General features: G+C 30.7%; 60 protein-coding genes and 2 other RNA genes (2 of these 62 cut by a window edge). 41 read left to right on the forward strand and 21 right to left on the reverse strand.

Annotated features, from left to right (window positions below):
* The 10 genes from FMM56_RS08115 to FMM56_RS08160 all read left to right on the forward strand — a co-directional run.
* Window positions 1-425, forward strand: the 3' end of a protein-coding gene (locus FMM56_RS08115; protein ID WP_150140436.1) for a polyprenyl synthetase family protein. 457 nt of this gene lie to the left of the window's left edge; only the last 425 of its 882 coding nucleotides appear in the window; its start codon lies beyond the left edge, outside the window; it ends in the stop codon at window positions 423-425.
* On the forward strand, window positions 425-1,714 hold the full coding sequence (gene hemA, locus FMM56_RS08120) for a glutamyl-tRNA reductase (protein WP_150208334.1): 1,290 nt from the start codon (window positions 425-427) through the stop codon (window positions 1,712-1,714). Before FMM56_RS08115 ends, hemA begins: the two co-directional genes overlap by 1 nt.
* Entirely contained in the window at window positions 1,701-3,413 is a 1,713-nt protein-coding gene (locus FMM56_RS08125) for a proline--tRNA ligase (RefSeq protein WP_150208336.1), read from the forward strand. Before hemA ends, FMM56_RS08125 begins: the two co-directional genes overlap by 14 nt.
* Entirely contained in the window at window positions 3,410-3,805 is a 396-nt protein-coding gene (locus tag FMM56_RS08130; protein ID WP_150140442.1) for an integral memnbrane protein, read from the forward strand. The genes FMM56_RS08125 and FMM56_RS08130 overlap by 4 nt, the downstream gene beginning before the upstream one ends.
* On the forward strand, window positions 3,802-4,728 hold the full coding sequence (hemC, locus tag FMM56_RS08135) for a hydroxymethylbilane synthase (protein WP_150208338.1): 927 nt from the start codon (window positions 3,802-3,804) through the stop codon (window positions 4,726-4,728). Before FMM56_RS08130 ends, hemC begins: the two co-directional genes overlap by 4 nt.
* A gap of 4 nt (window positions 4,729-4,732) precedes the next feature.
* Window positions 4,733-6,532, forward strand: a complete 1,800-nt coding sequence (locus FMM56_RS08140; RefSeq protein WP_150208341.1) for a menaquinone biosynthesis decarboxylase — start codon at window positions 4,733-4,735, stop codon at window positions 6,530-6,532.
* A 133-nt stretch (window positions 6,533-6,665) separates the two neighbouring features.
* Complete coding sequence (locus FMM56_RS08145; RefSeq protein WP_150140448.1) at window positions 6,666-7,058, forward strand: flagellar protein FlaG; 393 nt, start codon at window positions 6,666-6,668, stop codon at window positions 7,056-7,058.
* Window positions 7,059-8,996 (forward strand): flagellar filament capping protein FliD, encoded by a 1,938-nt coding sequence (gene fliD, locus FMM56_RS08150; protein ID WP_150208343.1) that lies wholly within the window; start codon window positions 7,059-7,061, stop codon window positions 8,994-8,996.
* 11 nt (window positions 8,997-9,007) lie between these two features.
* Window positions 9,008-9,397: a flagellar export chaperone FliS gene (fliS, locus tag FMM56_RS08155; RefSeq protein WP_150208346.1), complete on the forward strand. Its 390-nt coding sequence runs from the start codon at window positions 9,008-9,010 to the stop codon at window positions 9,395-9,397.
* On the forward strand, window positions 9,372-9,596 hold the full coding sequence (locus tag FMM56_RS08160; protein ID WP_150140453.1) for a hypothetical protein: 225 nt from the start codon (window positions 9,372-9,374) through the stop codon (window positions 9,594-9,596). Before fliS ends, FMM56_RS08160 begins: the two co-directional genes overlap by 26 nt.
* Window positions 9,597-9,649: 53 nt before the next feature.
* Here FMM56_RS08160 and rnpB read toward each other — a convergent pair.
* An RNA gene (rnpB, locus tag FMM56_RS08165) (RNase P RNA component class A) lies at window positions 9,650-9,970 on the reverse strand.
* Between the two features lie 91 nt (window positions 9,971-10,061).
* Between rnpB and efp the strand changes: the two genes are divergently transcribed.
* From efp to FMM56_RS08180, 3 genes are all read left to right on the forward strand, one after another.
* Window positions 10,062-10,631, forward strand: a complete 570-nt coding sequence (gene efp / locus FMM56_RS08170) for an elongation factor P (RefSeq protein ID WP_150140454.1) — start codon at window positions 10,062-10,064, stop codon at window positions 10,629-10,631.
* A gap of 429 nt (window positions 10,632-11,060) precedes the next feature.
* On the forward strand, window positions 11,061-12,281 hold the full coding sequence (locus FMM56_RS08175; RefSeq protein WP_150151774.1) for an ammonium transporter: 1,221 nt from the start codon (window positions 11,061-11,063) through the stop codon (window positions 12,279-12,281).
* Window positions 12,282-12,407: 126 nt separating this feature from the next.
* A complete protein-coding gene (locus FMM56_RS08180) occupies window positions 12,408-12,695 on the forward strand; it encodes a hypothetical protein (protein ID WP_150139916.1) in 288 nt (95 codons plus the stop codon).
* On the opposite strand, the gene FMM56_RS09450 is transcribed toward FMM56_RS08180, so the two are convergent.
* From FMM56_RS09450 to FMM56_RS08195, 3 genes are all read right to left on the reverse strand, one after another.
* Window positions 12,676-12,882, reverse strand: coding sequence for a transglycosylase SLT domain-containing protein (locus FMM56_RS09450; protein WP_150139987.1), 207 nt, complete (start codon window positions 12,880-12,882; stop codon window positions 12,676-12,678). The genes FMM56_RS08180 and FMM56_RS09450 overlap by 20 nt on opposite strands.
* Window positions 12,840-14,630 carry a translation elongation factor 4 gene (lepA, locus tag FMM56_RS08190; protein WP_150139917.1) on the reverse strand — a complete coding sequence of 597 codons (1,791 nt, stop codon included), beginning with the start codon at window positions 14,628-14,630 and terminating at the stop codon, window positions 12,840-12,842. The genes FMM56_RS09450 and lepA overlap by 43 nt, the downstream gene beginning before the upstream one ends.
* A 91-nt stretch (window positions 14,631-14,721) precedes the next feature.
* Window positions 14,722-16,083, reverse strand: coding sequence for an SLC13 family permease (locus FMM56_RS08195; protein WP_150139918.1), 1,362 nt, complete (start codon window positions 16,081-16,083; stop codon window positions 14,722-14,724).
* A 200-nt stretch (window positions 16,084-16,283) separates the two neighbouring features.
* Here FMM56_RS08195 and mapA point away from each other — a divergent pair, with 200 nt between their 5' ends.
* The 17 genes from mapA (at window position 16,284) to FMM56_RS08280 (ending at window position 33,525) form a co-directional block, all read left to right on the forward strand.
* Window positions 16,284-16,922, forward strand: a complete 639-nt coding sequence (gene mapA, locus FMM56_RS08200) for an outer membrane lipoprotein MapA (RefSeq protein WP_150151776.1) — start codon at window positions 16,284-16,286, stop codon at window positions 16,920-16,922.
* Entirely contained in the window at window positions 16,919-17,494 is a 576-nt protein-coding gene (locus FMM56_RS08205; RefSeq protein ID WP_150151779.1) for a ComF family protein, read from the forward strand. The genes mapA and FMM56_RS08205 overlap by 4 nt, the downstream gene beginning before the upstream one ends.
* Before the next feature lie 35 nt (window positions 17,495-17,529).
* Window positions 17,530-20,106 (forward strand): DNA gyrase subunit A, encoded by a 2,577-nt coding sequence (gyrA, locus tag FMM56_RS08210; RefSeq protein ID WP_150151782.1) that lies wholly within the window; start codon window positions 17,530-17,532, stop codon window positions 20,104-20,106.
* 61 nt (window positions 20,107-20,167) lie between these two features.
* Window positions 20,168-20,692 carry a flagellar assembly lipoprotein FlgP gene (flgP, locus tag FMM56_RS08215; protein WP_150139922.1) on the forward strand — a complete coding sequence of 175 codons (525 nt, stop codon included), beginning with the start codon at window positions 20,168-20,170 and terminating at the stop codon, window positions 20,690-20,692.
* Window positions 20,668-21,117, forward strand: coding sequence for a hypothetical protein (locus FMM56_RS08220; RefSeq protein WP_150139923.1), 450 nt, complete (start codon window positions 20,668-20,670; stop codon window positions 21,115-21,117). The genes flgP and FMM56_RS08220 overlap by 25 nt, the downstream gene beginning before the upstream one ends.
* A 50-nt stretch (window positions 21,118-21,167) precedes the next feature.
* Window positions 21,168-22,463: a sigma-54-dependent transcriptional regulator gene (locus FMM56_RS08225; protein ID WP_150208349.1), complete on the forward strand. Its 1,296-nt coding sequence runs from the start codon at window positions 21,168-21,170 to the stop codon at window positions 22,461-22,463.
* Window positions 22,464-22,466: 3 nt separating this feature from the next.
* The gene (locus FMM56_RS08230) at window positions 22,467-23,498 is read left to right on the forward strand and encodes an aspartate-semialdehyde dehydrogenase (protein ID WP_150139925.1); all 1,032 of its coding nucleotides are present in this window, start codon (window positions 22,467-22,469) and stop codon (window positions 23,496-23,498) included.
* Between the two features lie 70 nt (window positions 23,499-23,568).
* The gene (locus tag FMM56_RS08235) at window positions 23,569-23,757 is read left to right on the forward strand and encodes a hypothetical protein (protein ID WP_150139926.1); all 189 of its coding nucleotides are present in this window, start codon (window positions 23,569-23,571) and stop codon (window positions 23,755-23,757) included.
* Window positions 23,741-24,187: a c-type cytochrome gene (locus FMM56_RS08240; RefSeq protein ID WP_150139927.1), complete on the forward strand. Its 447-nt coding sequence runs from the start codon at window positions 23,741-23,743 to the stop codon at window positions 24,185-24,187. Before FMM56_RS08235 ends, FMM56_RS08240 begins: the two co-directional genes overlap by 17 nt.
* Window positions 24,188-24,196: 9 nt before the next feature.
* The gene (locus tag FMM56_RS08245; RefSeq protein ID WP_150139928.1) at window positions 24,197-25,309 is read left to right on the forward strand and encodes an ABC transporter substrate-binding protein; all 1,113 of its coding nucleotides are present in this window, start codon (window positions 24,197-24,199) and stop codon (window positions 25,307-25,309) included.
* Window positions 25,310-25,318: 9 nt separating this feature from the next.
* Window positions 25,319-26,407 carry an ABC transporter substrate-binding protein gene (locus FMM56_RS08250; protein ID WP_150139929.1) on the forward strand — a complete coding sequence of 363 codons (1,089 nt, stop codon included), beginning with the start codon at window positions 25,319-25,321 and terminating at the stop codon, window positions 26,405-26,407.
* A gap of 8 nt (window positions 26,408-26,415) precedes the next feature.
* Complete coding sequence (locus tag FMM56_RS08255) at window positions 26,416-27,312, forward strand: branched-chain amino acid ABC transporter permease (protein WP_150139930.1); 897 nt, start codon at window positions 26,416-26,418, stop codon at window positions 27,310-27,312.
* On the forward strand, window positions 27,312-28,349 hold the full coding sequence (locus tag FMM56_RS08260; RefSeq protein ID WP_150139931.1) for a branched-chain amino acid ABC transporter permease: 1,038 nt from the start codon (window positions 27,312-27,314) through the stop codon (window positions 28,347-28,349). Before FMM56_RS08255 ends, FMM56_RS08260 begins: the two co-directional genes overlap by 1 nt.
* Window positions 28,343-29,128: an ABC transporter ATP-binding protein gene (locus FMM56_RS08265; RefSeq protein ID WP_150208352.1), complete on the forward strand. Its 786-nt coding sequence runs from the start codon at window positions 28,343-28,345 to the stop codon at window positions 29,126-29,128. The genes FMM56_RS08260 and FMM56_RS08265 overlap by 7 nt, the downstream gene beginning before the upstream one ends.
* On the forward strand, window positions 29,115-29,810 hold the full coding sequence (locus FMM56_RS08270; protein WP_150139933.1) for an ABC transporter ATP-binding protein: 696 nt from the start codon (window positions 29,115-29,117) through the stop codon (window positions 29,808-29,810). The genes FMM56_RS08265 and FMM56_RS08270 overlap by 14 nt, the downstream gene beginning before the upstream one ends.
* 1 nt (window position 29,811) lies before the next feature.
* On the forward strand, window positions 29,812-33,048 hold the full coding sequence (gene ccsA / locus FMM56_RS08275; protein ID WP_150139934.1) for a cytochrome c biogenesis protein CcsA: 3,237 nt from the start codon (window positions 29,812-29,814) through the stop codon (window positions 33,046-33,048).
* Window positions 33,049-33,525, forward strand: a complete 477-nt coding sequence (locus tag FMM56_RS08280; protein WP_411675293.1) for a hypothetical protein — start codon at window positions 33,049-33,051, stop codon at window positions 33,523-33,525.
* 79 nt (window positions 33,526-33,604) lie between these two features.
* Here the strand turns inward: FMM56_RS08280 and FMM56_RS08285 are convergent, their stop codons facing one another.
* From FMM56_RS08285 to ruvB, 8 genes are all read right to left on the reverse strand, one after another.
* Window positions 33,605-34,345 carry an ABC transporter ATP-binding protein gene (locus FMM56_RS08285; RefSeq protein ID WP_150139935.1) on the reverse strand — a complete coding sequence of 247 codons (741 nt, stop codon included), beginning with the start codon at window positions 34,343-34,345 and terminating at the stop codon, window positions 33,605-33,607.
* Complete coding sequence (locus FMM56_RS08290; RefSeq protein ID WP_150139936.1) at window positions 34,342-35,307, reverse strand: FecCD family ABC transporter permease; 966 nt, start codon at window positions 35,305-35,307, stop codon at window positions 34,342-34,344. The genes FMM56_RS08285 and FMM56_RS08290 overlap by 4 nt, the downstream gene beginning before the upstream one ends.
* On the reverse strand, window positions 35,307-36,272 hold the full coding sequence (locus FMM56_RS08295; protein ID WP_150139937.1) for an ABC transporter substrate-binding protein: 966 nt from the start codon (window positions 36,270-36,272) through the stop codon (window positions 35,307-35,309). The genes FMM56_RS08290 and FMM56_RS08295 overlap by 1 nt, the downstream gene beginning before the upstream one ends.
* Before the next feature lie 8 nt (window positions 36,273-36,280).
* Entirely contained in the window at window positions 36,281-38,383 is a 2,103-nt protein-coding gene (locus FMM56_RS08300) for a TonB-dependent receptor (RefSeq protein ID WP_150206224.1), read from the reverse strand.
* Complete coding sequence (locus FMM56_RS08305; RefSeq protein WP_150151805.1) at window positions 38,383-39,003, reverse strand: hypothetical protein; 621 nt, start codon at window positions 39,001-39,003, stop codon at window positions 38,383-38,385. Before FMM56_RS08305 ends, FMM56_RS08300 begins: the two co-directional genes overlap by 1 nt.
* The gene (locus FMM56_RS08310; RefSeq protein ID WP_150139940.1) at window positions 39,000-39,680 is read right to left on the reverse strand and encodes a hypothetical protein; all 681 of its coding nucleotides are present in this window, start codon (window positions 39,678-39,680) and stop codon (window positions 39,000-39,002) included. Before FMM56_RS08310 ends, FMM56_RS08305 begins: the two co-directional genes overlap by 4 nt.
* A gap of 229 nt (window positions 39,681-39,909) precedes the next feature.
* The gene (locus FMM56_RS08315) at window positions 39,910-40,953 is read right to left on the reverse strand and encodes an AI-2E family transporter (RefSeq protein WP_150208355.1); all 1,044 of its coding nucleotides are present in this window, start codon (window positions 40,951-40,953) and stop codon (window positions 39,910-39,912) included.
* Between the two features lie 2 nt (window positions 40,954-40,955).
* Window positions 40,956-41,966: a Holliday junction branch migration DNA helicase RuvB gene (gene ruvB, locus FMM56_RS08320; protein ID WP_150139942.1), complete on the reverse strand. Its 1,011-nt coding sequence runs from the start codon at window positions 41,964-41,966 to the stop codon at window positions 40,956-40,958.
* Between the two features lie 80 nt (window positions 41,967-42,046).
* Between ruvB and FMM56_RS08325 the strand changes: the two genes are divergently transcribed.
* Together FMM56_RS08325 and ssrA are read left to right on the forward strand one after the other, a co-directional pair.
* Window positions 42,047-42,457: a histidine phosphotransferase gene (locus FMM56_RS08325; RefSeq protein WP_150139943.1), complete on the forward strand. Its 411-nt coding sequence runs from the start codon at window positions 42,047-42,049 to the stop codon at window positions 42,455-42,457.
* Window positions 42,458-42,469: 12 nt separating this feature from the next.
* Window positions 42,470-42,828: a transfer-messenger RNA gene (gene ssrA / locus FMM56_RS08330) on the forward strand.
* 460 nt (window positions 42,829-43,288) lie between these two features.
* On the opposite strand, the gene FMM56_RS09280 is transcribed toward ssrA, so the two are convergent.
* From FMM56_RS09280 to FMM56_RS08360, 7 genes are all read right to left on the reverse strand, one after another.
* Window positions 43,289-43,417: a hypothetical protein gene (locus FMM56_RS09280; protein WP_263312626.1), complete on the reverse strand. Its 129-nt coding sequence runs from the start codon at window positions 43,415-43,417 to the stop codon at window positions 43,289-43,291.
* Window positions 43,418-43,430: 13 nt separating this feature from the next.
* A complete protein-coding gene (locus FMM56_RS08335; RefSeq protein WP_150208358.1) occupies window positions 43,431-43,613 on the reverse strand; it encodes a hypothetical protein in 183 nt (60 codons plus the stop codon).
* The gene (locus tag FMM56_RS08340) at window positions 43,606-44,067 is read right to left on the reverse strand and encodes a hypothetical protein (RefSeq protein ID WP_150139945.1); all 462 of its coding nucleotides are present in this window, start codon (window positions 44,065-44,067) and stop codon (window positions 43,606-43,608) included. Before FMM56_RS08340 ends, FMM56_RS08335 begins: the two co-directional genes overlap by 8 nt.
* Before the next feature lie 326 nt (window positions 44,068-44,393).
* Window positions 44,394-45,440 (reverse strand): siderophore ABC transporter substrate-binding protein, encoded by a 1,047-nt coding sequence (locus tag FMM56_RS08345; protein ID WP_150208360.1) that lies wholly within the window; start codon window positions 45,438-45,440, stop codon window positions 44,394-44,396.
* A 13-nt stretch (window positions 45,441-45,453) separates the two neighbouring features.
* A complete protein-coding gene (locus FMM56_RS08350; protein WP_150139947.1) occupies window positions 45,454-46,209 on the reverse strand; it encodes an ABC transporter ATP-binding protein in 756 nt (251 codons plus the stop codon).
* A complete protein-coding gene (locus FMM56_RS08355; protein ID WP_150139948.1) occupies window positions 46,206-47,144 on the reverse strand; it encodes an iron chelate uptake ABC transporter family permease subunit in 939 nt (312 codons plus the stop codon). Before FMM56_RS08355 ends, FMM56_RS08350 begins: the two co-directional genes overlap by 4 nt.
* The gene (locus FMM56_RS08360) at window positions 47,137-48,099 is read right to left on the reverse strand and encodes an ABC transporter permease (RefSeq protein ID WP_150139949.1); all 963 of its coding nucleotides are present in this window, start codon (window positions 48,097-48,099) and stop codon (window positions 47,137-47,139) included. Before FMM56_RS08360 ends, FMM56_RS08355 begins: the two co-directional genes overlap by 8 nt.
* A 148-nt stretch (window positions 48,100-48,247) precedes the next feature.
* On the opposite strand from FMM56_RS08360, the gene FMM56_RS08365 reads away from it, so the two are divergent.
* Entirely contained in the window at window positions 48,248-48,625 is a 378-nt protein-coding gene (locus FMM56_RS08365) for a YbgC/FadM family acyl-CoA thioesterase (protein WP_150139950.1), read from the forward strand.
* Here FMM56_RS08365 and FMM56_RS08370 read toward each other — a convergent pair.
* Entirely contained in the window at window positions 48,618-49,805 is a 1,188-nt protein-coding gene (locus tag FMM56_RS08370; protein WP_190317949.1) for a hypothetical protein, read from the reverse strand. The genes FMM56_RS08365 and FMM56_RS08370 overlap by 8 nt on opposite strands.
* Window positions 49,802-50,410 carry a uracil-DNA glycosylase family protein gene (locus tag FMM56_RS08830; protein ID WP_190317950.1) on the reverse strand — a complete coding sequence of 203 codons (609 nt, stop codon included), beginning with the start codon at window positions 50,408-50,410 and terminating at the stop codon, window positions 49,802-49,804. The genes FMM56_RS08370 and FMM56_RS08830 overlap by 4 nt, the downstream gene beginning before the upstream one ends.
* Window positions 50,411-50,547: 137 nt before the next feature.
* On the opposite strand from FMM56_RS08830, the gene rpmH reads away from it, so the two are divergent.
* The 8 genes in view from rpmH to FMM56_RS08410 are tightly spaced (at most 19 nt apart) and all read left to right on the forward strand, a layout consistent with a single transcriptional unit that may run on beyond the window.
* Complete coding sequence (gene rpmH, locus FMM56_RS08375; protein ID WP_150139951.1) at window positions 50,548-50,682, forward strand: 50S ribosomal protein L34; 135 nt, start codon at window positions 50,548-50,550, stop codon at window positions 50,680-50,682.
* Window positions 50,679-51,005: a ribonuclease P protein component gene (rnpA, locus tag FMM56_RS08380; RefSeq protein WP_150139952.1), complete on the forward strand. Its 327-nt coding sequence runs from the start codon at window positions 50,679-50,681 to the stop codon at window positions 51,003-51,005. Before rpmH ends, rnpA begins: the two co-directional genes overlap by 4 nt.
* Window positions 50,993-51,322: a membrane protein insertion efficiency factor YidD gene (yidD, locus tag FMM56_RS08385; RefSeq protein WP_150139953.1), complete on the forward strand. Its 330-nt coding sequence runs from the start codon at window positions 50,993-50,995 to the stop codon at window positions 51,320-51,322. The genes rnpA and yidD overlap by 13 nt, the downstream gene beginning before the upstream one ends.
* A gap of 19 nt (window positions 51,323-51,341) precedes the next feature.
* Entirely contained in the window at window positions 51,342-52,931 is a 1,590-nt protein-coding gene (gene yidC, locus FMM56_RS08390) for a membrane protein insertase YidC (RefSeq protein ID WP_150139989.1), read from the forward strand.
* A 3-nt stretch (window positions 52,932-52,934) separates the two neighbouring features.
* Window positions 52,935-53,795, forward strand: coding sequence for a Jag N-terminal domain-containing protein (locus tag FMM56_RS08395; RefSeq protein WP_150139954.1), 861 nt, complete (start codon window positions 52,935-52,937; stop codon window positions 53,793-53,795).
* Complete coding sequence (mnmE, locus tag FMM56_RS08400) at window positions 53,788-55,116, forward strand: tRNA uridine-5-carboxymethylaminomethyl(34) synthesis GTPase MnmE (protein ID WP_150206195.1); 1,329 nt, start codon at window positions 53,788-53,790, stop codon at window positions 55,114-55,116. Before FMM56_RS08395 ends, mnmE begins: the two co-directional genes overlap by 8 nt.
* A 10-nt stretch (window positions 55,117-55,126) precedes the next feature.
* Entirely contained in the window at window positions 55,127-57,304 is a 2,178-nt protein-coding gene (purL, locus tag FMM56_RS08405; protein ID WP_150208362.1) for a phosphoribosylformylglycinamidine synthase subunit PurL, read from the forward strand.
* On the forward strand, window positions 57,301-57,671 hold the start of the coding sequence (locus FMM56_RS08410) for a DnaJ domain-containing protein (RefSeq protein ID WP_150139957.1). The gene runs 418 nt beyond the window's last position; only the first 371 of its 789 coding nucleotides appear in the window; its start codon is at window positions 57,301-57,303; its stop codon lies off the right edge, out of view. The genes purL and FMM56_RS08410 overlap by 4 nt, the downstream gene beginning before the upstream one ends.

Genomic DNA, 57,671 nt, shown 5'->3' on the forward strand with positions numbered 1-57,671 from the left:
CTGTTTTAATCGAAGCTAGTGCAAGATGTGGGGCTATTTTAGAGAATTTAAACGAAGAAAAATTTGGAGAATATGGAAAAAATTTAGGCCTTGCCTTTCAAATGATAGATGATGTTTTAGATGTTAGTGGAAGTAGTGATAAGCTTGGAAAACCTGCCCTTAATGATTTTAAAGAAGGCAAGGTAACCTTGCCTTATATTTATTTGTATGAAAGTTTAGAAGATAAAAATAAGTTAAAGACCCTTTTTAAAAAGGAAATTAGCGAAGATGAAAAAAACTGGCTTTTAAAGAGTATTGAAAAACCCTTAAAAAAGGCAGTAGAAGAGGCTAAGGAGTATGCAAATTTAGCCTTAAATGCGATTAAAGAATATAAAAATGAAAAATTAGAAAATATCGTTAAAGCGATGATAGATAGGGAATTTTAATGCATTATTTTTGTATTTCATTTACTCACAAAAATACAGATATTTCTTTAAGGGAAAAATTAAGTTTAAGTGTAGATGATAAGCAAAATGAGTTTTTAAAAATACTAAATTCAAAAGATGATATCGTAGAAAGCTTGGTGTTAAGCACTTGCAATAGGGTAGAATTAATAGCCTTTGTTAAAAAACTTAGTGGAATAGCTGATTATATGGTATCTACTTTATCCTTGCTTTGTGGAGTTGATAAAGAACTTTTAATGCAAAAGGCTGATATTTTTGAAGATAGTGGGGCAATTCATCATCTTTTTGCAGTGGCAAGTTCTTTAGATAGCTTAGTAATAGGCGAAACGCAGATTGCAGGACAGCTAAAAAATGCCTTTAATTTTTCTGTTAAAAATAATTATTGTGGTGTAAATTTAAGCAGAGCTATACAATATGCCTTTAAGTGTGCAGCAAAGATTAGAAATCAAACTCAAATTTCTAAAAATCCTATATCAGTTGCTTCTGTTGCCGTGGCTAAGGCTAAGGAATTAATAAATTTAAAGCAAAAAGAAGTTATTGTAATCGGGGCTGGTGAAATGGGCGAGTTAGCTTGTAAGCATTTAATCGCAGCTGGCGCGAGGGTGATTATTTTAAATAGAGATATCAAAAAAGCTGAAAATTTAAGTAAAAATTTAGGCGTTTTAACAAGCTTTGATAGCATAGAAAAACTAGCTAAATACATAAACGAATATGAAGTATTTTTTTCAGCCACAAATGCAAATTCAGCAATCATAACAACTTCCTTAATCAAAGAAGTAAATTTTAAAAGATACTTTTTTGATATAGCAGTCCCCAGAGATATTGACTTAGATTCTAGTGAAAAAATAAGGGTCTTTGCGGTAGATGATTTAGAAGAAGTAGTTCGTAAAAACTTAGCCCTTAGAGAATGCGAAGCCAGTGTGGCGTATTCTATAATAGGGTCTATGACAAATGAATTTTTTAAGTATTTAAATGATTTAGCCTTGCATCCTATCATAAAAGAATTAAGGCTTAGGGCAAAAGAATGTGCTAGAATACAGCTTGAAATTGCCATTAAAAAGGGCTATTTAAGAGGCTCTGATAAAGAAGAGGCTAGAAAATTAATACACCAAGTTTTTAAGGCATTTTTGCATAATCCAACTATAAATTTAAAAAAATTACAAGGTAAAATCAAAAGTGATAGTATCATAAGTGCTATGCGTTATATTTTTAATTTAAATAATCAAGAAGAAAATAAGGTTTTAATTATGGAGAATGATGATGAAATTTAGTAAATTATACGCACCAAGTTCAAAACAAGCTCCAAAGGATGCTATGTTACCAAGCCATATTTTTTTACTTAGAGGTAGCTTTGTAGAGCAAATTGGTAGTGGTTTGTATAATTTTTTACCACTTGGAAAAAGGGTTTTAAGTAAGATTGAAAATATAGTAAGAGATGAAATGGATAAGGCAGGGGCACTAGAAGTAAGCCTTAGCTTTGTAACCCCTGCTACTTTGTGGCAAGAAAGTGGTCGTTATAATATTTTTGGAAAAGAACTTTTAAGATTTAAAGATAGAAAAGAAAATGATTTTGTTTTAGGACCTACCCATGAAGAAGCCATGCTTTCAATAGTTAAAAACAAAGTTACAAGTTATAAAGAACTTCCTTTGAATTTATATCAAATAGGACTTAAATTTAGAGACGAGGCTAGGCCTAGATTTGGGCTTTTGAGATGTCGTGAGTTTTTAATGAAGGATGCTTATAGTTTTCATGCAAATGAAGAAGATTTGGGGCGAGAATTTGACAATATGTTTAAGGCGTACTCAAATATCTTAACGCGTTTAGGGCTTGATTTTAGGGCTGTTGATGCAGATAGTGGGGCGATTGGAGGAAGTGGCAGTAAAGAATTTATGGTATTAGCACAAAATGGCGAAGATGATATAATACTTTGTGAAAATTGTTCTTATGCAGCAAATATTGAAGCAGCAAAAAGGACTAAGAAAATTTCAAACGCTCCAAGACCCCAGGCAAATTTTGTAAGTAAATTTCACACTCCAAACATAAAAACCATAGATGAATTAGCCAAATTTTTTAAAATAGATAGCTTTTATACCATTAAGGCAGTGGCAAAAAAGGCAATTTATGAAAATGATGAAAAAATCGTTATATTTTTCATAAGAGGAAGTGATAATCTACAAGAAAAAAAGGCCTTAAATGCTTGTGGGGCTTTAGAATTTGAAGAAGTTGATGAAGATGAATTGGCAAAAGTTGGCTTAGAGGCTGGATATATAGGATTTGTTGGCTTAAAGGGCGTTGATTTTTATATAGACTTAGAACTTGAAAATGAAACCCAAATGATAATAGGAGCAAATGAAAAAAATTACCATTTAATAGGCATTAATGTTGTAAATTTAAAAAAAGAACGTTTTAAGGACTTAGTTGAAGTAAACGCAGGGGACAATTGCATTCATTGTGGAGGAGTGCTTAAAAAAAGTAAGGGCATAGAAGTAGGACATATTTTTAAGCTAGGACAAAAATACTCATCGGTCATGAATGCTACTTTTTTAGATGAAAATGGCAAGACAAAGCCCTTTTTTATGGGCTGTTATGGCATAGGGGTTAGTAGATTAATAGCTGTTGCAATCGAGGCTAGTCATGATATTAAGGGTTGTATTTGGAATAAGCAATTAGCACCCTTTGAACTTGATTTAATAATTTCAAATGATAAGGATGAAGAATCCTTAAAATTTGCAAATTTACTTTATGAAAAGCTTTTAAATTTGGGTATAAATGTGCTTTTTGATGAAAGAAAAGAAAGATTTGGCGTTAAGATTAATGACTTTGAATTAATGGGTTTTCCTTATGCAATTATAATTGGCAAAAAATATACCGAACTAAAAGAAGTGGAATTTATAACGAGAAAAACCTTACAAAAAATATCGGTTAAAGATTACGAAATCATAGACCTAGTTAAAAAGAATCTATTATGAATCAAAGATTTAAGATAAGTTTAACCCCTGTTATAATAAGCGAATTTATAATTAGCATTTTGTTTATATATGTTTTTGGAGTTGGAAATTTTGTAGTTTTCATAATGGCAAGTATGCTTTTAGGCGTGATTTTATTGATAATTTTTTGGAAAAATATGCTTGAATTTCAATTAAGTGGCGTTAAAAATATGATAACTCAATTTTCCTTTGTAATAGCCGGTTTTTTGCTAGTTTTCCCTGGGGTTTTAACTAGTTTTTTTGGATTTTTAATTTTAATTGTTGCCTTATTTTTTCAATTTTTTACAAAAACGCGTTATAGGCGAACTCAAAGGCAAAATATGCAAGGGAATGAAGAGATTATAGATGTAGAAATTATAGAGGATGGAAAATGAAAGAATTAATAATTGCAACTAGAAAAAGCAAACTAGCCCTTTGGCAAAGTGAATTTGTAAAGGATTTTTTAGAAAAAACTCATAAAATTTCAGTTAGCTTACAAGGCTTTAAAACAAAGGGTGATGTTTTGCTTGATTCTCCTTTGGCAAAGATTGGTGGTAAGGGACTTTTTACTAAAGAACTTGAAGAAAGTATGCTTAGAAAGGAAGCCCATTTAGCAGTTCATAGCTTAAAAGATGTACCTAGCTTTTTTCCAAGTGGCCTTGTTTTAGCTGCCATTAGTAAAAGAGAAGAAAGCAATGATGTTATGCTTAGTCAAAAATATAAAGATTTAATAGCTTTACCTATGAATGCAAAGGTAGGTACCACAAGCCTTAGACGCTCAATGCAACTTAAATTTATAAGACCTGATTTAAATATTATTTCTTTAAGAGGCAATGTAAACTCACGCATTCAAAAGCTAAAAGATGGCGAATTTGATGCTATTATTTTAGCCTTAGCTGGTGTGAAAAGATTAAATTTAGATAAAGAAGTAAATTTTATTTATATTTTTTCAAAGGATGAATTAATCCCAGCTGCAGCACAGGGGGCTTTAGGAATCGAGGCCATTGATGATGAAGAAATTTTAACCTTGCTTAAATGTTTAAATGATGAAGATGCCTTTATTGAAACAAAGATAGAAAGGGATTTTATAAGGACCTTAGATGGAGGATGTCAAGTACCCATTGGGGTAAATGCCCAGTTAAAAAATGATGAAATTTGCATTAGGGCAGTTCTTGGCTTACCTGATGGCAGTGAAAAATTAAAAGAAAAAATTTTTGTTAAAAAAAGTGAATTTAATGATATTGGTGAAAAATTTGCTAATGATTTTATAAAAAAAGGTGCAAAAGAACTTTTAGAAAGGGCTTTAAAAATGGTGTAAGAATATGCAAAGATTTATAAAAATTTTAAAAGAAAATGATTTATTAAAAATCTATAATGAGCCCTTAGATGTAGAACTTGAAATTCCACATATTGCTTATATAGAGGCAAAAAAGGGCGAAGATGGCAAGGCTTTGTTATTTAATAATCCAATTAGTAAAAAAGAAAATAAAAGCTATGATCATCCTGTTTTAATGAATGTATTTTGTAATAAATTAGCTTTAAATTTAGCCTTTACTAGAGATTTTGAAGAAGTAGTAAATGAAATTTTAAAATTAACAAAAATGCATATTCCTACAAATTTAAGTGCAAAGATTGATTTTTTTAAATTCTTACTTTCCTTAAAAAATGTACCACCAAAAAGATTAAAATTGCCTAAGCCTAAATTTAGCTATAAAGAATTAGATAGCCTTTATGATTTACCAGTGCTTAAAACTTGGGAAGAAGATGGTGGCAAATTTATAACCATGGGGCAAGTTTATACTCAAAGCCTTGATAAAAAGCAAAATAATTTAGGTATGTATCGTCTGCAAGTAAGTGGTGAAAAAGAACTTTTAATGCATTGGCAAATTCATAAAGATGGGGCAAATTTTTATAATGAGTATAAAAAAGCAGGGCTAAAAAAAATGCCTGTAAGTATAGCAATTGGTGGTGACCCCTTATATATTTGGTGTGGGCAAGCTCCTTTACCAAAAGGAATTTTTGAACTTTTGCTTTATGGTTTTATAAAGAAAAAAAGGGCTATTTTATCTGCTTGTGATAATAAAATTTTTGTTCCATTTGATAGCGATATAGTAATTGAGGGCTTTGTTGAGATAGATAATTTTAAAGATGAAGGACCCTTTGGTGATCATACAGGCTTTTATACGCCGGTTTTGCCTTTTCCTGTTATGAAAGTTGAAAAGATAAGGGTTAAGAAAAATGCTGTATATCAAGCTACCGTTGTTGGAAAGCCTCCTTTAGAAGATAGGGTTATGGGGCTTGGGACTGAAAGGATTTTTTTGCCACTTTTGCAAACTTCTGTACCTGACTTGATTGATTATAAAATGCCAGAAAATGGCGTTTTTCATAATTTAATTTTAGCTAAATTTAATCTTAAATACCCAGCTCAAGCTACTCAATTAATGCATGCTTTTTGGGGCGTTGGGCAAATGAGTTTTGTAAAACATGCAATTTTTGTTGATGAAAAGGCCCCTGATTTAGATGATTATGATAAGTTAATCCCTTATATTTTGGAGCATTTTGATAGTAACAATATCCTAATTAGCAAGGGAATTTGCGACCAATTAGACCATTCTAGTAATGATGAGTGTTTTGGTGGAAAAATAGGGCTTGATGCAAGTAAAATAGCACATGTACAAACCCTTGAAATATTAAGTGATGAAAATTTAAAAGACCTTTTTAAAAGTAAAATCGACCTTATAGATTTAAAGCAGTTTTATGTACAAACAAAAAGCCCTGTAGTGTGTATTTTAATAGATAAAAAAGAAAAAATTTCAACACTTTTTGGAAATTTGCTTGAGTTTAAAAATCATTTTAGAATTTTAGTATTTTTAGATAAGGAAAATAAGCTTGAAAATCCATACATGCTTGTTTGGAGAGTAAGTAATAATATAGATGGATTAAGAGATGTTTTTATAAAAGATGAAAGGGTTTGTTTAGACGCTACTAAAAAGGGAAAATTAGAAAATTATACAAGGCAGTGGCCAAAGCAAGTTGATTGTTCAAAGGGCGTTTTAGAAGATTTGGTTTTAAGAAAGATTATACAAAATGATACTCAGCTTTTTGACAAATTTGAAATTTAATAAAAAATTAACAAAAAAGTTCTTTAAAAACAAGAGATAATTTGTTAAAATTGCTTACAAAGTGTTTATTAATTTTTGTAATAGTCGATATAGAGATTGACTAACACAAAAAAATTTTAAAAAGGATTTTAAGATGGAAGTGACAAAATTAGCTATGCAAGGTGTGCAAATGGATACAACTTCGGCTGTATCTAAGACAGATTTTGAGTCTAGTAATTCGCAAAGTGCTAGTACTACTAATACTACACAAAGCGTTCAAAGCCAGGATGGCATTGAGAGTACTCAGCAAAGCGATAAAGGGTTAAGCGAAAAGTTAGCCGAGATTACGCAGGAATTAAACGAGCAAATGGAAACTATGGATTCAAATATTAGATTTGGTTATAGTGATGAAATTGATCGCATGTATGTTAGCGTAGTAGAAAAGATGACAGGCAAGGAAATTCGTAGAATTCCAACCGAAGAGGCCATGCGTTTAACCGAATATTTTAGAGATGCAATGGGCATGATTTACGATGAGGAGGTTTAAATGGCAACAGAATCAAGTAGCTTATCAAGCTTAGGTTTTGCTTCTGGTGTTTTGACACAAGATATTATTGATCAGTTAAAGGCAACGGATGAGACTTCTAGACTTACGCCTTATACTACGCAAATAGAAAGTAATACCACAAAACAAACCGATGTAACAGAACTTATCACTATGCTTTCTAGTTTGAAAACTTCTGTTTCAACACTAGGCGATGGTACGATTTTTACAAAAAGAAGTGTTACAGCTAACAAAACAGATGACCCAGCTGCTACTTTAACAGCAGATAGTGGTGTAGCTTTACAATCATTAAATGTTAGTGTTACTCAATTAGCACAAAAAGATGTGTATCAAAGTGCAGGTTTTTCAAATAATACAGGTTATGTAAATTCTAGCCTTACTTCTCCTACTGCTTTTACACTCTTTGTTGATGGACAATCTTATACTATAAATGTTACTTCAAGTATGACTTATCAAGACTTAGCAGATGAGATTAATAGTGCAACTGATGGGGCTATAGTAGCAAAGATAGTAAATACAGGAGAAAAGGATGCTCCTTATAGACTAACCCTTACCAGTGGTGATACTGGGTCTGATAATGCTATTACTTTTTTTGCTGGTACAAAAAATAGCACTACTTCTACTTATGAAACAAGTACTGAGGCAGAGGAAATTTTAAAAAATTTAGGTTGGGAGATGGATACTAGTACTAGTTCAGTTGACGTTACTGATTCTAGCTTTGCTGGTTATGGTATCACAAATGATGCAGACTTACACGTACAAACTGCACAAGATGCTTATTTTACAATAGATGGTATCAAATACACTAGGTCTTCTAATACCATAGATGATTTAACCACAGGTCTTACACTAACCCTTAACACAATAGGCGATATAAATTTTGAAGTAACACAGGATTTATCATCTGCTACCGAGGCTATGGAAAGTTTAGTTGAAGCTTACAATAACCTAATCGCTAATCTTTCAGCTGCTACTGACTATGATATTGATACTGGTACTTCAGGTAGCTTAGTAGGGGTAAATGCAGTAACAAGCATTAAGTCAACTATAAATAAAATCCTTTTTGGTTATCAAACAGTAATAGGCACAGTTGAAAACGATGATGGTACTTATTCAACTTCTCAAGTTTCAGTTTCTTTGCTTGATTATGGTTTAAGTGTATCAGATGATGGGGTATTAAGCTTTGATTCTTCTACCTTTGAAAGCAAGATGAAAGAAGACCCTGACTTTGCCGAGGAATTCTTTGCAGGTATTAGAGAGTATGAAACCCTTACTTATACTAGTAATCTCATTAAAACAGGTTCTTTAGAAAAAGCATTGCAAGATGAAGGTGGTTCTATAACCTTTAGTTCAGGTGATTTTAAAATAATCTACAATGAAACTACTTATGATTTGTATAAGAATAAAGATGGTTCTACTTTTGTTTTAACAGGTAACACCGAAGAAGAAATTATGCAAAATTTAGTTACTCACATTAATGACCTTGGTATAGAAGGGCTAACTGCTAGCTATGAAACCTATAATAAAAACGGCGAAACAGGTTATAATCTAGTATTAACTGGTACTACCGGTTCGAATTTGCAAATCAAGGGTGATAGCGATTTTCTTAGTACCTTTGGTTTAAAAGAAACTACTATGTATGCAAGTATCAAAGAAGCAACCGGTATCTTTGCTGAGTTAAAAGATGCTATTAATGGTATTATAGGTACAAATGGTTCTTTAACCTTGTATGATGAAAGCCTTACTTCTTCTACTACAGCACTCACTGAGTCAAAAGAAAGGGTACAAGAAATGATTGATGCTAAATATGCAACTATGGAAAATCAATGGTTGCAGTATGAAAAGATTTTAAGTGCCCTTGATTCTCAACTTTCAGCCGTTGAAATGTTGATTGAAATGATGAGTCAGTCTGATGATTAAAAGAGTTAGCAATGCAAAATAAGTTAGCTTGTAATGCGTATTCTCAAAATCAATTGGGGGTAGAATCCCCCCAAAAACTCGTAGAAATGCTTTATGAGGGCATTTTGAAATTTTGTGCTAGGGCAAAGGTTTATATACGTAATGAAGATATAGAACAAAGGGTATATTATATTAAAAGGGCTACTGCAATTTTTGTAGAATTAATAAACGGGCTTGATTATGAAAAAGGTGGCGATGTGGCGTATTATTTAGCTGGTCTTTATACAAGAGAAATTCAACTTCTAGCATTAGCAAATTTAGAAAATAACGAAGCTAGGGTTGATGAGGTGATAAATGTAGCCAAATGTTTGTTAGAGGTTTGGAGGGAAGTGCATAGTGAAAAAAAACAAGACTTGGCTTGATGAATTTAAATTAGCCTTATTTTTGGATGATATAGGAAGTTTTGAAAAATTACTTAATAGAATAGAATATAATCAAAGTGAATTAGTACAAATCAGGGCCTTATTAATAGAGGCCATAAAATTAGTTAAACATAAAAAAGACTTACAAGCTGTTGAAATTCAAAAATGCCGCAGGGCATTAAAATATGTCAAATCGTGAGATTGTGAAAATATTAAAGAATATGAAAATATTAAAAAATAAGTTATTAAAAATTTAAAAGCATAGCGATAAGCCGAGTTCTGTCGTGAATGCTCATTTATCTAGTTTTGTTTTTACAAACAAAATCAAGCGAAGGGTTAAAAACAAAGACTTTAACCATCCCTTCTTGCTGCGAATTGGGTTTACATAGCCGAAATTGTTACCAAAAACGCTGGTAGGCTCTTACCCCACCCTTTCACCTTTTCCATTTTCATGGTAGTTTACTTTCTGTTGCACTATCCCTTAGGTCGCCCTAGCCATCTGTTAGATGGAATTCTTGTCTTTAGCAGCTCGGACTTTCCTCTTCAAAATGAAGCGAGCATTTACTATGCTTTGTGTGTAATTTTATCTAAAATTTAGTAATTTTTATTAGTTTATAAAAAAATATTTGTTAATATATCGCTCATTTTTTATTAAAGGATTATGATGGCAACTTACTCAATGGGAGATTTGAAAAAAGGCTTAAAAATTGAAATCGATGGTGTTCCTTTTAAAATCGTAGAATACCAGCATGTAAAACCCGGTAAAGGACCTGCCTTTGTTCGCATTAAGATTAAATCATTTATCGATGGTAAGGTACTAGAAAAGACCTTTCACGCAGGCGATAAATGTGAGTCTCCAAATTTAGAAGAAAAAACTATGCAATACCTTTATGATGATGGGGAAAATTGTCAATTTATGGATACTCAAAGCTATGAGCAAGTTGGCATTAGTGATGAGGATGTTGGAGATGTTAAAAAATGGATGCTTGATGGTATGATGGTTGATGTGCTTTTTCACAATGGCAAAGCAATAGGCGTTGAAGTACCCCAAGTAGTTGAGCTTAAAATCGTTGAAACTGCCCCAAATTTTAAAGGTGATACTCAAGGTTCTAATAAAAAACCAGCCACTTTAGAAACGGGGGCTGTTGTGCAAATTCCCTTTCATATCTTAGAAGGTGAAGTAATCCGCGTTGACACAGTGCGTGGAGAATACATAGAAAGGGTAAATAAATAAAGATTTGCTTTTATATTAATGGCAAATTTGCCATTAATTTTTTTTAAAACTTTCAATTTATTTTTTAACTTTTTAACTTTCTTAAAAAATATCAAAAAATTTAATATACAAAACTATAAATTTTAAAACTATTAAAATATTTTTATTAAAATTTTATAAATTAAATAAAAAATACTTCAATCATTAATTTTTATCAAAATAAAGGCAAAATTTAAGCTGAATTTTTATTAAAATTTTTATCTTTCATAAAAAATTTCTAACAAAAATCTAAATATTAAAAAATTTTTATTCTCTTTAAATACCTTAAAAATAGTTATTTTAGATATAAATTATAATTTTGATTAAAAAATTATATTAATATTTTATTAATTTTATATTTTTTTAAAGAATTTTAAATATAATTTCTTTTGATTTTTTAAGGAGAGAAAAATGAACGCAGTAAATACTAGCTTTATTATGCTTTGTTCTTTACTTGTTTTGCTGATGACACCGGCATTAGCTATGTTTTATTCTGGTATGGTAAGAAGTAAAAATACTCTAAATACCATTATGAATTGTTTTATAGTCTTTGGTGTCATTAGCTTACAATGGGTTTTGATAGGCTTTAGCTTATCATTTGGGGATGATAGTGGCACTGGTCTTATAGGGTCCTTTGCAAATTTTGCCTTAAATGGCATTAGTGGGGAAAATGATGCAGGCGTGCCAAATGTCCTTTTTGTGATATTTCAAATGATGTTTGCATTAATCGCTTCTGCTATTATTACAGGAAGCTTGGTTGGACGCGTTAAATTAGGCGTTTTAGTGGTATTTTTGCTTTTTTGGAGTACCTTAGTTTATGATGTTTTAGCCCATATGATTTGGAGTAGCGATGGCTTTTTGTTAAAAAGAGGAAGTCTTGATTTTGCTGGAGGTGGAGTTGTGCACATTAGTTCAGGCGTTGCAGGTCTTGTTGGTGCCTTAATGGTAGGGGCTAGAAATGAAAAGCCTACACAAACAGCAGCCCATTCCATACCTTATGCCTTTTTAGGGGCAATCTTACTTTTTATAGGTTGGCTTGGTTTTAATGCAGGTAGTGCAGGTGAGATCGATGAAATAGCTGTAAATGCTTTTATAGTTACCATATTATCAGCGTCTATGGGATTTTTAGTATGGGTTTTGGCTGAGTGGATTAAACATAAAAAGCCATCCATTTTAGGAGGACTTAGTGGGCTCGTGGCTGGTCTTGTAGGCATTACACCAGCTTGTGGTTATGTTGGGATTCTTGAGAGTATGATTATAGGTGCTATGAGTGCGATTTTTTGCTACATGGGACTTAGTTATATAAAATACAAACTTGGCTTTGATGATACTTTGGACGCCTTTTCTTTGCATGGAATAGGTGGTGTTTGGGGAGGCATTGCAACAGGGCTTTTTGCGAGCGATAGTGTAAATAATGGTGCGTCAAATTTAGGAGAGGGCTTATTTATAAGTGGTTCTTGGCATTTGCTTTTAGAACAATGCCTTGCTATAATAATTTGCATTATACTTTCTGCTATAGTAAGTTATGCGATTTTTAAGTTTATCTCACTTTTTACTAGTCTTAGGGTTGAAAAAGAAGATGAAAATATAGGACTTGATATTATCTTACATGGTGAAAAAGCTTATAATTAGTTATTCAAGGGCTTAAATTTTTAAGTCCTTGAATTTGCAAAAAAATGATAAAATACGAATTTTTAGAAAAATTAGAAAAAATGGGGTAAAAATGAAAAATAAGTGCTTTAGGTTTAAGTGCGATTTTTGGGTTGTTCCGATTCATTAAATGATACTTTTTCAAAAGACAAATATTGTTCTAATAATCACAAAGATGAGCTTTATACTAAATTTGAGATGCTTAATAAGCTTAAAGGTAAATTTGGTAAAAAAGAAGAAGTTAAAAATGGTATTTTTGCTAATAAAAATGCAGATATTCTTTCAAAATTTTATGTTTTTTGTAATGATAACTTAGATGTAACAAATGCTATTAATTGTAAAGAAGTTGTTAATATAGTTTATTTTGAAAAGCATCCTATACAATGGCAATATTAAAATAAATTATTTTTAATAATTTTGTATTTTTTTTATTTATTGCATTTATAGTTTTTGCGTTAAATCTACTTTCTTTGTAAGCTATGGCTAAAATTATTTTATAATCTATCTTATAGGTATTATTAGCAAATTTAAGATAATTTTCTAATCTATCTTCAAAACGCTTAAAAAGGCTTCTTGAGGTAATTTTACCTTACCTATTGTTTTCATCCTTTTTTTGCCTTCTTTTTGTTTTTCTAAAAGTTTTCTTTTGCGTGTAATATCGCCTCCGTAGCATTTTGCAGTTACATTTTTACCCATTGACTTAACCGTTTCTCTTGCTATGATTTTATTTCCAATACTTGCTTGAATGGCTACTTCAAAAAGCTGTCTAGGGACTATTTCTTTCATAGCCTTTACAAGTTCACGTCCCTTGCTAAGTGCTTTTTGACTAGGTACTATAATGCTTAATGCGTCTATATTTTCACCAGCTACCTTTATATCAAGCTTTACTAAATTAGCATCTCTAAATTCAATAGGTTCATAATCAAAACTAGCATAACCCCTAGTTAAGCTTTTTAATTTATCATAAAAGTCCATAACTATTTCATTTAATGGTATATCATACTCAAGTAAGACCCTTTCAGGCGTTATATAATCCATTTTTATTTGAATTCCTCTTTTATTATTTAAAAGCGTAATTAAATTTCCTAAAAACTCACTAGGGCTAATGATTGTAGCACGAACAAAGGGTTCTTTTATATAGGCTATTTTATTAACAGCTGGTAGTTCGCTAGGATTTTGAATTTTAATCATAGAATTATCAGTTAAATAAACTTCATAAGTCACGGTTGGGGCTGTGGCGATTAAATCTAGGTTAAATTCCCTTTCAAGCCTTTCTTTGATTACTTCCATATGTAAAAGCCCTAAAAAGCCTACTCTAAAGCCAAAACCAAGAGCAAGGGAGGTTTCAGGTTCATAAGTTATAGAACTATCATTTAATTTTAATTTATCAAGTGCCTCTCTTAAATCTTCAAATTTATCAGTTTCTATTAAATAAAGCCCTGCAAATACAAAAGCTTTAGCTTGTTGAAAGCCTACTATTGCTTCTTTTGCCTTGTTTTTTACTAAGCTTATAGTATCGCCAACTTGCACGTCCCCAAGTGTTTTAAGTCCAAGTACCACAACTGCGATCTCGCCTGCACAAATTCTATTTGTCTTTTTAGGATTTATAGGGTGAGGATAAAAAAGTTCTTGCACTAAATGCTTTTTTTCAGTACTCATTATTATAACTTCATCGTTTTTACTAATACTTCCTTCATAAACTCTAACAAGGGCTAAGGCCCCTAAATAATTATCAAACCAAGAATCATAAATTAAAGCCTTAGTTGGGGCGTTTTCATTTGCCTTTGGAGGTGGAATTTGCGTGATTATCCTTTGTATCAATTCTTTAATGCCTTGTCCTGTCTTTGCACTAACGCAAATTGCATCCTTGCAATCAATGCCTATAATATGTTCTATTTCATGTTTAACCCTATTTATATCAGCTGATGGCAAATCGATTTTATTAATAACAGGTATGATTTCTAAATTATTTTCAAGTGCTATATAAACATTAGCAATGGTTTGGGCTTGTACCCCTTGACTTGCATCAACTACAAGCAAAGCCCCCTCACAACTTGCAAGGCTACGACTTACCTCGTAACTAAAATCAACATGGCCTGGGGTGTCTATTAAATTTAATATAAAATTTTCTTTATTAAAAGTGTATTCAAGGCGAACTGATTGGGCTTTTATAGTAATTCCTCTTTCTTTTTCTATATCCATAGTATCCATAACCTGTTCGCTCATTTGCCTATCGCTAATCGCCCCACACTCACTAATAATTCTATCAGCTAAGGTGCTTTTCCCATGGTCAATATGTGCTATTATGGAGAAATTTCTAATATTTTTCATATAAGACCTTAAATTTCAAAATTTAAAAAAGTAAAATTGTAACAAAATAAATTTAAAAGAAAGGTAAGATAGACACAAGGCCTATCTTAAATTAAAGCCAAAAGAAGTAAGCAGCTATGGCGATTATAACGCTACAACAAATATTTAAAATAATGCCTACCCTTACCATTTCAGATTGTTTTATATAACCTGTTCCAAAAACTATAGCATTTGGAGGGGTAGCAACTGGTAGCATAAAAGCACAAGATGCCCCGATTGCAATTATTAAGGCAAGACCTAGTGGAGGAGCACCCAAAGATTCTGCGATTGAAATAAATAAAGGCACTAAAAGTGCAGCTGATGCTGTATTTGAGGTAAATTCTGTTAATAAAACTATAAAGAAAGAAATAGCTAGGCCAATTAAAAATAAATGTCCTCCTTGAATAGCCCAAATAAGACCATCAGCCATTACCTTACTAGCACCTGAATCCTTTAATATTAAACTTAGGGTAATTCCACCACCAAATAACATTAAAACGCCCCATTCTGTATTTTTTTCTACTTTTTTCCAATCAATTACGCCAAAAATACATACCAAAACAGCAGCAAAAATAGCTATTACGCTATCAAAGGAGGCAATTTTTTTCATATTGATTAAAGATGCTACTAAAGGGCTTAAATAGCTAGAAAATATCCAGCACAATGCAGTAAAGGCAAAGATAGCTAGGGTTATGTATCTTTGTTTATTCATAGGGATAATGTCTAGGGTTCCGCCTACCTTTTGTTTTAAATTTGGTCTAAATACTATGAAAAGTACTATTAACATTAAAGGCATTAAGACAAGGACCATAGGGATTCCATATTGTAACCATTGAGAAAAATTTATATTTAAATTTGTAGCAACGATTAGATTTGGAGGGGTACCAACAAGGGTGCCAATTCCTCCTATACTTGCAGAAAAAGCTATACCAAGTAGGGTAAAAACATAAGTGCTCTTATTTTCTTCAAATTTCACATTAGAAAGCATACCAATGGCAAGTGGTAGCATCATAGCAGCTGTGGCGGTATTGCTAATCCACATTGATAAAAATGCAGTTATAATAAACATATATAGCAAAGAAAGTGCAAAATGACCACGAGCTAAAAGTAAAATTCTTTGGGCTATGATTTTATCAAGTTCTTGATAGTGCATGGCAGCTGCTAGGGCAAAACCTCCAAAGAATATAAAAATATTTGGGTCAGCAAAACCTGCCAGAGCTACCTTAGTGGTTAAAAGACCAGTACAAGCTGCTAAAATAGGGATTAAAATAGCTGTTATTGTTGTGTGAACTGCTTCACTTAGCCATAAAACTGCTATAAAAACTAATATAGCTAAGCCTTGATTTACCTTTGTCTCAAAGGGTAGTAAATAAAGAAGTGCTATAAATAATAATATATCCACTATAATTATAGATATTCTTATGCTTCTACTCATAAATGCTCCTTAAACAAAATTAGTTTTATTATAAGTTAAAAAGAATGTATTTTTCATAAAAAATTTTTAAATTTACAAAACTTTTAATTTAGCGTTTAAAAAAGTATCAAAAATATACATTAAATTTAAAAATTTTAATATTTTTTGATAAGTTTTTTAGTAAAATACCTTTTCAAATTGAAAATCATAAAGGAGAGTTGATGTTAAAAAATCTCATTTTATGTATATTAGCAGTCTTTTTACTAAATGCTTGTTCAAGTAATACTTACTCGCAGGTAAATCAAATTGCTAATAATACGCAGTGTTATTCTTGCGAAAGCTCACAAGCTTTTGAGGCTAGAATCAAAGGACTTTATTATGTAAGCGATATGGGTATTAAGTGTTGTGCATCAAAACGTACGCTTGATAGTTCAGTAGCCATTAAAAAAGTATATTTGCATCGTTTTTATGACTTAAAAGAAGAAGAAAAAGTACTTAACACAGATACTAGGACTTATCTTGTAGATGTGCAATTTCACACAGCTTTTTATATTTATTTAAAGCAAGAATTAGAAGCTAGGCATATTGAGGTGTTAGATGACAACAACAATAATTCTCCTTATGTTAGCAAGATAGATTTAAGCTTTACCGGTTTTAATTCAAAGCAAGATACCACAGGGCTTCATTCAAGATTGGTTGGGGTTTTAAGCGTTAAGGATATTAATAAAGATAAAAAATTTACACTTAGGACTAAGCAAGATGTAGAAGGCTTTAGTAATCTAAGAGATATTAGTTTTTATACGCATTTGCTTATAAAACAAATGGCAAATAAAGCAGCAAGTTTAATATCTGAGTTGTGAGATGTGTTAACTGTCACAACTTTTCCTTGCTTGTGTTTTGCGATAAATGCTTAGAAGAACTTGGGGAATTTTCTCTAGGCGTTAGAAAGCTTGAAGAGAATTTTAAGGTTTATTCTTTTTATAAGTATGATGAGATAAAGCATTTGATATTTTCAAAACATCATTTTTATGGGTATTTTGTCTTTAATATGTTGGCAAAATTAAGCTTTGGCAAATTTAAGGATTTTTTTAATCCTAATGAAAAAATAAATGCCATAGCACTTGATGATAGGGTTGAAGATTCCCTTTATTCTCATTGTGCTATTTTAGCAAAGCATTTAAAAAGTGCTAGTATAAAGCCTAAATTTAGAGTTTTACAAGCTCAAAATTTCGTAAAGTATTCTGGTAAAAGTGTGTCTTTTCGTAAGCAAAATAAAAGAAAATACAAACTTTTAAAGGATATAAAACACCCTGTTATATTAGTTGATGATGTTATAACCACGGGTTGTAGTTTATTAGAGGCTAAAAAATTTTTAGAAAAAAAAGGAAAATGCGTACTTTTTGCTTTAGTTTTAGCTGATGCAAAAGTTTAATTTGGTAAAATGTAGCTTTTATTGTAAGGATTTTTATGGAAAATATTTTCAATCATAATAGCGATACTCAGCTTGTAGATATAGAAAATTCTATTAAGAGTAGTTATTTAGATTATTCTATGAGTGTTATTATAGGTAGGGCATTGCCAGATGCTAGAGATGGTTTAAAACCAGTACACAGACGCATTTTATATGCTATGAATGACCTTGGCGTTGGAAGCAAAAGTGCATATAAAAAATCAGCTCGTATAGTAGGTGATGTTATAGGTAAGTATCATCCACATGGAGATGGGGCAGTTTATGATGCACTTGTTAGAATGGCACAAGATTTTTCTATGCGTTATCCAAGCGTTGATGGGCAAGGAAATTTCGGTTCAATTGATGGCGATAGTGCTGCTGCTATGCGTTATACTGAGGCTAGAATGACTATTTTAGCTGAGGAGCTTTTAAGGGATATTGATAAAGAAACCGTTGATTTTGTGCCAAATTATGATGATTCTTTAAGTGAGCCTGATGTTTTACCTTCTAGGGTGCCAAATTTATTATTAAATGGTTCAAGTGGGATTGCTGTTGGTATGGCTACAAATATTCCTCCTCATAGCCTTAATGAACTTATCGATGGGCTTTTATACTTACTTGACAACAAGGATGCAAGTTTAGAAGAGATTATGCAATTTATAAAAGGACCTGACTTTCCAACTGCTGGGATAATTTATGGCAAAAAAGGCATTATTGATGCGTATCGTACTGGTAGAGGTAGGGTTAAAATTCGTGCAAAAACACATATAGAAAGAAAGGCAAATAAAGATGTTATTGTGATTGATGAATTACCTTATCAAACAAATAAGGCAAGATTAATCGAACAAATTGCTGACTTAGTAAAAGAAAAGCAAATCGAAGGAATTTCAGAAGTAAGGGATGAAAGCGATAGAGAAGGAATTCGAGTTGTTATAGAACTTAAAAGAGAGGCACAAAGTCATATAGTTTTAAATAATTTATTTAAGTCAACCACTATGGAAAGTACCTTTGGTGTGATTATGTTAGCAATTCATAATAAAGAACCAAAGATTTTTTCTTTATTAGAACTTTTAAATTTATTTTTAACCCATAGAAAAACGGTTATTATAAGAAGAACTATTTTTGAACTTCAAAAGGCAAAGGCTAGGGCACATATCTTAGAAGGTCTTAAAATAGCACTTGATAATATAGATGAGATTATAAATTTAATCAAAACAAGCCCTGATACAAGCACTGCTAGAGTTAGTTTAATGTCTAGATTTAATTTAAGTGAATTGCAAAGCAATGCTATTTTAGATATGAGACTTAGCAAACTTACAGGACTTGAAAGAGAAAAGCTTGAAAATGAGTTAAATGAACTTATAAAAGAGATTGCAAGACTTGAAGAAATTTTAAAAAGCGAGGATTTGCTTGAAAATTTAATTAAAGATGAATTAAAAGAATTACGTTTGAAATTTGACGTGCCTCGTATCACTCAAATAGAAGATGATTACGATGAGATAGGCGATGAGTCTTTAATACCTAATGAAAATATGGTTATTACTATAACTCATAGAGGTTATATTAAAAGAATGGCAAGTAAGCAGTATGAAAGGCAAAAAAGAGGAGGTAAAGGGAAAATAGCCCTTACTACCTATGATGATGATTTTATAGAAAGCTTTTTTACTGCAAATATGCATGATACTTTAATGTTTATTACAGACAGAGGTCAGCTTTACTGGCTAAAGGTGCATAGAATTCCAGAAGGAGGCCGCATCGCAAAAGGAAAGGCCGTTGTAAATTTATTTGAATTAAATGGTCAAAAGATACAAGCTATCATAGCTACTACCGATTTTGATAAGAGTAAATCCTTATGCTTTTTCACAAGCAATGGTATAGTAAAAAGAACAAATTTAAGTGAATATAAAAATATTAGAAACATAGGGGTGAGGGCTATAAATTTAGATGAAAATGACCAGATTGTAACAGCTTTGATTGTCCAAAGGGATGAAAATGAGCCTATTATCGATGAAAACGAACCTATAGAAGTAGATGAAAATAGCCAAAACGATGAAAATAATGAAATCATAGACGAGAATTTTAAAGGAAAAATGCTTTTTGCTATTACTAAAAAAGGCATGTGTATTAAATTCCCACTTGCAAAGGTGCGTGAGATAGGTCGCGTTAGTCGTGGGGTTAGGGCTATTAAATTTAAAGAAGAAAATGATTGTGTTATCGGGGCTACCCTTATAGAAAATGATGAACAAGAAATTTTAAGCGTTAGTGCAAAGGGTATAGGAAAAAGAACAATGGCTTCTGAATATAGACTTCAAAGTAGAGGTGGTAAGGGCGTTATATGCATGAAGCTAACTGATAAAACAAAGGATTTAGTAGGGGTTGTTATAGTAGATGAAAGTATGGATTTAATGGCTTTAACAAGTAGTGGAAAGATGATTCGTGTTGATATGCAAAGCATTAGAAAGGCTGGGCGAAATACGAGTGGAGTTATAGTTATTAAGGTCGAAAACGATGAGGTGGTTAGTATAGCAAAATGTCCTAAACAAGAAGAAGAAAATTTAGGCGATGATACTAATCAAGATTTAAATTTAGATTAGTTATAATGTTGGCACGCTTTTTGCTAAGTAAATTGTAATTACAATATTTTGAGGGTGTAATATGAAAAATTTATTTTTTGCGCTTGTTTTAGCGTTGGTTTTTGTTGGGTGTACGCCTATTTCGCAAAGAAATACTGCAAGTACTGGCACAGGTTCAACTTCAACTTCTACTCCAAGTTCTGATGTAATCGTTCAAAAGGTAGATAAGGATGATGTTAGAGATATCATTAGACAAGAAAAGATGTTAGCACCTGATGTAAGTGAAACAGAGCTTAGTTTTACTGCTGTTGGCGAAGGAATTGCTCCTTTAAACACAGTTTCATCAGCACAAGCATTAGCACTTGCAAAAAGGGCTGCGATAACTGATGGTTATAGACAACTTGCTAGTAAGCTTTATGGCGTTAAGGTAAATGGTAAGGATACAGTAAAGGATGCTATGCTTAGAAGTTCTACTATTACAGCACAAGTAAATGGTTTAATTAAAAATGCAAGTATTATTGATGAGAATTTTAATCAAGGGCTTTATCGCATTAATTTAGAATTAAAAATAGACGCCGATAAGTGGAAAGAATTGTTTGCTTATTAATCTTTCTTAGTGTTAAGCTTTGTTGCGAGGAATTTATCTTCTGGGCAGAGCTTACTAATAAAAATTTAATCCTTTTTCATCAAAAACAAAATTTATCCCTAGCTATGACAAATAGCGAAAATGCAGATAGTGAATTTGCTTGTGAGATTAAATTTAGTCAAAAAGATTATGATGAGTTACCTAAAAATGAACTTGGCTTAATAGATGATGATATGCCAAAGGCTAGAAAATTAAGCTTTTTAAATGAGCATAAAGACGAGCTTAGTGAGTGTTTTATAGGTGCTAAGATTAGCGTTAAAGATATAATCAATACAAATTTAATGCAAGCAAAAAATGAAACCTATGTGAAAATTTTACCTCTTCGTTTTATAGTTGATTTTGGTCAAAATAGTGCCTTAATTTACTATCTTAAAAAGAGTAAATAAAAATTAAGTGCAAATTTGCTATTATCTTGCAAAAATTTTAAGGTGAGCTTATGAATTTAGTTATCGTAGAAGATGATATAAATATGCGAAAATCTTTAGAAATTGCACTTAGTGAGTATGATGAATTTAATATTAAAAGCTATAAATCAGCCACTGAGGCCTTAAAAAAGCTAGACGATAGCACCGATTTAATTATAACAGATATTAATATGCCAGGCATTGATGGGCTTGAATTTGTAAAAACTTGCGATAATAAATATGATTTTATTATTATTACAGGCAATGCTACATTAAATAGGGCCATTGAGGCCGTAAGGCTTGGGGTTAAGGATTTTTTAACTAAGCCCTTTGATATTAATACCCTTGTTGAAGCGATTAAAAGGGCTAAGATTATACGCGAAAAAACAAGCGATAAAAAAATAGCTAAGAAAAAAGAAAAAAATAATAGTGATTTTTTTGCAAGCTCACCAAAACTTGAAGAAGTATTAAATTTAAGTAGTAAGGCTGCAAAAACTGATGCTTCTGTTATGTTTTTTGGTGAAAGTGGGGTTGGAAAGGAACTTTTTTCACAATTTATCCATAAAAATAGTAAAAGAGCGAATAAGCCTTTTGTGGCTATTAATATGGCAGCAATTCCTGCAAATTTGATTGAAAGTGAGCTTTTTGGCTTTGAAAAAGGAGCTTTTACAGATGCAAACGCCACAAAAATAGGGCTTTTTGAAATAGCAAACGAAGGGACTTTATTTTTAGATGAAATAGGAGAAATGCCTTATGAAATTCAAGCAAAATTACTTAGGGCTTTGCAAGAAAAAGAAATTACAAGGCTTGGTAGTACAAAAAACATTAAGATAAATGTAAGAATCATAAGTGCAACAAATGCAAATTTGGATGATAAAATTCAAAATGGAAATTTTAGAAGAGATTTATATTATAGGCTTAATACCTTGCCTATAAATATACCACCTCTAAGAGAAAGAAAGGAAGAAATTTTAGATATATCAAAAAGGGTGCTTGATGATACTTGTAAAGAATACGAATTTGAAAACAAAGAACTAAGTAAGGAAGCACAAAAAACCTTATTAGAATATGATTTTCCTGGCAATGTTAGGGAGTTAATCTCCATAATTCAAAGGGCTTGTATTTTAAGTGAGGGTAAGGAAATTACAAGCAAGGACTTATTTTTAGAGGCTAGAACGGTTAAAAAAAGTGTTAAAAATTTGGAAAAAGAATTACTTTTAGAGGCCTTAGAAAACACAAATTTTAATATAGAAGAAGCAGCTAAAATTTTAGGACTTGCAAAAGATATTTTTGAAGAAAAAATGAAAAAATATAATATAAAAGGATAAGATATGAAAAAACAAAGAATTGCGATAGTTGGGGCTACTGGTGCTGTTGGCGAGGAGCTTTTAAATGTTTTAGATGAACTTGATTTTCCTGTACAAAGCATTTTGCCACTTGCTAGTGCTAGAAGTGTGGGCGATGAAGTGGAATTTCAAGGTAAAATTTATAAGGTAAAAGAGCTTACTGAAAATGTTTTTAAGGAAAATCCTGTTGATATAGCCTTTTTTAGTGCAGGTGGAAGTATTTCAGAAAAATATGCTAAATTTGCTGTTGAATGTGGGGCTGTGGTGATTGATAATACAAGTCATTTTAGAATGGATGAAGACGTACCATTAGTAGTGCCTGAGTGCAATGAAGAAGATATTAAGCTTTATAAAAAAACAGGCATTATAGCAAATCCTAATTGTTCTACTATACAAATGGTCCATGTCTTAAAGCCACTAGATGAAGTCTTTGATTTACAAAGGGTTGATGTAAGCACTTATCAAGCAGCAAGTGGGGCTGGAAAAGAGGGTATGCAAGAATTAGTTGAGGCTATGCAAAGTTTTTTTGCCTTTAAATTAGATGAATTTGAGGCTAAGGTTTTTACTTATCCACTTGCTTTAAATTTGATACCTCATATTGATGTTTTTAATGAAGAAAATGGCTACACAAAAGAAGAGCTTAAAATGGTAAATGAAACTCAAAAAATTTTACATAAAAAGATTGAAGTTTCAGCAACCTGCGTTAGGGTACCTGTTTTAAGAAGTCATAGTGAGGCCATTACCATGAGTTTTACAAATGAGGTTAATGTTGAAAAAGCAAGGGAAATTTTAAGTAAGGCTAAAAGCGTAAAATTAATCGATGATATAAGAAACAAACAATATCCTATGCCACTTTATACAAGCAATACTAACGATACTTATGTAGGTAGAATCAGGGCTGATTTAAGTAGGAAAAATATTTTGCATCTTTGGTGCGTGGCTGATCAAATTCGTGTTGGGGCTGCTACAAATGCAGTTAGGATTGCACAAAAATGGCTAAAAATTCACAATGCATAAATTTAAAAAGTAAATTTATAATTTTTTGCTATAATCAAGGCTTGTTATTTAATGAGAAAAAGGAAAGTAAATGAAAAAAGTTATGTTTTTTGTTTTATGCTTGATTTTTTGTTTAAATTTTACTAAGGCAAGTGATTTTAACGAAACTATTAAGGATGTTGATATAAGTGGTTCTTTAAAATATGAGTATAACTCAGGCAGTGCTAAAAAGAAAGATGGTCATCAAGGTAGGGCTTTAATAAATGTTGGCGTTGAATAAGTTAATATTTATTTTATTTTTTTTAAGCTTAAATTTTGCCTTTGGTGTTAGCTTAAAATCTTTGTTTGATTATTCTTTTGATGCTGATAAGGTTTATGATACTCAAAGGGCTAAAGAGCTTTATTTTAAAAAAAGATGCAATACCTGCCATGGCGATATGGGTGAGAAAAAATTAACAGGGTCTAGAAGATTAAGAGATATGAACGCACAAGATATTAAATCTAGCCTTATTGATTACGCACTTGGAAACAATAGCCAAACAGCAGGTTCAGTGCAGATGGCAATTTATGCAAATAGCTTAACGCATGATGAAATGGATGAATTAATAGCTTATATTAAGGGTGAAAATTTTGTTATTGAATTACAAATACAAGATTTAATAGAACAAGAACCACCCAAAAAAACAAAACATGGTACTTTTATAAAATAAGGAAAAAATATGAAAAAAATATGTTTAATACTTGGAATTTTTGCCTTTATTAATCTACAGGCGAAAGAACATAAAATAGGCATTGTATTGCCTTTAACAGGAGCAGTTGCAGCTTATGGACAAGATATATTAAGTGGGGTTAGTCTTGCTAATAAATTAAGCTTTAAACTTGAAAATAACGATGAAGTAAAACTTGTGATAATAGACACAAAGGGCGATAAACTTGAAACTGCAAATGGGGTAAATCGCTTAATATCACAAGATAAGGTAATAGCTTTAATAGGAGAGGCCATTACACCAAATACCATTCAAGCCATTTCAATAGCTGACAATAAGCAAATTCCTATAATTGCACCAGTGGCCTCAGGGGACAAGCTTTTAGATAAAAGGACCTTTGCTAGTAGGGTTTGTTTTAATGATAGCTTTCAAGGTGATAAATTTGCTAGCTATGTTAGCAAGGAATTAAATTTAAAAAAAGTAGCTATAATAATCGACCAAAGCAATGTGTATTCTTTAGGACTTGCAAAGGCCTTTGAAGCTTCTTTTATAAAAAATGGTGGTCAAATTTCAAAAAAGATTAATATAAATTCAGGCGATAAAGATTTTAGGGCTATTATTTCTCAACTTAAAAATATAGATATTGATTTTGTTTATATGCCTATTTATCACCCAGAAGCCGCCCTTTTTGCAAGACAGGCTAGACAAATGAATTTTATAAAATTATTAAGTGCAGCTGATGGGGTTAATAATCAAGCCTTTATTGAACTTGGTGGAGAAGCTGTTAATGGCGTGATTTTTACAGATAGCTTTGATTATAACAATCTTAGTACAAAGCTTGGAAAAGACTTTTTAAATGAGTATGAAAAAACAAAGGGTTCAAGGGAATTACCAGCCTTTTCGGCAATGGGGGCTGATGCTTATTTTGTAATGGTAAATGCAATGAATGCTTGTATAAATGATTTAAGCTCAAAATGTATAAATGAAAAGATTAAAAGTACTAAAAATTATGAAAGCGTGGGTGGAATTTTAACTATAAATTTAGATGGAAATGCTGTAAGACCTGTGGTTATAAAAGAGATTGTAAATCAAAAACAACATTTTAAAAGTTCTATAAATCCATAAGGTTAATTTATGAAAAAAATATTAATATTTTTGTGTTTAAATCTTTTTTTGTATTCAAATGAGTATAAAATAGGCGTTGTTTTACCATTAACTGGTGCAAGTGCGGCCTATGGACAAAGTGCACTTAATGGCATAAAATTAGCAAATAGTATGCAAGGTAGCTTAGATAATGGAGACAAGATTGTATTAAGTGTAGTAGATACAAAGGGCGATAAGCTTGAGTCTTATTCTTCTTCTTTACGTCTTGTTTCAAATGAAAAGGTGCTTGGTTTAATAGGAGAAATGCTTACAGCAAATACTTTGCAAGTTATGCGAGTAGCAGAAGAAAAAGAAATTCCATTAATTGCCCCTGCTGCTACAAGTGATAGAATTTTAGATAAAAAAAATTTTTCAAGCAGGGTTTGTTTTAATGATAGCTTTCAAGGTGAAAGTTTAGCAAAATATGTATTTGACAAGCTTAATTATAAAAAAGTTGCGATAATAATGGACCAAAGTGCCGATTATTCTTTAGGACTTGCAAAGGCCTTTGAAAATGAGTTTAAAAAAAGAGGTGGCGATATTTTAAATACCTTTAAGATAAATTCAGGCGATAAAGATTTTAAGACCTTAATAGCCCAGCTTAAAAATTTAAATATTGATTTTATTTATTTGCCACTTTATTATAACGAGGCTGCCCTTTTTGTAAGACAAGCTAGAAATTTAAAGCTAAATACCCCTATGGGTTCAGCTGATGGGGTTGCTGATAAGACTTTTATAAATTTAACTGGCGATACAAGCAAGGGTCATATTTTTACTGATAGCTTTGATTATAATAATCCTAGCACTGATTTAGCTAAGGAATTTATTAAAAATTATAAGGGTGAGGTGCCAAATTTTACTGCAATGGGGGCTGATGCTTATTTTGTAATGATAAGGGCTATGAATAATTGTTTATCAAATTTAAGCCCTAAGTGTATAAATGATGAAATTCATAAAACGAATTTTGAAGGCGTAACGGGCAAAATTAGCATTGATAAAAGTGGCAATGCAAAAAGAAGTGTTGTTATCAAAGAAATAAATAATCAAAGCCAAATTTATAAAGATACTATCAATCCTTAGAGTTTAGCATGGATTTTTCACTTTTTTTACAACAACTTATAAATGGTTTAAGTGTAGGTAGCATGTATGCCCTTATTGCTGTTGGTTATACTATGGTTTATGGGGTGCTAAGACTTATAAATTTTGCCCATGGTGATATTATGATGGTCGGGGCTTACATTTGTCTTATTTGCATGGCTAGTTTTGAGATTCCTTTTTTAGTTGCCCTGTGCTTAGCTATCGTTTTTGCAATGTGTATAGGAATTGCTACTGATAAGATTGCTTATAAGCCACTTAGAAAGGCCCCTAAAATTTCACTTTTAATAACAGCCATAGGCATTAGTTTTTTATTGCAAAGTCTTTTTAATATGATTTTTACTTCAACGCCTAGATTTTTTACTGCCCCTGAGTATTTTGAAAAAAATATTGAATTTATAGGGCTTAGTATTAGTTTTGGAAATTTATTAGTACCTATTTTAACCTTTTTTATAATGTTAATAGTACTTTTCATACTTTATAAAAGCAAATACGGCATAGCTATTAGGGCACTAGCCTTTGATGTTCAAACGGTTAATTTAATGGGTATTGATGCAAACCGAATTATAGCAATAGTCTTTGCAATAGGCTCAGCCCTTGCTTGTGTGGGTGGAATTTTTTATGCTGCCATTTATTATTCAGTAACACCTACAATGGGAACCCTTGTTGGCTTAAAGGCCTTTGCAGCAGCCGTGCTTGGTGGGATTGGCTCAGTTGTTGGGGCTGTCATAGGTGGGTTAATTATAGGACTTAGTGAAGTTATAGCAATAGCATTTTTTCCCGAACTTTCAGGCTTTAAAGATGCCTTTGCCTTTATATTTTTAGTTTTTATCTTACTTTTTAAACCTAGTGGAATTTTAGGGATTAATTTTGAAAGAAGTAGGTTTTAATGAATAAAATTTCACATTTAAGCTTTTTTATCCTAGCTATATTTTTTATAATTTTAAGCCCTTATATCTTTGAAGATTATGGTATAAGCATACTTAATCAAATAGCAATTTTTATAATCTTAGCAGTAAGTTATAATCTAATAAACGGCGTTACAGGACAATTTTCACTTGAACCAAATGGCTTTGTAGCAGTTGGGGCCTATGTTAGTGCCTTACTACTTTTAAGCGTTGATTCTAAAAACGAACAATTTGCTTATGAAGGCATTAATAGCTTAGTTTTAATGCTCCATACTCCCTATCTTATAATAGCCTTACTTGCTAGTGGAATTTGTGCTTGTTTGCTTTCTTTGATACTTTCTTTTGCTGTGTTTAGGGTAAGGGGCGATTATTTAGCCATTGTAACCCTTGGTTTTGGCATTATTATAAAATTATTGGCCCTTTCTTGTCCTACCTTTACGAACGGTTCAAGGGGCTTAGTTGATATCCCAAGACTTAGCAATATTTATGTTATAGGTGGCGTTGCTATTATCTCTGTTATTTTAATACTAAATTTAGTATATTCTAAATTTGGTAGGTCTATGAAGGCCATTAGAGATGATGAGGACGCTGCTAGTGCAATGGGTATTAATTGCTTTTGGATTAAAACTCTTGCCTTTGGCACCTCTGCTTTTTTAGAAGGAGTAGGGGGTGGATTAATGGCTTGTTTATTAGCTAGTGTTTCGCCTGAACAATTTGATTTTATCTTTACTTTTCAGCTTTTGATTATAATAGTGCTAGGTGGACTTGGTTCTACAAGTGGGGCTATTTTAGGTACTATTTTGGTAATAGGTGGCAGTGAGTGGTTGCGTTTTTTAGACGAGCCTATGAGTATATTTGGCTTAAATTTACCTGCAATGGTAGGCTTTAGAATGGTAGTTTTTTCACTTATTTTAATTTTAATTATGCTTTTTGCAAGAAAGGGCATAATGGGCGATAAAGAATTACTAGAACATTTAAAAAGCCTTAAAAATTTCATTAAAAAGAAAAAACAATGCTAGAATTAAGACATATATATAAAAGTTTTGGTGGTGTTATGGCAATTAGCGATACTTCTTTCACACTTAAAGAAGGCGAAATTTTTGCCCTAATAGGCCCAAATGGGGCAGGTAAAACCACGCTTTTTAATATAATTACAGGCAGTTACAAACCAAGTTCAGGCGAGGTACTTTTTAAAAATCAAAAAATAAACGGACTTAAAACGCATAAAATAGTAAGATTAGGTATAGCTAGAACCTTTCAAAACATACGTCTTTTTTCTAGTATGAATGTACTAGAAAATGTATTAATAGGCTTTAATTTTCAAATGAAATATAATATCTTAGAGGCCTTTTTACATTTTGGACGTTTTAAAAAAATAGAAGGTGAATTTAAAGATAAGGCTTTCTTGCTTTTAAAAGAACTTGGAATTTCACATTTAGCAAATAATATGGCTACAAGTTTAAGTTATGGTCAGCAAAGAAAGGTAGAACTTGCTAGGTCAATGGCTACAAATCCTAGTTTGCTTTTGCTTGATGAGCCTGCTGCTGGGATGAATGCTAAGGAAAGTGATGATTTAGCAGAACTTATTTTTAAGCTAAGAAAGGATTATAAAATTAGTATTTTGCTTATTGAACATGACATGAAATTTGTTAATAAATTATGTGAAAATGTCTTGGTGCTTGATTATGGTAAGAGTATTTTTAATGGAAAACTTAGCGAGGCCCTAACGCATAAAGAAGTAATTGCAGCTTATTTGGGTGATTTTGAAAGTTTAGGACAAAGCAATGTTGGTAGTTAAAAATTTACAAGTTTTTTATGGACTTATACAAGCAGTAAAGGGCATTAGCTTTGAGGTAAAAGAAGGGCAAATTATATCTTTAATCGGTTCAAATGGGGCTGGTAAAACCTCTACCTTAAACGCCTTAATAAACGCTGTTAAACGCAAAGGAGAGGTGATTTTTTTAGGCTATGAAACAAAGAGGCATTTAACGCATAGCTTGGTAAAAAAAGGGATATCCTTAGTACCTGAGGGTCGTAGGGTATTTATAAATTTAAGCGTAGAAGAAAATTTAAAAATAGGGGCTTTTAATAATGATGAAAATTACGAACACTTAAAAAAACAAATGTATAAGCTTTTTCCAAGGCTTGAAAATAAAAAAAATGTTTTGGCTGGAAATTTAAGTGGAGGAGAAGCACAAATGCTTGCAATTTCAAGGGCTTTAATGAGTGAACCAAAATTATTAATGCTTGATGAGCCTTCCCTTGGACTTGCACCAAAGATTGTAGGAGAGCTTTTTGAAACGATTGTACGTTTAAAAAATGAAGGTATCACTATACTTTTAGTTGAACAAAATGCTTATAGTGCCCTTAAAATTAGTGATTATGCTTATGTTTTAGAAAATGGACAAATAGTACTTCAAAACGAGGCTAAGCATTTAATTAACGATGATGAAGTGCGTAAAAAATATTTAGGATTGTAAAATGAAAGTTTTTATAAAAAATGTGGGAAATATTAAAATTTCTATTATGTTGTTTTTGCTTTTTGCAATATTTAGTGCCCTTGCTACATTTATTGAAAGTGCGTACAAAACGCAAACTGCTTGGGCTATGATTTATGGGACTTGGTGGTTTGGCTTAATACAGCTTTTACTTGGTATAAACTTAGCCTGTGCAATTTTTTCTTATAAGATGATAAATAGAAAAAAAATTCCACTTTTACTTTTTCATATCTCTTTTTTATTTATCTTGTTTGGAGCTGCTATGACAAGGTATTTAGGCTTTGAGGGTATGGTTCATATTAGAGAAGGAGATACAAATTCAGCCATTGAAAGTTCTAAGTCCTTTGTAAGACTTTCTACCATTAAGGATGGCGATATAATTAGCGTTACAAATAGCGATTATATTTCTTTACTACCCTTTGTAAATAGCTTTAACTTAAATTTAGATTTAGAAAAGGGCAAGGCAAAATTAGTTTATGAAAATTTATTACTTGATGCTAATTCAGTTTTTAAAGAAAATGAAAAATCTCCACCCTTACTTGTCTTAACGCTTTCTAGTGAAGATAGCAAGGGAGTTGATTTGTATTTTAGGCAAGGGGAGATAAAAACAATTGATGGTATAAATTTTGCTTTTTTAAATGATGAGGTAGAAAAACCCTTTGTAAAAATTGATGAAAATTTAAAGCTTAGTTCAAGCAATGCCTTATCTTTTTTGCAAATGAGTAGTGGAGATAGTGCGTCAATTAATCCTTTTGATATGGTTGATAGTAAAGAAAGAAGACTTTATACTATAAATAATATAAATTTCGTTGTCAAATTTGCCTCCTTGCATGGACAAGAAAGTTTAATTGGTAAAAATAGACCTCAGGATGAAAGTTGGTGGCTATGGTTTAAAAGTGCTTGGCTTGAAGTATTTAGAACCATGCTAGTATCTAGTTTTGGAGAACCTAGCAATTGGAAAGCCTTTTTTCTTACACCTTTTAAAGAATTTGCTATGAGCACAGATTATCATTCCCTTGAATTAAGTGGCCAAAATGCCTTAAAACTTAGATTAAGCTATGATGGAGAAGAAAGAGAACTTTATATATTTGAACACTCAAATCCTTTAAGAATAGAACTTGGTGGACAAAGATTTTTTGTATCTTGGCGTAGCGAGTATTATGATTTGCCTTTTGAACTTTATTTAAAAGATTTTATAATGGATAGATATCCAGGTTCAATGTCGCCATCTTCTTATGCAAGCGAGGTTGAGGTAAGAAATGATAAAGAAAATTTTGATTATAGGATTTTTATGAATAATGTTTTAGATTATGATGGATATAGATTTTATCAAAGTTCTTATGACCAAGATGAAATGGGTACTTATCTTTCAGTTAACAAAGACCCTGGCAAAATTCCTACCTATATAGGTTATTTTTTACTTAGCCTTGGTATGTTTTTAAATTTGCTTAACCCACATTCAAGATTTAGAACTCTTGCAAGGCTTATAAATAAAGATGCCTTAAAAACGGCAAGTATTGCTATATTTATTTTATTTATCTTTAATACAAAAAGCCTCGCAAATAGTGATTTTATTTTAAATGTAGATGAAAAACACGCTAAAAATTTAGCCTCTTTGGTTATGCAAAAGGCAACCGATGGTAGGATGGCCCCCCTTGATACGCTTTCAAAAGAAATTTTAGGAAAAATTTATAAAAAATCAACATACAAGGGAAAAAGTGCAAATGCAATAGTCCTTTCTATGCTAACAAATGTAGATGAGTGGCAAAAAGAAGAAATTATTATTATGCCTAAAAATAAGGCTGTAAGGGATGAGATTGCTAGAATTTTAAATATAGAAAGTAAGCCTTATATATCTTATTTAGACTTTTTAAGCGAAGATAGACAAGAATATAAATTACAAAAATATGTAGAAAATGCAAATCGTAAAAACCCAAACGCAAGAGGTATTTTTGATAAAGAATTGCTTTATTTAGATGAAAGGGCAAATATTATGTACTTGGTATTTAGTGGAGAATTATTTCACTTTATACCTATTGCAAATAGCCAGGATAATGCTTGGCTAACGCCTTTTTCTGCAATATCGCATTTAAAAGGAGAAGAAAGAGAATTTGTACTTTCCTTGATACAAAATTATTTTGGTGCTGTTACTGAGGCCTTTGTAAATAATGACTGGGAAAAAGCAGATAGAGGTTTGAATTTGCTTAAAGAATATCAAGAAAAGGTTGGTGCTGCTATAATCCCTAGTAAAACAAGACTTCAAACTGAAATTTTTGTAAATCATGCAGAAATTTTTGTAAAGCTTACCCCACTTTATTTAGTGGCTGGTTTTTTACTTTTATGTATAGTTTTAGCTAAGATGATTAAGCCAAATTTAAAGATAAATTTAATCTTTAAACTAGTTTATTATTTTAATATTTTTGCCTTTTTAGTTCATAGCATAGGTCTTATTTTAAGGGCATATTTAGCAGACCATGCCCCTTGGAGTAATTCTTATGAAAGTATGGTTTATATAGCTTGGGCACTATCGCTTTCAGGTATTTTCTTTTCAAAGAAAAGCCCTATTGCCCTATCATTAACCTCAATTCTAGCAGGTATTACATTGCTTGTAGCACATTTAAATGAGATAAATCCTCAAATTACAAATCTTCAACCTGTATTAAATTCATACTGGCTAAGCATACATGTATCTGTAATCACTGCAAGTTATGGATTTTTAGGGCTTTGTGCCTTACTTGGAATTTTTGTTTTAATACTAATGTGCTTTTTAAGAAAGGATGACAAATTTAACGCAAATATTTTAAGAAATATCACAGAAGCCACTAGGATTAATGAAATGGCTATGATTTTAGGGCTTTGTTTGTTAACCATAGGAAATTTTTTAGGGGCTATTTGGGCAAATGAAAGCTGGGGCAGGTATTGGAGCTGGGATTCAAAGGAAACTTGGGCCTTAATTAGTATACTTGTTTATGCAGCTATTTTGCATATTAGAATGATTCCTTCATGGGCTACTCAATTTAATTTTGCTATAACTTCAATGTTTGCTTATTGGGTTATTATAATGACTTATTTTGGTGTAAATTATTTTTTAACAGGTATGCATTCTTACGCAGGAGGAGAGGCAGCTCAAATCCCTGATTATGTATATTGGGGCTTTTTCTTAATGGTGTGTTTAGGAATTTTTTCTTATACAAAAAGAACTTATGTAGGTAGGCTTTAAGTGTCAAAACTAGTAATGGTTGGCTTATTTAGCGTTTTAGCACTTTTTTTAGTGTTAAGTTTTATTACCTATTTTGCATTAAGTGATGGCAAAAAAAGGCCTAAAAAAGCTAAAAAGTCTAAAAAATCAAAGAAAAAAAAAGAACAAGCCCCACCAGCTAAGAAATTTAAAAGCGAATTAAATCAAATGATAGAAGAAGCAGCTAATAGAAATAATTCAGATTCTGAGTTAAAACAACTTGCAAAGCTTTTTTTGCAAAAGCACAAGCTTGGTTCTAAAACTAGTAAAACCTTGGATGATGAAACCAAAAATAAGCTTGAATTTATATCAGCCCTTGCTTCAAATACAAGGGCTAGTGCTGGTACTATTAGTTTTTTAAATCAAGAATTAAAAAGAAGTTCAAATTCATACAGAAAAGAAATTGATGCTTACGAACAAATGGGACTTGCCAAACGCAAAATAAAAGAAAATGCGTGATTTTATTTTTATAAACAAACTTTAAGTCTAAAACTAATAAACACTATCACGCAAATCACAGGTATTCGCACATTATTTTTCAATCAATATTTGCTAAATAATCAAAAAAACTTTCTTTTACTTCAAAGCTTTTTCCAAGTTGGGTTTTATTGATTAAGGAATTTGTGCCGTATAAATGTGAATTTGGTTCTAGGATTAGAATTTTTGAAGCTAGGATTTTTGCATTTTGTGGGTAGTGGGTATTAAAAATAATAGTCTTTTTTTTATCTTTTAAACGTTCTAAATTCTCTAAGATTAAAAGCTGATTTTTAAAATCCAAATTTGATTCAGGTTCGTCAAGTATTATAAGCAATGGATTAGATATTAACGCCCTTGCAAAGATTACCATTTGCAATTCCCCTCCACTTAGATTATCGCAAGTTCTGTCTTTTAAATGATAAATTCCTATCAAATTTAGCATATCCTTAGCCCTTTGGATATGTTCTTTTTTAGGCATTAAGCTAATATCTACATTTAAGCCGAGTAAGACCATGTCAAGCACATTTAAGCCAATGTTGTTATTTTTAGCCTGTGGAATGTAAGAAATTAACGAAAAAAGTTCTTTTTTGCTATATTCTTTAAGGTTTTTATCTTTTAACTTAATATTCCCATGTTTCACAGGCAAAAGCCCCATTAAGCAGTTTAAAAGCGTGGTTTTACCAACCCCATTTCGCCCTAAGATAGCTAAAATTTCACCACTTTTAAGTTCAAAATTTATATCTTTAAAAAGTTCTTTTTTATCCCTGCTAAAGCTTATGTTATCAGCTTTAAACACGTTCATATTTTAAGTCCTTTGTATTTGTAAAGTATGGCTATGAAAAATGGGGCACCAACTATAGCACTAAGTACAGAAAGTGGTAATTCTTGATTGATTAAGGTTCTAGCTAGGGTATCGATTAATAGCATGAAAATGCTACCTATTACTATGCTATAAGCAATGACTTTTGCTGTATTAAAACCAGCTATCATTCTTGCAATGTGAGGTATTACAAGACCTATCCAGCCGATAATTCCACACATTGAAACTATACAAGCAATTATTAAGGTAACGCAAAATATGATAAATAATCTCACATAAATCACATTAAAGCCAAGCGTTTTAGCCTCGTTATCATCAAGCATTAAGATATTATGTTTCCAGCGAAACAAATATATTATAAGGCCAAAAATTATAATAAAGGCACAACAAAATAAAATTTGATGAGTGTTACTAACTTGCAAAGAACCTAAAAGCCAGTAAGTAATAGTGGGCAAGGTATCTTGTGGGTCAGCTATGTATTTTAAAAGCGAGATAAAGCTTTGAAAAAGTGCAGCTATGATAATACCTCCTAGTATAATCATAATTTTATTGCTAAAATCCCTAGCTATAATAATCGTAAGCCCTAAGCTTAAAAGTCCACAAAGAAAAGAAGTAAGCGTTAAAAAATATATATTAAGGCCTAAAATTAGGGACAAAACTGCTCCAAAACTTGCCCCACTTGAAACGCCTAAAATATCAGGACTTGCCAAAGGGTTTCTAAAAATAGCTTGCAAACTTGCCCCACTTATGCCAAGCCCAGCACCTACAATGATAGCTAAGATAACCCTAGGCAGTCTTACATTTAGGATAATAAAATTTTTATCATTCATATTTTGATAAAGTAAAATTTCATAAATTTCAGCATAACTTATATCATAACGACCTATGCCAAGTGTTAAAAATCCAAGTATTAAGATGATTAAAAGGGAAAGCAATATTTTCATTATTTTGAAATTCCAGCCTCTCTTTTTGGATTCATAATTAAGTTTAAATCGTTCTCGCTTAAATTAATATCGTAAAATTCCTTAAAATGCTTTTTAAACTCAGCCTTTATATCATAATTAAAAAGTTCTGGGTGATTGTTGTTTGCTAGAAATTTTAATATTAAGCTTAAATCAAGGCTTGGGGCGGTTGGGCGATACGAACCAAGTGGCAATTTAAAAACTTTTTTGTTTTTAACAGCTTTTAAATTTTGTAAATTTTTATCTTGCATAATATCTTCAACTTGCAAGGGGGTAAAATTTGTTATATAAATAATGTCTGGATTTAGGGAGTAGAATTCTTCTAAATTTAAATAACTATTATTAAAGCCATTAAATTTAAATGCATTAGTAGCACCTGTTTTTTTAAATAAATAGTCTACAAAACCGGTACTTGTCATTATTTTATTACCATCATATCCTCTTAATGCAACAGCTTTTATAGGTTTGATATTGTATAATTTTAAGTTTATTTCTTTTTCTACTTCATCAATATTAGATAAAAGTTTATCGCTTATTTGTTTAATATCAAAATACTTATTGAGCGATTCTAGCCAATGTTTCAGAGCTGATCTTGAATTATAATTATCTACATTTATAGTTAATTTTAATACTTCTTTGCCACTTTTACTCAAAAACTCACAAATCTTTAAATCATTTATATGACAAATATATAAATCAGCATTTAAGGCTAAAAGTTCTTCTAAACTAGGATTATTAGAACTTTTGATATTTTTTAATTGAGGATAAAATTTTACAAGCAGTGAGTTATTAATAAAATTTGATGAAGCCTTTGGTATTAAAACCATATTAGCATCTTTTGTAATAAAGGCCAATAAAGAAGGTACTGGCCATAAATCAACTATAACTACTTGTTTGGCAAAAATAAAATTTACAAAAATAAATAAAGAAAATATTAATTTTTTCATAAAAGTCCTTAATAATTATAAGAATATTTTACAAAGAAATTTGTACCAGGTTCTAATAAAGGATTTGTCCTTGCAAAATCATAACTAATATCTTCAATATTTACAGGATTGCGTCCTTTTCTATCAAAGATATTTTCAACCCCAAAAGTAAGTTCCATATCTTTCATATTAGTACTAAACGCACCCAAATTTAAACCAGCGTAAATATCACTCATAGCATAACTACCACTTTTTCTTTCTTGGCTTTCATCTATTCTAGTTTTGCCCTTAACCATTCTTTCTTGTACTTTTAAATAACCAAAATTTTTATAATCATATTGAAGTGAAATCCTGCCATAAAGTGGGGCTATATGATCAAGTGGTTTATTTTCAGTACGATTTTGTCCATAGGTGTGAGTTGCATTATAAGCTAAGATAAAATCATAAAATTTATGATTTCCTTCAAGTTCTACGCCTTGAATGTAAGTTTTTCCTATGTTTTCGTAATAATAATTGCTAGAACTAGCTGAACTAGTAGTTTTTAACATATCTTTATAATTTGTCCTATACGCGTTTATGGTAAAAAAGTTTTGTTCATCATGAATTCTAAATCCTAGTTCATAAGTTTGAGAAGTTTCGCTTTTTAAATTAGGATTAGGCCATTTTTCATTTCCATTTGTATCTCTACTTGCCGATGAATAATTAGAAGCACCTGGTGCTTTAAAATTATGACTAATATTACCAGTTATAGAAAATATATTACTTAAAAACCAAACAGCACCAAGACTTCCTGTTAATGCACCTTCATCAAGCGTACCTAAATTTTTAAGTTTTTCTTTTACTTCATCGCTATAACTTGATTCTGTATCAGCACTTCTTTTGCCTATTGTGGTGAATACATGGTCATATCTAATGGCACCTTGAAGTATTAAATTATCAAGCATAGAATAATCATCTGTTATAAAGGCTGATATAGTGTTTTGCCAAGATTTTCTACCATTAGTTTGTGCAATATTTGTATTTAAATTTACTTGTTTTCCTTGAGTTGGGGATAATGCATTTAATGTTTCAACGCCATATCTTAAAGTATGAGCATTTAGTATAGAAGTAAAGGCTAGGCGTCCACCTATATAGTTATTGTTATATACTTTATTATTTACATAATTTCCCGTTCCTGCGTTATAAGTATATAAATCAGTCGTATAATATCTCCAATAAACATACCAATCAAGCTTTTCAGCAAAGCTTAGATTTTCAGCCTCTACTCCAAATTTTAAATAAGTCTCATAAATAGGATCTCTTTTTCTAATGAAACCAAAATCGCTTCCAGCCCCAGCAAATTGACCACCTCCATCGTTATCTACTGCCCTTGAATATCGACCTTGCGTGTAATATCTTATATCATCATAACTATATCCTACATTCCAATCAAAGCCGTAGTTTTTAGAATTTGAATTTTTAATCTCACCTTCTGGACTTCGGTAGTCTTCTGTATATCGTCCATTTAAGCCAAATAAAACATCAAAACCATCACCACCTCCAATTGCTTCAAAGCGAGAAGCCAAGCCGCTATTTACGCTAGAATACTCCAAAGCCCTCAATCTAAAATCCATATCAAATTCTTTATTAATATCACCTCTATAACGTCTTGAAATAAAATTTATAACTCCGTTCATAGCATCAGAACCATAAAGGGCAGAAGCGGGTCCTCTAATAATTTCAACTGCATCAAGTGAATTTGAATCAAAAATATTTAAAGCCAAAGTATTTCTACCAAGTACAGGTACCCCATCTAATGTAATCAAAGCCCTTGAAACCTGTGTACTCATACCTCTAATAGAAACTTGTCCATTTGTACTGCCTGAGCGAACAAACATAATACCGGGTGCTTGTTCTAATATACCTTGAATTCCATTTGTAGTACTATTTCTTAAAATTGACTCCGAATTTATCACACTTATACTCCTACTTTGTTCAATTAAGGGAGTATCAAAGGTATTAAGATAATCAGCACTATCTTTAATAATGATTGAATCTAGTTGATATTCGCTTGTTTTGTTATTTTCATTTGCAAAAGCATTTGAAAAAAGTCCTAAATAACAAGCTAGGCTTAAAAAAATTTTATTTTTCATTATTTCTCCTTGCTATTTATATCAAATTCAAGCCATTTCATAAATTTGTCAAAAAAGACTTCGGTTATAGGCATAAAGCCTTGTCCTAGGTGAAAATCAGGGTCTAGTGCACTTAGATAAAGTGAGCCTTTAAAGGTCTTTTCATCCTTACAAAGTATGGACCTGCCAAGTTCATCAACAAGCAGTTTTTCTACTTCACCACCATGCTTAAAAGTACCATGATAATGCCATTTGCACTCCTTAACCTCTAAAAAATTCCACAAAGTAGAGTTTTCATTAGCCTTATACATAGGTAAATCTGCATTTTGACTTATCCACCACCAAAAATTTACCTGTCCTGTTTCATAGGTTATATGATTAAAAAGTCCACTTATTAAGTCAGGAAACATTAAAACATTGCCATCATTTTTTAGATAATTTAAAATTTTCTCAAAATTTTCTCTCATAAATTTTGGATACATACGAGAGGCAAAAACTACTAAGTCAAATTCGCTTAAATCCTTATCTTTAAGATTGGCTAGATAAATTTTTTCATCATAAAAATTACTGTATTTTGCATCTTTATTTATGAAGAAATTTTGGTGAAAAGAACTACCTCCTGTGATTATTGCTTTTTTCATTTTTCTAGCCTTTCTTTTAAGATATTTTCTATATAGATTAAGACATTTAATCCAAGGCGTCTAGCCGTGCTTAAATCAAAAAGCCCATAAGCTAATAAATCAGCCCCTGCTGTGTTTATTAAAACGCCCTTTGAGCTTGTTCTATCAACATAAGCTACGCAATATCCTTCATCATCTTGCATAAAAATTTCAGCCTCATCACTTGGATTTTTATAACCTCTATTAAAAAAGCCCTTTACTCCACGTCTATAATTTATATCATACTCTCTCAAACCATTACAAATAGGGTGTTTATTTAGCTTAACCTCTCTTAATCTAATAGGTGTTTTACTAGCTATATACTTACTATCATAAGGACAAAAATCACTCACTGAGGCCGTGAAATTTAAAATAATTCCACCTCTATCTAAGTACTCTTTAAATTTATCCTTATATGAACTTAGCCAAATTTGGTCTATATTCATAGGAAAAAGAATGGCTGCGTGATTTTCTTGCCAAAAAATTTCATTTAAGTCCTCATAAATATCAACCTTTTTTAAGGTCCCTTTATAAAGTTCTTCTTCGCAAAGATGCTTTGCCTCGCAACACAAAGAATCACCCCAACAATCCAAATAAGCTATTTTTCCAGCTTTTTTGATAAGCTCAAAATCATATTTTGTATAGTCTATATAAGACATGGTTCTCCTTTTAAAAAAATCTTTGTATTATATTGATAATTATTTTAAAAATTTATAAAAAAAAAAAAAACGAAAGAAAAATTCTAAAATAGTCTATATATAAGTATTTAAACTTGAAAATAAGTTTCAAAAAAATATAAATTTTTTTGAAAAATATAAGTTTTTATTGATTAAAATTATCAATTAATTTGAGATGAAAAAAATAACTAGAATAAAGTAAAGATAAAAATTAAATATAATTTTTATCTTTTAAAATGGTATATAGTCTAATGGTAGATATAAAAAAGGTTAAAATGGCAGGTCCAAGTATAATGCCCCAAAAACCAAAGCTTGAAATTCCAGCTATCATTGCTAAAAATATTAAAAATTCATTGATTTTAGCAGGGGTTTTTACTAATTTTTGATTAATCCATTTTATTATAAGTGGCTTAATGATAGTATCTGCAAGAAAAGAAATAACTATTATACAATAGCCAAAAATCCAAAAGGCCGTTGCTTGATTGCCAAGGGTAAACTCATAAATGCTAATAGGTATATACATTAAAGCCCCACCTATTGCTGGTATTAAAGAACTTATTGAAAAAACTAAGCCCATTAAAATGGCATCATAGCCAAAAATTCCTGTAATTATAGAAAATAAAAAGCCCTCAAAAATAGCTACAATCACCATAGAATAAAGCACAACAGCCATTACATTACTAACCTCGCTTAAAACGTCTTCTAATTCTTTTTTATTGATAGGCACGACTGATTTTATATAAATAACAAGTTCAGTCCCGTATAAATTTGCAAAAAAGTAAAAAATACAAATTAAAACCATATCTACTAAGAATTTAGCCCCACTTTTTGTAAAATTTGAGAGATAGTTTAATGATTGTTTTGTTAGTTGATTTAAATCAAGTTTTATCAAAAATTTTTTTATTTTTGGTTCTAAAAATTGAAGTGGCTCAGGTAGCTTAAATTCATAACTTCTAATATATTCTAAGGTTTGACTAACCATATTTATATCGAAATTTCTAAGTATTTTTGCAAGTTCAACCATGGCATAAATAAAGGGTGCAAAAAAGACTATTATTATACAAATAGTCGTTAAAATAGTAGCTAGTAATTTTTTTCCCTTTACAAAAAATAAAATTTTAGCATGTAAATTTGAGGTAGCAACTGCCATTAGGCTCGAAATGATAATTACTAGCAAGAAATCTTTGAAAAGATATAATAATAATAATAAAACTATTAAAATAAAACAAAATAAAAAAACTTTACCATTTTTCAAACTTACTCCTCGTCAAACAAAGTTCGCTCGTAATTTAATTTTAAAGCCTTGTAGCTTTTAACACTAGCAATTCTGCCCTTTGCAGTTCTTTCTATATAGCCATTTGCAAGTAAATAGGGCTCAATCACGTCCTCAATGGTATTTTCATCCTCGCTTAAGGCCGCTGCTAAGCTACCAAGCCCTATAGGACGGCCCCTAGAAGTTGTTAAAAGTTCTAAATATTTTAAATCCATACTATCAAAGCCAAGTTCATTTACTCCAAGTGAATTTAAGGCCTCTATGGTCCTTTGTTGAGTGATTGTTTCTTCATCGTTTACATCTGCAAAATCTCTAACCCTTCTTAATAAACGAAGTGCTATTCTAGGCGTTGAGCGGCTCCTTTTTGCTATCTCCATGGCTGCGTTTTTATCACAAGTTTTATTTAATTTTACAGCTGCTTTTTGTATAATCGTTGCTAGTTCTTCATCTTTATAAAATTCAAGCCTAAATTGCATTCCAAATCTATCTCGCAAAGGATTACTAAGCTTTCCTGCCCTTGTGGTTGCACCTATTAGGGTAAATTTTGGCAGATCTATTTTAATGGTTTGCGCAGCTGGCCCACTACCTATGATAATATCCAAGCGAAAGTCCTCCATTGCCGGATAAAGTACTTCTTCAATCGCAGGGCTAAGGCGATGAATTTCATCTATAAATAAAATATCACCTTCACTTAAATTTGTAAGAATAGCAGCTAAATCCCCACTCTTTTCTATCATCGGAGCTGCCGTTGTTTTAATATTTGCAGTCATTTCATAAGAGATAATATTTGCAAGTGTTGTTTTTCCAAGTCCAGCAGGACCACTAAATAAAATATGGTCTAAATTTTCCTCTCTTTTTTTTGCAGCACTTATAAAAACATTTAAATTTTTTTTGATATTTTCTTGTCCTATGTAATCATCAAAGGAGGTAGGACGTAAAGAATTTTCGTATTTTTCGTCAAAGGAAAATTTTTCTATTTCTACGATTTTATCCATTTTTTACACTTGTTTTTAAAATTCAAATAAGATTTTAACTAATTTTTGTTAAAATTTGGCAAAAATTACGATGAGTGCTTATGGGAATTTTACGCAGTTTAGAAATGGAACACGATATTGATGATGTGGATAAATTTTTGCAGTACTTTAGGACCATGTGTGATAGCTTTGAACCCTTAATTATCAAGCTTACAAGCGATAGTGAAAAATATAAAGAAGCAATAAATGAGATAGAAAGACTAGCCCATAATACAGCTTGGGCGGCAAGAAGGCTTGATTTAGGAGAAATTACTGATTTTTGTGTATTTTGTGAAGAAATGATGCAAGAAGCCAGTCGTTTTAATGGTCCTGCAAGCGATGAATTTGCTGATTGGTTGCTTTTAATGAGTGACCAGTTTGAAAAATATTGCCGTTCTTATGAAAATGATGCTTCTGTTTTAGCTCTTTTTAATCCTTTAATTGTTAATGTTCCAAATATCATTTCTAAATAAACTTTTCTTAATGGGGACGACCTGGCTTCGACAGGAATAGTTTTGCAATGATGGCATGTCGCTTTGGGCAAAGCGTAAAAAGCCTACTTAAATTTAAACGCAAACAACGCGAAATTTGCTCCTGCCTACGCTAGAGTTGCGTAGTCGTGGTTGAGCCTTGCTTTTTGATGATACTATCTAGTTGAAAAAGCGAGTCATTTTTTGATAGTGTAGCTTGATTTTTGACGAATTTTAAGCCAAATTTAGTCTTAGCTAGTTTGTGAAATTTTAAAGGTGAGTTTAAACTAGTGAAATTTTCATCTTTGATAAGCATGTAGAGATTGTTGTGGGATTATTTTTGGACAGGGGTTCAATTCCCCTCGTCTCCACCATTAAGCTATTTCTAAGTTTTATCAATATCTTTCAATTACCATTTTAGCACACTTTGACACTCTTAGATATCCAAATATATTTATAATAAATTAAATATTATGATATAATTTTACTATCTATTTTACTACCTGTATGAAATTAAAAAAGGACATTTTAAAAGCGTAGGCAATCTAAAAAACTTTAAATAAGTCTTTTTATTTATCAAGCAAATAAAAATTTTAATAACTTATAAACTATAAAAGAAATAAAAAATTCTCCATTCATCCACACAAATGCTATAATACAAATTTCTAAATAAGATAAAAAGATGTTTTGTTTATACTTGCAGCCATTGTTAAAGAGCTTTTTTCTCCATTATAAACAAAGAATAAAAATGGAATATATAAAAACAAAAACCATAAACCAAACAATATTTTTTATTATTGATAAAAAATAAAGCAATTATCATTAAAATAATATTTAATATATGTTGCATTCAAAATTTCCTTGATTGCTATATGTGCCTACTTCTTTTGGTAAGCTTATTTCTATGCCAAGGGTTGAATAAAATTTATTTGCTTTCAGTTTTGTTTCTAGGGTGTAGGGCATTTTAAATCCCTAATTATTGCTTTTGAATTTTGCTTGAAAATTCATTAACCATTCTTAGAAGTTCGTTTAAATTTTCCTTTGCCTTGTCGTCCTTTTTACATAGTGTTTTTAAGTGTAAAAATTTGTTTTTATCCATAAGAACAGCATTTAAATCCGTAAAAATTTGAAGTAAATTTTTAGCCTTTTCATCATTCATTATATACATACTCCTTTTCTATGTTTTTATCTAAGATATATTTTTTAATGCCTTGATAGCTTAAATTTTTTAATTTATCATCATCCACAAAGCTACTTGATTTTTGGTCATTTTGATAAAGTTCGTATAATCTTAAGCCATTTTCTGCCATTTTTAATTTAGTTAAAACTATATTATTTTTACCCTTATCATCCTTTATAATCTTAGTTTGAAAGTATAATAAACTAGCATCTTTCATCATATTTAAGGTGCGAATTAGCACATCGTTAAATAACTTTTTTTCTTCTACCCTATCTTCTGCATGGGTTACTAAAATAGCGATTTTTTGATAATCTAAAAGAGTATTGTGTAGTTTTGTCATAGGAATTTCTTCTATATTAAAGGGGTGATTTTTAATGGAATTTTTTAATATTAATACACTTAAAAATATTAATAGCTTATTTCGCCCCATCATTTTTGAAAATTCCTAAAAGCTAGTTTTGTATTTGTAAATCGTATAAAATCAATTATTTTATAAGTGGCAAAGAAAAAATTTAGCATAGCATTATTTATGATTTTTTTATGTATTTTAAAAAACACTGAATTTGAATTTTGTATGCCTGTATGTAATACAATAAAAATTGCTTTCAAATGCCTTATTATCCAACTTTCCTTTATATTTTGTTTGAAAATTCTTTAAAATATTCATAATATTGTATCTATTTTTTTATTTTATTAAAATTAAGCAAGAAAATTTTTTAAAAGTTTAAGGCTTAAAATTAAATTTAAGCCTTAAGTAAATTATTTAACCCCGTCAACTACTTCTTTTATCATAGCACTTAAAGATTTAATCCCATTTCCACCTACTAAGTACCAATACTCAGGGTCTAAAAAGACTATTTTACCTTCATTTGCAGCCTTTGTTTTTTTAATCAAGGCATTATTTAAAAACTCGTCATTAACCTTATCCTTGCCAACTATAACATTCCTATCTACAATAAAGATAAAATCTGGATTTGTTTCTAAAATATACTCATAATTTATGCTTTTTCCATGAGTTCCTACCTTTATGCTATCATCAACCGGGTTAATGCCTAAAATATCATGTATTAGACCAAAGCGAGAAGAAGGTCCAAAGGCTGAAATTTTATTTGCATTTGTCATTATGATAAGGGCTTTTTTATCCTTTGATAATTCTTCTTTAGCCTTGCTTATCTCACCTTCAATTAAAGCAATTTTCTCATTAGCCTCTGCTTCTTTTCCATAAAGTTTAGCAAGGGCTAAAGTATTTGTTTTGAAAGAATTTAAAAAGCTTGCATTATCATACCCTATACCCATAAAGGCAGTTGGGGCTATTTCTTTAAGCTTGTCATAATACTTTGCCTGTCTTCCTGAAATGATGATTAAATCAGGCTTTAAGGCATTAATGGCCTCTAAATCCACTTGTTGAACGCCACCAATGCTATTTTTATTTGAAAATTCCACTAAATATCTTGGCAAATTTTTAATAGGTACCCCTACGACATTGTCATTTAAATTTAAGGCAGAAAAGCTATCTAATATACCTAAATCAAGTACCACTACCTTTGTAGGGGCCTTTACAACTGAACTTGTACCAAGGCTGTGATGAATGATAAAATTATCCCCATCTTCTTCCACGTTAATAGGGGTTATCTCAAAACTAGCCTTTGCATCAACTGGCTTAGATTGTTCTGCAGTGCTTGAATTTACTTCAACACTTGCATTATTTCCAGTACTATTTGACTCAGTACTTACTTTTTTATTATCAGTGCAAGCACTGAAAGCAATGACAATCGCACAAAGTGCGACAACTAAATTTTTTTTCATTATTTCTCCTTTATTAAAAATATATGCAAACTCGTTTTTTTTCAAATTCACAAACCTTAATTTGCATATCATAAATTTGTGCTAGCATTTCCGTGTTTATAAGCTTGTCTGTGCTATCACAGGCGATTAACTTGCCATTTTTTAGGGCAGCTATCTCATCAGCATAAGTAGCAGCAAAATTTATATCATGCAAGACAACAGCTATTGATTTGTTAAAATCATGCACTAAATTTTGCATTAACTGCATAATTTGAACACAATGTTTCATATCAAGGCTATTTAATGGCTCATCAAAAAAGATAAAATCAGTATCTTGTGCTATAATCATCGCTATAAAGGTCCTTTGTCTTTGACCTCCACTGAGTGTGTCTAAGAATCTATTTTTAAGTTCATAAATTCCCATATAATTTAGGGCAGTGTTAATCTTTTCTTTGTCAATCTTATTTAATTTTCCTTGAGAATAAGGAAAACGTCCAAAGGCTACTAATTCATCGACCCTTAAACGCATATTTATATTATTTTGTTGTTTTAATATAGAAATTTTTTGGGCTAAAATATCGCTTTTATAAGAATTTATAGGTTTATCATTTACATAAATTTCACCACTATCAGCCTTAATAAGACGACTAGCAATAGCTAAAATGGTGCTTTTCCCAGCCCCATTTGCCCCTATTAAAGCAGTAATCTTACCCTTTTTAAAGCTTAAATTTATATTTTCTAAAACAGCTTTTTCGTTATAAAATTTATTAATATTTTCGAGCCTTATCATCTTTTATTATCCTTAAATACTAAATAAATAAAATAAATTCCACCTAGAAAATTTATAATCACACTCACAGTTGTGTTATAGCCAAAAACCTTTGATACGAAAAAAATCGCCCCAACTAGTGCAATCATACTTACAAATACACAAGCAAAAAGTAAAATTTCATGTTTGCAGGTTTTAAAAAGTTCATAAGTTATATTTGCTACTATAAGTCCTAAAAAAGTTATAGGACCTACTAGGGCAGTTGCAATCGAGGTTAAAACAGCAACTATTATCATTAATTTTTTAACTACATTTTGATAATCAATGCCTAAATTTATAGCTAAATCCTTGCCTAAAATCAAAGGATTTAAAATTTTAAGATACTTAAATATTATTAAAAAACAAGCAATAGTAGCAATGCTAGCCAGTAATAAAACATCCAAGGCGATATTATCAAAACTTGCAAACATTCTACCTTGTACAATCATAAATTCATCAGGGTCAATTAATACTTCAAAAAAAGAACTCAATGTACTAAATAAGGTCCCAAAGATTAAGCCTAAAAGCATGATTAAATATATACTTCTTTCGTTTCTAAATAAAATTTTATATAGAAGTAGGGCAAAAAATATCATACAAACTAAGCTTAATAAAAAATTTACATTTTCCTTATAAACACTTAAATTAATAGCCCCAAGGGTAAAAACTAAAAAAGATTGCAAAAGCAAATATAAAGAATCAAGCCCTATAATGCTTGGGGTTAGAATTTTATTATTGCTTATGGTTTGAAAAATAATGGTTGAAACGCCTATGCAAGATGCTACTATTATAACGGCACAAACTTGCATTGAGCGATTTTTAATGGCATATTCGCTAAATTCCCCTGTAAAGCTAAATATATAAGCAACAATTATAACAAGGGCAATAAGCATTAAAATAAGCATTCTTTTAAGCATAGTTTTGTTTCCTAAATAAAAGCAAGATAAAAACAAAACTTCCAACAACTCCTGCTGTTATGCTTATAGGCATTTCAAAAGGATATATTATAAGTCTTGAAAAAATATCACAAATTAGTAAAAACAAAGCCCCACTAAGTGCTATGTATATGAGATTTTTTCTAAGATTATCTCCTCTATAAATTGCTATAATATTTGGAATTATAAGCCCTAAAAAGGGGATAACCCCAACGCTTACAACTATGATTGAAGTGATTATTGAAACTATTAAAAGCCCTATTAATAAGACTAAATTATAAGAAACACCCAAATTTAAGGCAATATCTTCGCCCATTCCAACAATGGTAATTTTATTTGCGAAGAAAAAGGCTAGTAAAAATAGGGGCAAGCTAATATAAATTAACTCATAATTTCCTTGCATTATATTTGTAAAGCTACCTTGTAACCAAGCACCTATGCTTTGAATATAATTTAAACCATAAGCAAAAAATGTACTTATCGCACTAACTATACCTCCAAACATAATGCCTATTAATGGTACAAAGATGATATCTTTAAGTTTGATATATTTTAGCATTTGAATAAAAATAAAACTTCCAATCATAGCAAACAAAGAAGCTATTATACCTTGAACTATAAAGGAATTTGACCCAAAAAAAACTAGGGCTATTAATATACCAAATCTCGCACAATCCATAGTTCCAGCTGTGGTTGGAGATACGAATTTATTTTGCGTTAATTGTTGCATTATAAGCCCACAAATTCCAAGGCTCATTCCCGTTAATATAATGGCAATTAAGCGAGGTATCCTAGTGATTAATAAAATTTCTATATTTTCATAATCTAAAAAATTGCTTAAATTTATGTTTTTAACGCCTACAAAGATGCTTATAAAAGAAAAGATAATAAGTAAGCTAAGCAAAATTTTTAACGAAAAAATATGTCTTAAAAACACAAATATCCTTATAATATAATAATAATTATCAAAGTTAGCTATTGTATCTAAAATTCTTTAATAAGTTATAAAAAATTGATAAGTATTTTTAAAAATAAAAATTTAACCTAGACTTTGTTATAATTTGTAAAAATTCTAAGGATAGTATATGAAAATACGTGTTTATTACGAGGATACTGATGCAGGTGGGGTTGTTTATCATAGTAATTATTTAAAATTTTGTGAAAGAGCAAGGAGTGAAATTTTTTTTCAAAAAAATGCTGATATTTTTGATAAAGATAGGGGACATTTTTTGTTAAAAAGAACTACTTGTGATTTTATAAAATCTGCTAAGCTTGGCGATATTTTAGAGATTAAAACGCAAATTTTAGAACTTAAAAATGCCTCTGTTATCTTAGAACAAGATATTTTTAAAGACGATATCAAAATCTTTTCTGCAAACTTTGTTTTAGCTTATATAAAAGATTCTAAGCCTTGTAAAATGGATGAAAATATTAAAAAATATTTTAAAGAATTATCTACTTAGTCTCTTCAAAATTCCCATTTAAACCACGCATTAAGCGAATATTATAAATAACTTGTGAATTATTTATACTTTCTTCAAATAAGGATTTATTATCGCTTAAAAAATTTGTGTAAAAATAATCAACCCCTATGCTAGTAGCATAAGACACCCAGTTATAATTTATATTTTGATTGAAAATTTCGTTTAAATAAGCTAGATTATCATCTGTGTTATTTATGGAATTTGCTATGTAAAAATTGCGTCTGTCATTTAGCTGAGTAAGGCTAAAAAGGGCAGGGTTATAATTTATTTGAGTTGATAAAAGTACGGCTGGATAAATTTTATATACACGCAGTTGAGAACTAATAAGGGCAGTTTTGATTAAGGAGGTATTAAAAAAAATCGTAGTCCCATTTAAAGACTCTTGCGAACGAAGTAAAGATGCAAAATTCATTTTATCACTATTAACATTATAAGTAGACGTATCAGGATTTAGTTGCTTAACTTCGCTTGTTAGGCTATTTAGCAAGGATGAGTTTTCACTAAATATAGCTATCTTTGAATTTCCTTTATTTAAAAGGGTTTTAATTTGTGCTTCGTAATCAATGCCACCAAAAAAGATATTTTCACTTTTTACATTTGTCGTGCTTTTATGCGTTGTAGGTATGAAAATTTTCATATTATCTTGGTAATTTTCAAGTACGCTAACTCCTTTTTGAGTAAGGCCTGCTACTATATATTGATAATTTTGAGCCTTTATTTGTTGTAAGGCCTCTTTTATATTAACACTATCTTCTGTGCCTATTAAAAAAACTTTAAGCTTAATATCTGCCCTTTGTCTTAATAAATAAGCTACACTTGCGTTTATTATGGTGTTAGAATAACTTTTTATAGTTTTTTCAGGGATAATAATGGCAAGTTTTATTGAGGCTGATTTTTGAATATTTTTTTCAAAATCTGTTATGGAATTTAAAAGTTTTGCATAGATATTTACTAAAAGCTGGTCAGTATTTGAGCTAAATTCACTTAAAAAGCTAAGATAAAGTCTTGATTCTAGGTATTCAAGTAGGCAATTTTTGTTACAAACATGAGTGCTTAAATTTGGATATATATTTTCACTTGGTTCTATTTTTGATAATTTTTGACTCTTTGCATAAAGTAATATCGAACTTAGCATTAAAATAAGTATAATTTTTTTCATATAAAACCCTTAATCTTTAATAAATCTTTTTTAAATTCATCTTGATAACTTGGATTTTTTTCTAAAAAATCCATATCAAAACTTGCCATTATAAGACTATTTTTATAAGATAAAATTTCACCTCTTAAAGAGTTAAAATCATCAAATCCCAAAGCCTTAAAAGGATAATAACCTAAGCAAAGTATAAATTTTGGCTTAATTAAATTTATCTCATTTAAGCTAAATGGCAAACAAGATTGTAGCGAAAAATCGTCAACTTTCAAAGAAGAAAAACATTTAATTAGATAAGAAAAATAAAAATTTTCTTCGTTCAGTCCTAAGTTTTCATAGATTAAAGTTTTTAATCTCTCACCTTGCTTTGAATTAAGCAAAATTCCACTCTCATTTTCACTTTTTTGCCCAAAACTTGTTAAAACAAAAAGTCTTGCATTTTTTTGAGTTTTTTGCATTAAAATATGTTTTCTTTGCTTTGAAAATTGACATAAAGAACAAGTACTAGCTGTTTTTCTTAGATTATCAAAGCTTAAATTATATATGTTTTCATCTTTTATCTCATCTAAAAAATCATAACCCATGGCTTTAAGATAATGTAAGCTTCGAATCATTAATGAACTTTCAAGTTTAATTAAACTTTGTAAATTTAACAAAATAAAGGTTAAGAATTGCTTGAAATTTTAAAGCAATTTATAAGTAAGGCTTAGATAAAATACGAACTTTATTTTATATTTTTAAGGAAATTCTTATGAAAAGGACTTATCAACCACATAATACTCCTAAAAAACGCACTCATGGTTTTAGGGTTCGTATGAAAAGTAAAAATGGACGTAAGATTATCAACGCAAGACGTTCTAAGGGTAGAAAAAGACTTGCTGTGTGAGAACTTTTTTTAAATTTGATAGCAATGAAGAATTTACACAAGTTTACAAAACAGGCAAAAAATGGCACTGCAATGGTTTTATTATTTTTTATTTAAAAAGTGAAGAAAAAAAAATGGCAGTTGTAGCAGGTAAAAAGGTGGGTAAGGCAGTTATTAGAAATCGCGTTAAACGCGTTTTAAGGGCTTTATTTTTTAACGCACAAAATAGTTTAAAAAGTGGTAAGTATATTTTTATAGCCAAAGAAGAAATGAAAACTGCACATTTTTTGCGTTTAGAAAAAGATTTAAAATGGGGTTTTAAAAAATTAGAATGTTTAAGATAATTTGTTTAAAGATATTGCGTTTTTATCAGTATTTTATAAGCCCATTAAAGCCTAATTGTTGTAGATATTATCCAAGTTGTTCAAATTTTGCCTTTTTGCAATTTCAAAAAAATAATATTTTCTTAGCCTTTTTTGCAACCTTTATTAGAATTATAAAGTGCAATCCTTTTTTTAAAGGTGGTTTTGATTATCCAAAAATTTCAACTTCTTTTCAAACTATAAGTATATTTAAGCCTTCTTTTTTAGCAAAAAAACCCTTGCGTTTTTTATATATTCCTTATAAAAAAGAAGCGTATTATTTAATTAAAATTTTATAAAGGAACAATGGTGAATCCTATTAATAATAAAAATAATGCTACTCAACAAAAACGAATTTTTTTAGCTGTTATTATCTCTTTTGTATTTTTTATGGTTTATGATTATTTTTTCTTACCAAAAAAGCCTATAAACAGCGAACAAAACACAACTCAAATTAGCACAAATGAAAGTACAATTTCAAATACAGCCCCAGAAGTTAAACAAGAAAACACTTCTTTACCAACGACAAATGCCCCCATTTCACAAAGTCAAAATTTAGTTAAAATTTCTAGCGATTTCTTTGAAGCAGATATTGATATTTATGGACGCATTAGTACTTTTTATTTAAAGGATAAAAAGCATCAAAAAGAAGATGGAAGTAGGGCAAATTTAGTAACAAATGATAAATTGCCACTGCCTTTAGAACTTCGTTTTAATGATACAAATATCAATCAAGAAGCCTTTAATACCCCTTATATTAGCGATGAAAGTGAGCTTATAATAGAAAATGAACATAAAATTTTACATTTAACTCAAAATTTAAGTGATCTAAAAGTAGAAAAAATCATTACCTTTTATCCCAGGGGAAATTATGAGATTGAGATTAAGCTTAGCAAGGATACACCTTATTTTATAAGCCCGGGTTTTAGACCTAGTATAGCAATTGATGGCTACACCGTGCATGGGGCTTTAGTCGTTGATAAGGATGAAAAGATTACTACCTTTGAAGATGAGGATGTGGATGAAAATGAACAAGTAAATAATATTATCATTGCTTCTGCCTTTGATAGATACTATGCTTCTGTGTTTTATAATTTTGACGAACCTTTAAATATAGTTATTAGCCACGATGAAAAAGAAAATCCTATAATTTACGCACAAGCACAAAATAGTTTTAAAGCAGGTGGTTACATAGGTTCAAAAGAACATGCTGTTTTAATGAATATTGATAAAAGGCTTAAAGATGTTATTGAATATGGCTGGTTTACCTTTATAGCTAGGCCTATGTTTGATTTTTTAAATTTCTTACATAAATACATTAATAACTGGGGCTGGGCCATTGTAGTAATGACCTTAATAGTTAGAATTGTGCTATTTCCTCTAACCTATAAATCTATGATGTCTATGAATAAATTAAAAGACTTAGCCCCAAAAATGAAAGAATTAAAAGAACGTTACAAGGGCGATCCACAAAAAATGAATATGCACATGATGGAACTTTATAAAAAACATGGAGCAAATCCTATGAGTGGGTGTTTGCCTATATTTTTACAAATTCCTATATTTTTTGCCATTTATAGAGTTTTGTTAAATGCCACAGAGTTAAAAGACGCCCCTTGGGCGTTTTGGATACATGATTTATCATTAATGGACCCTTATTTTATCTTGCCTATTTTAATGGGTGTGACAATGTTTGTACAACAACTCATTACACCTATGAGTATACAAGACCCTACACAAGCTAAGATTATGAAATTTTTACCTGTAATTTTTACCTTTTTCTTTTTATGGTTTCCAGCAGGACTTACACTTTATTGGTGTGTTAATAACCTTTGTTCTTTACTTCAACAATTTGTTATTAATAAGCTTTTTGCAAGAGAACATCATAAAAGAAAAGAAAGCGAGTAGATTATGAAAATTGAAGCCTCAAATTTAGAAAGCGCCTTAACACAGGCGGCCAAAGAATTACAATGTTCTATTATTGACCTAGAATATGAAATTTTACAATATTCTAAGGGTGGTTTTTTAGGTTTTGGAAAAAAAAATGCTATCATAGAAGTACGTTCCAAAAAAAAGGCATTTAAAAAGGAATTTGAGAAAAAGCCTTATAAAAATTATGAAAAAGATAAAAGATATGAAAAAAATTTTGAAACAAGAAGTGAAAGCAAATTTGAAAGACAAAATTTAACAAATGAAGAAGAAGTAAAACAAGAAGAAGTTGTAATTAGAAAAGAAATTCTAAGAAGTTCTTATAATGTAGAAAGCGATAGGATTTTTGATAGCTTTCATAAGGAAAGTAAAAAAGATATAGATGAAATTTTAAGCGAAATTCGCACAGGGATTGTTTCTTTGCTTGAAAGTATGGAATTTAACATACACTTAGAAGAATTAAGAATGTTTGATGAAAACTGCGTTTTGATTAGACTTGATGGAGAAGATGCAGCCTTAATGATAGGTAAGGAAGCTCATAGATATAAAGCTATGTCTTATCTTTTACATAGTTGGATAAATTCAAAATATGATTTATTAATTAGACTTGAAATAGCACAATTTTTAGAAAATCAAATAAGAGGCATGCAGTTTTATCTACAATCTGTAATTGAAAAGGTACAACTTAGTGGCAGAGGTCAAACAAAGCCCCTTGATGGAGTTTTGATAAAAATAGCCCTAGAACAATTAAGAGCTCAGTTTCCTAATAAATATGTAGGCATTAAGCAAAATGGTGAACAACGTTTTGTAGTTATTAACGATTTTTTTAAAAGAAATGAATGAGACTATAGTAGCCATTTCTACTGCCCATGGAATTTCATCAATTTCTATAGTAAGATTAAGTGGCGATAATGCCCTTTCAATTGCCCTTAAACTTACTCACAAAACAAATTTAAAAGAACGTTACGCTACCCTTTGTAAGCTTTATGATGAAAATAATGATTTTATAGACGAGGCCATTGTACTTTACTTTAAGGCACCCTTTAGTTTTAGTGGTGAAGATATAGTCGAGTTTCAAGTACATGGAGGAGTTAGTGTTAGCGAAGTGGTTTTAGAAAATCTCATAACTTTGGGGGCTAGACTAGCAAGGCCAGGAGAATTTAGCAAAAGGGCTTGTTTAAATGGCAAAATGTCTATTTTAAAGGCCTTAAATATACAGGATTTAATATTTGCAAAATCAAGTTTTGCAGCAAAAATTATAGCTAGAAATTTAGAAGGGAAATTAGGGCTTTTACTTGAAAAAATAAGGCAGGATTTAGTAAAAACTTTGGCCTTTGTTGAAACTAGCATTGATTATGCAGATGATGATTTACCTAAGGATTTGCTTAATCAAATTCAAGCAATGTGTAAGGAAAATGCTGATATTTTAAATGAAATTTATACTATTTCACAAAGCAAAAAGGGCCTGATTGATGGCTTTAAGGTTGCCATTGTAGGAAAGCCAAATGTTGGTAAAAGTTCTTTATTAAATGCCTTTTTAAGTTATGAAAGGGCCATTGTTTCACAAGTACCAGGTACTACAAGAGATAGAGTAGAAGAAAGCTTTTGCCTAGATGGCTTTTTGCTTCGTATAATTGATACAGCAGGTATAAGAAATAGTGATGATTTGATTGAAAATAAGGGCATAGAACTTAGTAAAAAAAGCATTGATGAAGCTGATATAATCATAGCTTTATTTGATTATAATTCTTATTTAAGTAAAGAAGATGAGAATTTATACGAACTTTTAAAGGATAATTCAAAAAAAATTTTTTGGGTCTTAAATAAATGCGATTTAAAGCAAAATTTTAAAACCTTTAAGAACTTAGATTTTATAAAAATTAGCACAAAGCATGATATAAACGCACTTAAAAATGCCCTTATTACATATTTAAAAAGCCTTGATAGTAATGGAGTGATTGTTCATTCTTTATATGTTATAAATGCTTTAAAAAGTGCAAGCGAGGCGATTTTAAGGGCAAAAAATTTAATAAATGAGGAAAATTTAGAACTCTTTGCCTTTGAATTAAACTTAGCTATACAAGAGATTGCAAAATTTACTAAGGATTTTAATAGTGATGAAATTTTAGATGAAATGTTTAGTAATTTTTGTTTAGGAAAATAAAGGATAAAAAATGGATAAAAAAACCATACAAGCTCATAAAATAAGTGATGAGGAGTATCAAGAAATTTTAAATATTCTTGGAAGAGAGCCAAATTTACTTGAACTTGGGGTTATTTCTGCAATGTGGAGCGAACATTGCTCTTATAAGTCTAGTAAAAAATATCTTAGTGGTTTTCCAACTAAGGCAAAATGGGTTATACAAGGGCCTGGAGAAAATGCAGGTGTTATTGATATAGGTCAAGGAATGGTTGCTGTTTTTAAGGTAGAAAGTCATAATCACCCAAGCTTTATAGAGCCTTTTGCAGGTGCAGCAACAGGGGTTGGAGGCATTTTAAGAGATGTTTTTACCATGGGTGCAAGGGTAGTAGCAGGTTTAAATTCGCTTAAATTTGGTGATATTTTTGATGAAAAGGTAGGAAAGCATCAAAAATACCTTGTAAAAGGTGTGGTTAATGGCATAGCACATTATGGAAATTGTATGGGTGTACCTACAATAGGAGGAGAAATAGCCTTTGATTCTTGTTTTAATGGTAATATCTTAGTAAATGCCTTTGCTTTGGGAATTTGTCCTATCAAGGATGTTTTTTATGCTAAGGCAGAAGGCATTGGAAATAGCGTTATTTATGTTGGAAGTAAAACAGGACGCGATGGGCTTGGTGGGGCAGTTATGGCAAGTGATAGCTTTAACGAGTCTAGTAAAACTTTAAGACCTACGGTTCAAATAGGTGACCCATTTAGTGAAAAGCTTTTAATGGAGGCGTGTTTAGAATTATTTAAAACCGATTATATAATAGGCATACAAGATATGGGTGCAGCAGGGCTTACTTCAAGTTCCTTTGAAATGGCTGGAAAAAGTGGGGCTGGAATGAAGCTTTATTTAGACAGGGTGCCTATGAGAGAAGCTAAAATGACTCCTTATGAATTAATGTTAAGTGAAAGTCAAGAAAGAATGCTAATTTGTGCTAAGCATGGCTATGAAAGAGAGATTATTGCTATCTTTGAAAAATATGGACTTGACGCAGTTATTATTGGAGAGGTTACAAATACTTCAAAGATGGAACTTTTCTGGCAAGATGAAAGGGTGGGTTTAATACCGATTGAGCCATTAAGTAAAAAATCACCCGTTTTAAATAGACCTCTTAGTAAGCCTTTGTATTTAAATGAGATAAAGGATTATAAATTTAGCTTAAAAATGAGTGCTAAGGACTTGTTATTAAAAATGCTAAGTAATGAAAACGTAAATGATAAAGGCTTTATTTACGAACAATTTGACTCAACCGTGCAAACTAACACTATAAAGGCTGATGGAGGTCTTGGGGCTAGTGTGATTCGCGTTAAAGAAAATAATGCAAGTATTGCAATGGCTATTGAGTGCAATTCTCGTTTAAATTATATAAATTCAAAAATAGGTGCAGCAAGGGCAGTTATGGATGTAGGTAGAAAGGTAGCTTGTACGGGGGCAAGACCTTTGGCAATAAGTGATTGTTTAAATTATGGAAATCCTCAAAATCCAGAAGTAATGTGGCAATTTGCAAAGGGTTGTGATGGTATTAAAATGGCTTGCAAGGCCTTAAAAACTCCTGTTGTAAGTGGTAATGTTTCACTTTATAATGAAAGCGATAAAATTAGTATTTTTCCAAGTCCAACTATAGTAAATGTAGGGGTTTTAAAGGATTGTAAAAAAAGCTTAAAGGCTAAATTTAGCTCAAATTCAAGCGTTTTTTTAATAGGTAAAACTAGGGGCGAATTTGGGGCAAGTTTAGCTATGAAAATTCAAGATAATAAAGTAGCTGGTAAACTTAAAAAGCCTAAATTTAAACAAGAACTTAGATTATGGAAATTTTTATATAAGGCAAATGAAAACAATCTTTTAACTTGTGCAAATAGCGTAGGAATTGGAGGCTTAGCTTTAAGCTTAGCTAAAATGTGTGCTATTTCAAATCTTAGCATTAATGCAAAATCAAATTTTAAAAATGAAATTTTGCTTTTTGATGAAAGTGCGAGTAGGGTTATTTGTGGGGTAAAAAATGAAAAGAAATTTAGACTTTTAGCTAAGAAATTTAAGTTAAAAATCACAAAATTAGGCACTACAAATAAAGCTAAAAGCTTTAAACTTGATAGCATAAATATTAGTTTTGATGAGCTTAAAAATGCTTATTTTAAGAGCTTTAAAGAACAAATTCAATGATTTTTATTATCTTACTTGTAGCTATTTTTGCCTTTTATTATTATTATAAAACCTGGGGAAAGGAAGATTTTTCTAGTACTATTAATAAATTTAGCCGTGGGGCTAAGGGCTTTGCTAGGGATTTTTCAAGGGGTGTAATGGAAGAAAGGATAGATGAGTTTAGAAGACGGGTTAATTATTATGTAATCGCCCTTTTAGCTAAGATTGCAAAAAGTGATGGCAGGGTTAGCGAAGAAGAAGCGGATATGATAGCCCAGCTTTTAAATGCAAATGCAAAAGATGAAAGAGAAAGGGAGTTTTTAAAAAGAGGTTTTAACGAACATAAAGAAAATTTAAGCGATGTCTATGAAGTGGCAAGGGAATTTAT

The sequence above is a fragment of the Campylobacter sp. LR264d genome (assembly GCF_008633895.1).
GTDB lineage: Bacteria > Campylobacterota > Campylobacteria > Campylobacterales > Campylobacteraceae > Campylobacter_D.

Excerpts from the sequence above, each read along its gene's own strand:
- hemA (WP_150208334.1), top strand. The coding sequence starts at position 425 with ATGCATTATTTTTGTATTTCATTTACTCACAAAAATACAGATATTTCT.
- FMM56_RS08125 (WP_150208336.1), top strand. The coding sequence starts at position 1,701 with ATGATGAAATTTAGTAAATTATACGCACCAAGTTCAAAACAAGCTCCA.
- FMM56_RS08130 (WP_150140442.1), top strand. The coding sequence starts at position 3,410 with ATGAATCAAAGATTTAAGATAAGTTTAACCCCTGTTATAATAAGCGAA.
- hemC (WP_150208338.1), top strand. The coding sequence starts at position 3,802 with ATGAAAGAATTAATAATTGCAACTAGAAAAAGCAAACTAGCCCTTTGG.
- FMM56_RS08140 (WP_150208341.1), top strand. The coding sequence starts at position 4,733 with ATGCAAAGATTTATAAAAATTTTAAAAGAAAATGATTTATTAAAAATC.
- FMM56_RS08145 (WP_150140448.1), top strand. The coding sequence starts at position 6,666 with ATGGAAGTGACAAAATTAGCTATGCAAGGTGTGCAAATGGATACAACT.
- fliD (WP_150208343.1), top strand. The coding sequence starts at position 7,059 with ATGGCAACAGAATCAAGTAGCTTATCAAGCTTAGGTTTTGCTTCTGGT.
- fliS (WP_150208346.1), top strand. The coding sequence starts at position 9,008 with ATGCAAAATAAGTTAGCTTGTAATGCGTATTCTCAAAATCAATTGGGG.
- efp (WP_150140454.1), top strand. The coding sequence starts at position 10,062 with ATGGCAACTTACTCAATGGGAGATTTGAAAAAAGGCTTAAAAATTGAA.
- FMM56_RS08175 (WP_150151774.1), top strand. The coding sequence starts at position 11,061 with ATGAACGCAGTAAATACTAGCTTTATTATGCTTTGTTCTTTACTTGTT.
- lepA (WP_150139917.1), bottom strand. The coding sequence starts at position 14,630 with ATGAAAAATATTAGAAATTTCTCCATAATAGCACATATTGACCATGGG.
- FMM56_RS08195 (WP_150139918.1), bottom strand. The coding sequence starts at position 16,083 with ATGAGTAGAAGCATAAGAATATCTATAATTATAGTGGATATATTATTA.
- mapA (WP_150151776.1), top strand. The coding sequence starts at position 16,284 with ATGTTAAAAAATCTCATTTTATGTATATTAGCAGTCTTTTTACTAAAT.
- gyrA (WP_150151782.1), top strand. The coding sequence starts at position 17,530 with ATGGAAAATATTTTCAATCATAATAGCGATACTCAGCTTGTAGATATA.
- flgP (WP_150139922.1), top strand. The coding sequence starts at position 20,168 with ATGAAAAATTTATTTTTTGCGCTTGTTTTAGCGTTGGTTTTTGTTGGG.
- FMM56_RS08225 (WP_150208349.1), top strand. The coding sequence starts at position 21,168 with ATGAATTTAGTTATCGTAGAAGATGATATAAATATGCGAAAATCTTTA.
- FMM56_RS08230 (WP_150139925.1), top strand. The coding sequence starts at position 22,467 with ATGAAAAAACAAAGAATTGCGATAGTTGGGGCTACTGGTGCTGTTGGC.
- FMM56_RS08235 (WP_150139926.1), top strand. The coding sequence starts at position 23,569 with ATGAAAAAAGTTATGTTTTTTGTTTTATGCTTGATTTTTTGTTTAAAT.
- FMM56_RS08240 (WP_150139927.1), top strand. The coding sequence starts at position 23,741 with ATGTTGGCGTTGAATAAGTTAATATTTATTTTATTTTTTTTAAGCTTA.
- FMM56_RS08245 (WP_150139928.1), top strand. The coding sequence starts at position 24,197 with ATGAAAAAAATATGTTTAATACTTGGAATTTTTGCCTTTATTAATCTA.
- FMM56_RS08250 (WP_150139929.1), top strand. The coding sequence starts at position 25,319 with ATGAAAAAAATATTAATATTTTTGTGTTTAAATCTTTTTTTGTATTCA.
- FMM56_RS08255 (WP_150139930.1), top strand. The coding sequence starts at position 26,416 with ATGGATTTTTCACTTTTTTTACAACAACTTATAAATGGTTTAAGTGTA.
- FMM56_RS08260 (WP_150139931.1), top strand. The coding sequence starts at position 27,312 with ATGAATAAAATTTCACATTTAAGCTTTTTTATCCTAGCTATATTTTTT.
- FMM56_RS08265 (WP_150208352.1), top strand. The coding sequence starts at position 28,343 with ATGCTAGAATTAAGACATATATATAAAAGTTTTGGTGGTGTTATGGCA.
- FMM56_RS08270 (WP_150139933.1), top strand. The coding sequence starts at position 29,115 with ATGTTGGTAGTTAAAAATTTACAAGTTTTTTATGGACTTATACAAGCA.
- ccsA (WP_150139934.1), top strand. The coding sequence starts at position 29,812 with ATGAAAGTTTTTATAAAAAATGTGGGAAATATTAAAATTTCTATTATG.
- FMM56_RS08285 (WP_150139935.1), bottom strand. The coding sequence starts at position 34,345 with ATGAACGTGTTTAAAGCTGATAACATAAGCTTTAGCAGGGATAAAAAA.
- FMM56_RS08290 (WP_150139936.1), bottom strand. The coding sequence starts at position 35,307 with ATGAAAATATTGCTTTCCCTTTTAATCATCTTAATACTTGGATTTTTA.
- FMM56_RS08295 (WP_150139937.1), bottom strand. The coding sequence starts at position 36,272 with ATGAAAAAATTAATATTTTCTTTATTTATTTTTGTAAATTTTATTTTT.
- FMM56_RS08300 (WP_150206224.1), bottom strand. The coding sequence starts at position 38,383 with ATGAAAAATAAAATTTTTTTAAGCCTAGCTTGTTATTTAGGACTTTTT.
- FMM56_RS08305 (WP_150151805.1), bottom strand. The coding sequence starts at position 39,003 with ATGAAAAAAGCAATAATCACAGGAGGTAGTTCTTTTCACCAAAATTTC.
- FMM56_RS08310 (WP_150139940.1), bottom strand. The coding sequence starts at position 39,680 with ATGTCTTATATAGACTATACAAAATATGATTTTGAGCTTATCAAAAAA.
- ruvB (WP_150139942.1), bottom strand. The coding sequence starts at position 41,966 with ATGGATAAAATCGTAGAAATAGAAAAATTTTCCTTTGACGAAAAATAC.
- FMM56_RS08325 (WP_150139943.1), top strand. The coding sequence starts at position 42,047 with ATGGGAATTTTACGCAGTTTAGAAATGGAACACGATATTGATGATGTG.
- FMM56_RS09280 (WP_263312626.1), bottom strand. The coding sequence starts at position 43,417 with ATGCCCTACACCCTAGAAACAAAACTGAAAGCAAATAAATTTTATTCA.
- FMM56_RS08335 (WP_150208358.1), bottom strand. The coding sequence starts at position 43,613 with ATGAATGATGAAAAGGCTAAAAATTTACTTCAAATTTTTACGGATTTA.
- FMM56_RS08340 (WP_150139945.1), bottom strand. The coding sequence starts at position 44,067 with ATGATGGGGCGAAATAAGCTATTAATATTTTTAAGTGTATTAATATTA.
- FMM56_RS08345 (WP_150208360.1), bottom strand. The coding sequence starts at position 45,440 with ATGAAAAAAAATTTAGTTGTCGCACTTTGTGCGATTGTCATTGCTTTC.
- FMM56_RS08350 (WP_150139947.1), bottom strand. The coding sequence starts at position 46,209 with ATGATAAGGCTCGAAAATATTAATAAATTTTATAACGAAAAAGCTGTT.
- FMM56_RS08355 (WP_150139948.1), bottom strand. The coding sequence starts at position 47,144 with ATGCTTAAAAGAATGCTTATTTTAATGCTTATTGCCCTTGTTATAATT.
- FMM56_RS08365 (WP_150139950.1), top strand. The coding sequence starts at position 48,248 with ATGAAAATACGTGTTTATTACGAGGATACTGATGCAGGTGGGGTTGTT.
- FMM56_RS08370 (WP_190317949.1), bottom strand. The coding sequence starts at position 49,805 with ATGAAAAAAATTATACTTATTTTAATGCTAAGTTCGATATTACTTTAT.
- FMM56_RS08830 (WP_190317950.1), bottom strand. The coding sequence starts at position 50,410 with ATGATTCGAAGCTTACATTATCTTAAAGCCATGGGTTATGATTTTTTA.
- rpmH (WP_150139951.1), top strand. The coding sequence starts at position 50,548 with ATGAAAAGGACTTATCAACCACATAATACTCCTAAAAAACGCACTCAT.
- yidD (WP_150139953.1), top strand. The coding sequence starts at position 50,993 with ATGTTTAAGATAATTTGTTTAAAGATATTGCGTTTTTATCAGTATTTT.
- FMM56_RS08395 (WP_150139954.1), top strand. The coding sequence starts at position 52,935 with ATGAAAATTGAAGCCTCAAATTTAGAAAGCGCCTTAACACAGGCGGCC.
- mnmE (WP_150206195.1), top strand. The coding sequence starts at position 53,788 with ATGAATGAGACTATAGTAGCCATTTCTACTGCCCATGGAATTTCATCA.
- purL (WP_150208362.1), top strand. The coding sequence starts at position 55,127 with ATGGATAAAAAAACCATACAAGCTCATAAAATAAGTGATGAGGAGTAT.